Genomic DNA, 57,021 nt, shown 5'->3' with positions numbered 1-57,021 from the left:
GGTGGCGGCCAGGTCGCGTCCACCGGGCTGGGACTCGCGGAGCCAGCGGTCCAGGGCCAGATGTACGTCCTTGTCCGCGTCGGGGATCGTGAGCGGAACCCCCTGCGCGACGCACAGGTCCAGCAGGTCGAGGTCGGCACCGGCGTACCAGCGGCCCGTGAAGAGGTCCACGGGCCGGCCGTCGGCGCGCAGCCGCGGCGCCATCCGTTCGACGAGCCGGAGGGTGAGCGGGGAGCGTCGGCTGACCGAGGCGCCGTGCTTGCGGTGGGCGGCCCAGCGGCTGAGCCAGTCCGCCGCGTCGACGCCTGCCGCGGTGACGGCGCCGGTCGCGGTGCCACCGGTCGTGTCGGCCTCGGCACCTGTCTCGGCCGCATTGACCGCACTGCCCGCACTGCCCGTGTCGCCCACGCCGTCCTCGCCGGTCAGGAGGCGATCGGCGCCGCTCTCCGCGAGCAGCGTCAACCAGAACTCGTCGTTCTTGACGTCGCGGCCCAGGCCGGTCGGCATGATCTCCAGCAGCCGGACCCGGACGTCCGGTTGCCGCTCGGTGAGGACGGCCAGGGTGGCGCGGTACGCCGTCCAGAAGGAGGCGGGCGCGCGCACGGCGGCGGGGGAGGCGACCAGGTCGGCCACGAAGGCGCATTCCTCCGTGACGCGGTCGAGCCCCGCGGCCTTGATCAGCCCACGGGCGTCCTGCGGCAGCGACGCGTACGGAGGCATGCCGGCCGCGCAACGCTCCACGCACAGCTGCCGGAACTGCGCCCACGCCGTGGCCGGGTCGAGCCGGCGGGCCAGATCCTTCACATGCTCCTTGAGCGCCTTGACCGTCAGCGCGCCGGCGAAGGCGAACTCCAGGAACACGGCGCGTTGCCGCTCCTCGTCGACGGTGAGCGCGTGCACCCGCTCGGCCTCGCGGGCCTTGCCGAAGAAGGTGGCCCCGTACGTGGTGTTCTCGTGCTGGAGGAAGACCCGCGCGGCCTGCTCGTAGAAGGTCGGCAGGAAGTGCGGGACGGCCCGGCCGAGCCGCTCGCCCAGTGCCTCGAAGCCCTCCTTCGCCGTACCGGGGCGGGACTTCGCCTGGCGTGCGAGCCGTTCGACGTCCTTGACCAGCGCCAGTGCGTGATGGCCGTTGGCAGGGTCGTTGACCAGGGCCCAGGCGGGGAAGCCGAGTGTCTCGCGGCGGACCTGGCCCACCTCGGGCGTCTCAGGCTCGCGGGCCAGACCGAGGAACTCCAGAGCCAGGTCCTCGGCCTCGCCCAGCGTGCCCGGCACGAGACGGACGGCCACCCGGCCGTCCAGCGCGGGATGGCTGTACGTCCGCACGGTGAGGATGTCCGCGTCCTCGCCGGTCGGGGTGGACAGAGGCAGGACGGCGCCGGCTTCGAGCAGCGCGGCCGTGTCGATGTGCGCGTATGTGGTCATGCCGCCTGCTCCTCGTCCTCGATGTCACGCCCGGCGAACAGGGTGGCTGCCATGCGCATGCCCTCCGACCAGGCGACGGGCCCCACCTGACCGAGTTTCAACACCCGGCCCGCGTCGTCCGCCCACATCAGGGGGCCGGTCTCGGTCTGCTCGAACCCGTCGTAGTTGCCGATCCAGACGCGGGCCTCGACGCCGCGGGAGTCCTCCCGCACGGAGCAGACGGCGTTGCCCCCGCGTACGCGGTATCCGTGCTGGGTGACCCTGCCCTGCAGGAAGCGCAGTTGCTTGAACGCACCGCCCGCGTAGTCGTCCACGGTGGTGGCTTCGGCGTCGACGGCCGCGGGACGGTGCCACACCTCGCGGAAGAGCTGCTGGGCACGCTGCTCGACACCGATCTCGACGGCGAACTCCCGGAGGTCTGCGAGGTCGTCGAGGAGCACGGGATGGGGCAGGCGGACGAGGTCCGGAGTGATGCGCACGCTGTCTCCGTCGAGGTCGACCAGACCGAGGCCGCGGTCGAGGTCGACGTCCCGCAGGAATCCGGCCACTTCGTGGTCCGGGCCGGTGACGACGAGATCGCGGAGCGCGCTCTGCCAGGCGGGATCCGGCCACACCCGGGCGATGACGGCGAAGGGCACCGGAAGCGAGCGCACCATCCACTTCTCGACGTCGGTGAGGCACTGGCGCTCGTGCCGCTCCAGCCACTCGGCGAGCTGTCGCAGTCCCATGACCGCGGGATCCTCCGCGAGTTTGGCCGGTACGGACTTCAACTGCCGTCCCGCGGCGTTGCGGCACACCACCTTTCCGCCGTCGAGGCCGACCTCGTAATCGCCGGCCGTGACCCACCCCATATGTGCCTCCCCGCACTTCACTGATCAAGTGCCGAGAACTCTAGGCGAGGCCACTGACAACGCACCTCCGCGGCCGACCCGGCGGCGGCACCGGCAGTTTCGAGCCAACCGCCAACCGCCAACCGCCAACCGCCAACCGCCAACCGCCAACCGCCAACCGCCAACCGCCAACCGCCAACCGCTAACCCCCAACCACCCACCGCCGGTCGCCGACGGCCGGCCCCGGCCCCCCGACCGCTCAGTGGTGGTGGCGCAGCCCCGCGATGAGGAGGCCCACCAGTCGACGTGCGTCGTAGCGGGGGTTGTTGCCGGCGCCCGCGCAGAGTCCGCCCACGCCGCGCATCAGTGCGTACGGATCCATGCCGGGGTCGATCTCCTCCGACGCCACCGCCGTGTCGAGCAGTTCGGCGCACACGGGCACGAGGCGCTCAAGGAAGTAGGAGTGCAAGGGGTCGAAGCAGGGGTCGTCGGACTGCAGCACGGAGGCGAGCCCCTGTTTGGTGACCACGAAGTCGACGAACAGGTCGATCCACTGGACCAGTGCGTCGTACGGACCCGCGCCGGACGCCAGCAGCGCGGGACCGGCCTCGGCCAGAGCCTCCACCTGGTGCCGGTAGACGGCGACGATGAGGTCCGCCCGGGTGGGGAAGTGCCGGTAGATCGTGGCCGTTCCGACGCCCGCCTCGGCCGCGATGTCACGAATCGGCGCCTCCACGCCCGACGCGACGAAGACCGCCGCCGCCGCGTCGAGCAGGACCTCCTCGTTGCGGCGCGCGTCCGCCCGTTTGGGTCGGGCCGTACGTCCCGCACCCTGATCGCTTCCGCTCACCGCACCGTCCTTCTCGCTGTCGGCCTCCACAGCCGACTTTACTAAACGGGACAGTGTCCCGTATGTTCGAGCTCGATACGGGACGCTGTCCCGTTTACCCATCATGCCAGGTGGGAGAGTCGGTGGCCAACAGCATCAGAAACGGAGATCTCCGTGACCGCGTCAACCGCGTCAACCGCGTCAACCTCATCAACAGCGTCAACCGCGCCAGCCGCACATACGCACAAGCCCGCCCCCGTCGTCTCCGTGAAACCTGGGTGCTGGAAGCGCCCGGTCGCGGTGAGGACCTTCAGGTGCGGATCTCCGCGCCGGTGTCCGGGGACGGGCTGCCGATCGTCCTCCTCTCGCACGGCTACGGGTCGTCGTTCGACGGCTACGGCCCCCTGGCCGACTTCTGGGCCGCGCACGGCTTCGTCGTCGTCCAGCCGACCCATCTCGACTCCCGCACGGTGGGCCTGGCCCAGGATGATCCCCGTACGCCGCGGATCTGGCGTTACCGCGTCGAGGACATGAAGCGGGTTCTCGACCGACTCGACCTGCTGGAAGCGGCCGTTCCCGGTCTCGGCGGTCGCCCCGACCGGTCCCGTATCGCCGCTGCCGGACATTCCTTCGGCGGCCAGACCGCGGGCAATCTCCTGGGCCTGCGCGTACTGGACCCGGTGAGCAAGGAGGAGGTGGACCTGTCCGACGCACGCATCAAGGCGGGCGTACTGCTCGCCACGGCGGGAAAGGGCGGAGCCGACCTGACACCGTTCGCGGCCGAGCACTTCCCGTTCATGAACCCGAGCTTCGCGAACCTGGCCGCGCCGGCCCTCGTCGTCGCCGGGGACCGGGACGACTCCCCGCTGTCCGTCCGGGGGCCGGACTGGCTCGCGGACCCCTACTTCCTGAGTCCGGGTGACAAGAGTCTGCTCACCCTGTTCGGGGCGGAGCACTCGCTCGGCGGGATCGCCGGTTACGACGTCCGGGAGACGACGGACGAGAACCCCGAGCGAGTCGCCCTGCTGCAACGGGTCACCCTGGCCTACCTCCGCCATGCCCTCGGCATCGAGGACGACAGCTGGCGGGCGGTGCGAACGGAGCTCGCGGAGAGGCAAGGGGAAGGGGAAGGGGAAGGGGCCGCTCTGTTGGGCCGTATCGAATCGAAGTGACGTCGTGACGTTGTCGCGCCGCTGAGCGAGTGTCAGGCGCAGGCCGCGGCAGCCGGGAACTGGTCGCGGTACGCCCGGGCCGACGTCATCAACCGGTCGAGGGCGTCGCGGGTCTGGACGAGTTCCGCGATGTGCGCGGTGAGCCGGTCGCGCTCCTCGCTCATACGCTCCAGGGCGGCGTCCGAGTTCTCCTCGCTGGGTGAGTCGACACAGGGGAGCAGTTCGGCGATGGTCCGGCTGGACAGACCGGCCGCGTAGAGCTTCTGGATGAACCTGACGCGTTCGATCTCGTACTCCGTGTAGTGCCGCTGTCCACTCGCGCTGCGGGTGCTGGTGAGCAGCTTCTGTTCCTCGTAGTAGCGCAGCGACCGGACGCTGACACCGGCCCGTTCCGCCAGCTCTCCGATGCGCATGCGCTTCTCCCCGCTCTCCCCGTGCCCCGCTGTGACCGCCACTGCCGCTGTTACCTGGGTCACAGCACTTGCCCCTGACGTCGATGTCAGGTTTTAGCGTAACCGTCGTGCCCGGTACCCGGGTCACGAATCGCTAAGGAGACGCAAGTGACGAGCACGAGTCTGTTCCAGCGTTACGACCTCGGTGAACTGACACTGCCCAACCGCGTCGTGATGGCCCCCATGACCCGGGTGAGGGCGGCGGCCGGCGGTCTGGCCACGCCGTCGATGACCACCTACTACGCACAGCGGGCGAGCGCCGGGCTGATCGTGTCCGAGGGCGTCCAGCCCAGCCTGATAGGGCAGTCCAACCCCGGTACACCGGGTCTGCACACCGATGAACAGCAGGCGTCGTGGCGGCCGGTGACGGACGCCGTGCACGCCAACGGCGGCCGGATCTTCGCCCAGCTCATGCACGGCGGGCGGGTCTCGCACCCCGACACCACGGGTACGTGGCCGGTCGGCCCGTCGGCGGTGGCCGCCGTCGGCGACGTGTTCACGCCGACCGGGCCGCAGCCCGCGCCCGTGCCCCGCGCACTGGAGACCGCGGAAGTGCCGGAGCACGCCCGCTCCTACGGTGACGCGGCACGCCGGGCCGTGGAGGCGGGATTCGACGGCGTGGAACTGCACGGCGCCAACGGCTACCTGATCTCGCAGTTCCTCTCCTCCAACGCCAACCTGCGGACGGACCGTTACGGCGGCTCCGTGGCCCACCGGATCAGGTTCGCCGTCGAGGCGGTGTCCGCGACCGTCGAGGCGGTCGGAGCGGGGCGCACGGGCATCCGGCTTTCCCCGGGCGGGACCTTCTGGGGCGTGGAGGAGACGGAGGTCACGGAGCTGTACACCGCTCTGCTCGGCGAGTTGGCGCGCTTGGAGGTGGCGTACGTACACATCGAGGCGACCACGGACGAAGAGGTGCTGCTGGAACTGCGCCGCGCCTGGCCCGGCACCCTCGTCATGAACCCGGTCCTGCCCATGGGGCCCAAGCAGACCGGCCGGTCGGACGCCGACCACTGGCTCGGTCTGGGTGCGGACCTCATCAGTTTCGGCCGCGCCTTCATCGCCAACCCCGACCTGGTGGAACGCCTGCGCACGGGTGTCCCCGTCGCACCGGTCGACGAGACGACCTACTACCAGGGCGGCGACGCCGGATACCTGACCTATCCGGCGTACCAGTACACCGCCTGACACCGCCTGACACCGCTTGACGCCGACCGGCCCGATGCCGGGTCGAAGGCGGGCGGGGGAGTCAGGCAGCCGCAGCGGTCTCGGCGAGTTTCTGGAACTCGCCGAGGTCGTAGTTGGCGAGCGCCGAGTCCAGGTTGGTCAGGGCGCCCAGGCGCTCGACGAAACCCTTCGGGTCGTACTCGATCTGCAGGGTGACACGGCTCGATGTGTCACTGAGGCGGTGGAAGGTGACAACTCCCGCGTGGTGCACGCCCTCGACGGTGTGCCAGGCGATCCGCTCCTCGGGGACCACCTCGGCCAGTTCGGCGACGAAGTTCTTGTCCGCCCCGGGCAGGGACAGCTGCCAGGCGAAACGCCGTTCGTCCAGGGGCTCCACCAGTCGTACGTGACTGAGGAAGGACGGCCACCTAGTCACATCGCTCCACAGGGCCCAGGTGACGGAAACAGGGGCCTGGATGTCGACGGTCTCCACCAGGGATGCGGACACGGGGGCCGCCTTTCGTGGTCGGTCGGGCGCCGAACCGGGCGGATCGGCACGGCCCGCTTACCCGCCCGCGCCCCTCCCACACGCGGCGGGCGACCGGCCCACTTGCCACCGGCCCGCTTGCCACCGGCCGACGAGCCGAACCGGAGCCGTGCCCCCGCTGCCGGTGCCTCAACTGCGTGCGTGCCGAACGGGCTTGACGCAGGCCATCCGGGGTAAGCGGCTTCTCCGGCGTGCGGCACACGGCCCGTGACCCGCACGCGCACCCGTACCGGTACTCGTCCCAGTACCTGTACCTACACATCTGTACCTGTACCTGTACCCGTACCTGCTATCGGAACCCGAACCCGGATCCCTGGAGGACATCATGGCCGTGACGGACACACCCGCCCCCACGACCTCCTCGGAGCACTCCGCGCCCGGAGATGCTTCAGGGGATTCGGAAGCGCCGAGAGAGCGGGCGAACCGTCGCTGGAACGAGATCCTTCAGGAGACCCGGGTCGCGCAGACCGGCGTACAGATCCTCTTCGGTTTCCTGCTCAGCGTGGCCTTCACCCCCGGGTTCCGGGACCTCGGCATCATCGACCGGACGATCTACGTCGTCACCGTCGTCCTCGGCGCGGCGGCCACCGGTTCCCTCATCGCCCCGGTGTCGATCCACCGCTTCCTGGCGGGTCAGCGGATGAAGAACGAACTGGTGGAGACCGCCCACCGGCTGATGATGTTCGGAATGTTCCTGCTCGCCCTGACCATCGGCTCGACCCTGCTGCTCATACTGCGGGTCGTTCTGCCGGGCCTCATAGCGGAGTTCCTGGTCGCGGGCGTGATGTTGTACTTCGCCGTGTGCTGGTACGCGCTGCCGCTCTGGCTGCGCCGACGGGCCTCGCGAGAGGAGAGCGCCTGAGACCGCAGGCCGGCCGAGCCCGTCAGGACTGTGCCGGCGCTTCCAGTTCTCGCTTGAGATTGCGCAGCGTTCTGTCGATGTTGCCGACCTGGAAGTCGGCGAAAGTCTTGCCGCCGGTGGCCACGCGGTCGAAGACATTGGCCACGAGCGTGGGCCAGGAACGCCGGTCGTCCGTCCAGGTCTCGGTCACCCGGGTGCCGCCGCCCTCCGCCTCGAACCGGTAATCCCACGTGGCGATGGGCGCCTTCAGGCGCGGGCGTCGGATGCCGATGGCGTGGACGCGGAAGGCGAGGCGCCGGCCGGGATCCGCCGCGGTGACCGTGCAGCGGGTCGTCCAGCGGAAGCCGCGACGCTTGTTGCGCCCCTCGAAGACCATCCCGACATGGGCGGGCACGTCTCCGCCCGGGACGGTCGCGCCGAGGTTCTCGGGGCTCCAGCGGCCCATCTGTGAGACGCGGCCGACCTGCTCGTACACCGTCGAAGGTGACGCCTCGACCAGGATGTCGCGAGTGACGGTGAACGTGCGGGGCATGGGCACTCTCTCCCTGGACGCAGAAGTTACCGGGGAGTCTACTTGCAAGTAGGGATACGGAACTCCAGCTCGGGCCGATCCCACACCACCGCGGGCGGTGTCGCCGACGCGGTCCCGACGTGCACCGCGCCCACGCTGCGGTAGAAGCCCTCGGCGGGAGGGTGGGACACCACGCGGACGCGGTCGAGCCCGGCGGCGCGGGCCTCGGACTCCATGTGTGCCACGAGCAGCCGTCCCACCCCGCGCCCCTGTGCGTGATCGGCGACGAACATCAGGTCCAGTTCGGGCGGGGCGAGGACGAGCGAGTAGAACCCGAGGACCTGGCCCTCACGGCCCCGGTCGCCCTCGTGGCCCTCGCGGCCCTCCGTGGTGGCGACGGCCGCGAAGACGCGGTGGGTCTCGATGTAGTCGGGGCCGACCCGGTAGCCCGCCACCATGGCCGCGTACCGGCCCTCGTAGGCGCTTGAGCCGCGTACGAGCCGCGTGAGCCGTTTGGCGTCCCGCGCGGTGGCCCGGCGTACCGAGACGGGGCCACTCCTGCCCGTAATGCTCCGGTTCATCAAGCGAGTATCACAGGCAGGAGACCACCGTCTTCACACCGGGCCCCCGAACCTCAGGCCCCCCGACGGTTCTTCTCAGACGAACGCGCTCTCGCCGGTGACCGCCTTTCCGACGATGAGCGTGTTCATCTCCCGGGTTCCCTCGAAGGAGTAGATGGCCTCCGCGTCCGAGAAGAAGCGGGCGACGTCGTAGTCCAGCACGATCCCGTTGCCGCCGAAGATCTCCCGGGCCCAGCCGACGACCTCGCGCATCCGTGCCGTGACGTGGGCCTTGGCCAGCGAGGAGTGTTCGTCCTTGAACACACCCGAGTCCTGCAGCCGCGCGAGCTGCAGCAGCATGCCCCAGCTGGCGGTGATGTTCCCGAGGCTCTTGACCAGCAGATCCTGTACGAGCTGGAAACCGGCGAGCGGCCTGCCGAACTGCTCGCGCTCGGTCGCGTAGCCGAGGGCCAGCTCGTACGCGCCGATCATCACACCCAGTGCCTGCCAGGCGACCCCGCTGCGGGTGGCGCGCAGGACCTCCGCGACGTCACGGAAGGACTCGACGTTCTGGAGCCGGTCGGCCTCCGGCACCCTGACGTCGGTCAGGGTGATGTCGGCGTTCTCGACGATCCGCAGGGAGATCTTGTTCGCGATCTTCTCCGTGACGAAACCCGGCGTGCCCTTGCCGACCACGAACCCCTTGACCTGGTCGTCCGCGAGGTCCCTCGCCCAGACCACTACATGGTCGGCGAAGGTGGCGTTGCCGATCCAGCGCTTGGCGCCGTTGAGGACCCAGGTGTCGCCCTGCCGCTCGGCCGTGGTGCCCATACCGGCCGCGACGTCGGATCCGTCGAGCGGTTCCGTCAGGGCGAAGGCCCCGATGGTGTCCATGGCGGCCATCCCGGGCAGCCAGCGGTCCCGCTGCTCCTGGCTGCCACCGGAGTGGACGGAGTACATGGCCAGGCCGGTGTGCACGCCGAAGAACGTCGCGACCGACGCGTCGACCCGGCTCATCTCCAGCGCCATCATCCCGGTCAGCAGATGACTCACCGCGGGACGGTGCTCGCCGTAGCCCTCGTACGACAGCCCCACCAGGCCGCTCTCCCGGAACTTCGTGATCAGCTCCGTGGGGAAGGTGCCCGCCGCCCAGTTCTCGTTCACGAGCGGCTTGACCTCGTCGTGCATGAACGCGCGTGTCCTCAGCAGGATCTTGCGTTCCTCGTCCGACAGCGCGGACTCGAAGTCGTAGAAGTCGGCGGCGATCCCGTCATCCGTTGAAGATCTCATAGCGGCCTTCTTCCACGCTTTCCTTGCAGGATGCACGGGAATTCGGCGGAATGGCCCAACCGGTGTTCGTCGGCATTCCCGCCCTGCGCCACCTCGGCCTGTGAACGGCCGGTCCATCGGTCCATCGGGCGGCATCACCCGCTCGGAGTGGGCCGCCAGGAGGTTTCGGCGGCCAGGACCGTCGGGTGGATGGGAAAGACCTGGTCCAGGCCGACGATGCGGAAGATCCGGCTGACGCTGTCGGGGACCGCAGCGAGCGCGATGCCCGCACCGGCCGCCAGGGCGTGATTGCGCGCGGCGATGATCGCGGTGATCCCGCTGGAGTCGCAGAAGGTGACGCCGCCGAGGTCGAGGACGAGCTGGCGGCCCGGACGCAGGTCGAGTCCGGGCAGTGCGGCGCGTACCGCCGGGGCGCTGTGATGGTCGAGGTCACCGGCGAGCTCGACGACCGCTCCGGTGGGAGAGGTGCGGACGCGGAGGGTCAGGTGCCGGTTCACAGGGGCTCATCGCCGTAAGGCAGGGGCACATGGATGGCCAGGACGGCGGTGTCGTCGTCCACACCGGTGCCGAAGGTGTCGAGCAGGTCGCGGATCGCGTCGACGGTGTCCGAGGCGGTGGTGGGAGCCAGCGCGCGGGCGAAGGCGAGAAGGGCGTCGTCGCCGTAGCGGTCCTCCCGGTCGTCGACGGAGTGGACATGGGCCTCGGTGAGGCCGTCGGTGTGCAGCAGCAGGGTGTCGCCCGGGGTCAGCCGGACGGCGGTGGTGGCTATGTGGGCGTCGGCGAGGACACCGATGAGCTGTCCGCCCGGCGTGGGCAGGGAGTCGGTGGTGCCGTCGGCGCGCATCAGCAGGGCGGGGGGATGCCCGCCGCTGGCCAGGGTGATGTGGAAGCCGCCCCGGACCGGGTCCGGGGTCAGCAGACCGAAGACGACGGTGCAGAAGCGGGGGTCGACGCCGTTGTACTCATGGTTGAGGACCGTGTTGAGGTTGGCGAGGACGGCGACGGGGTCGGGGTTGTACACGGCCGCGGCCCGCAGGGTGTAGCGGGCCAGCGAGGTGACGGCCGCGGCGGCGGCCCCCTTGCCGCACACGTCGCCCAGGAACAGCCCCCAGGTGCCCTCGGCCAGCGGGAACAGATCGTAGAAGTCACCGCCGACCTCGTCGACGGAGGCGACGTGGTAGTACGCGGAGACGTTCAGACCGGGCACGTCGGCCAGGGCCGGCGGCAGCAGCGTCCTCTGCAGGGTGGTGGCCAGGCGCTGGAGCCGTTCGCGTTCCCGCTCGGCCTCCTTGCGGGCGCGCAGCAGTTCGGTCTCGTAGGCGCGGCGGTCGCGTGCGTCGAAGAGGGTGGTACGGATCAGCAGCGGCTGCCCGTCGCTGCCCGTTCGCACCGTCGAGGTGACCAGGACCGGCAGCCGGGAGCCGTCGGCGGCCTTGAGCTCCAGGGCGATACCGCTGACCTCGCCCTGCATTCTCAGCAGCGGAGCGAAGTGCGTCTCGTGGTAGAGCCGCCCGCCGACGGTCAGCAGGTCGGAGAAGTGTCTGCGGCCCAGCAGGTCGTCCCGCTCGTAGCCCAGCCAGTTCAGCAGCGTGGTGTTGACCTTCGCGATCCTGCCGTCCATCCGGGTGGACAGAAAACCGCAGGGCGCGTGCTCGTACAGGTCCTCGGCGCTCTCCTCCAGCAGCGCGGAGAACTCCGCCCGGTCGTCGACGGAGTCGCGGTCGCCCCCACCCCGGCCGCCCGCCACATCGCCGAACACGCCCGTCACGCGAGTGCCTCCACGAACGAGGTGATCGCCGCCGTGGTCTCCTCCGGGGCGGCGAGCTGCGGGCAGTGTCCGGTGGCGTCCAGCGTCACGAGGCGGCTTCCCGCGATCCGGGCGTGCACGAACTCGCCCACCTCCCGGGGAGCGATCGCGTCACTGGAGCACTGGGCGACCAGCGTGGGGACCCGCACCAGGGCGAGGTCCTCGCGGTTGTCGGACAGGAACGTCACGCGGGCGAAGACCCGGGCGATGTCCGGATCGGTGCGGCAGAAGCTGTTCGTCAGCTCCTCACCCAGTTCCGGCCGCTCCGGATTTCCCATGATCACCGGAGCCATGGCGCCCGACCAGCCCAGATAGTTCGCGTCGAGTGATCCCAGGAGCTCATCGATGTCCTCGGCGTCGAACCCGCCCCGGTAGGCGGTCGCGGGGTCGTCGATGAACCGGGGCGAGGGCGCCAGCAGCACGAGCCCGGCGAACGCCTCGGGCTCCCGGCCGGCGGCCACCACCCCCATCATCGCGCTCACGGAGTGCCCCACGAACGTCACGGGGCCGAGCGCGAGCTCCCGGCACAGTTCGAGCACGTCCTCCACATAGCCGTCGAGCGTCGAGTACCGGGCCGGGCTCCAGGCGGACAGATCCGAGTTCCCCGCGCCCACGTGGTCGAAGAGCACGACGGTGAAATCGCGCTCCAGCGCGGGGACCACCAGACGCCACATGTTCTGGTCGCATCCGAACCCGTGCGCCAGCATCACCACGGGCCCGCCGGGCCGCCCGGACACCGTCACATGGTTTCTGTGCCGCACATCCATAGGAGACATCCTCGCAGACCTGGCACGGTCTCCGCGGATCGAGGAGCCGCGCGGACGGGTCCGGCCGACGGCCTCTCGTCCGCTATTCCGTGCGCGGAGCCGTGGCCGTACGGGTTCTGGCCGCCCAGCCGGCCGGCGGGAGCGCACCCAGGGCGGCGATGAGCGGGCCGCCCAGCCCGAGCGGGAGCAGTTCGGCCGTGTCGTGGACGGCGAGGACGGAAGCGGGGAGGCGCAGGCCCACGCTGTCGCCCGTGGCGGGGAGGACCCGGCCGTGCAGGGCCACGCCGAGCGGCACGCCCAGCGCGCCGGCGACCGGTCCGGTCACCACGACGGAGGCGAGGACCATCGCGACGGTCTGCCGGGGCGTCATGCCGAGCGCCTTGTGGACACCGATCTCCCTGACGCGCTCGCGGGTCGAGCAGCACGCCGGTCAGCGACGGCGCACACGAGCCCGGCGAGCAGCCCACCGGGCCCTCGTGGACCGGCATGCGCTGACGCGGCCCTGGTGGTCCGTGACACTCAACCGGCCGCGCCGCCGAACCACTTGGGCAGATGCGCGAGCAGGTCTTCCTGGTCCTCGCCGGCCCACGCCACATGGCCGTCCGGCCGCAACAGCACCGCGGGTACGTCCAGTTGCTCGCTCGTGTCGACGACGTGGTCGACGCGGTCCGTCCAGCCCGCCACCGAGAGGCCGCCGGTCCGGTCGAGCAGCAGGCCGCGTCCTTCGTGCATCAGCGAGTAGAGGCGCCCGTGCGTCAGGTCCAGGTCCTTCATCCGGCGGCCGACCAGGTCGTGGCCCTCGCCGAAGTCGTAGCGGACCCCCACGGCGGTGATCATCTCGGTGATGTAGCGGTTCACCTCCTCGAAGTCCATCAGCCGGGAGAACAGCTCCCGCAGCGCGACCGCGCCCGCGTCCGTCCCCAGCAGCGTGATCTGCGCACGGGTGTTGTCCAGTACGCGGGCACCCACCGGGTGCCGTTCGTCGTGGTAGCTGTCCAGGAGCCCTTCCGGCGCCCAGCCGTCGACCGCGGCGGCCAGCTTCCAGCCGAGGTTGAAGGCGTCCTGCACCCCGAGGTTGAGCCCCTGCCCGCCGGTCGGCGGGTGGATGTGCGCCGCGTCGCCCGCCAGCAGCACCCGCCCGACCCGATAGCGCTCGGCCTGCCGGGTGGCGTCACCGAACCGGGACAGCCAGCGGGGCGAGTGCACCCCGAAGTCGGTGCCCGCGACGTCCCGCAGCCGCTGCTTGAACTCGTCGAGGGTCGGCGTGGTCGCCCGCTCCTCGGCCACCCCGTCGGCGGGCACGATGACGCGGTACGTGCCGTCGCCGTTGGGGATCGTGCCGAACCGCAGCTGGGTCTTGCGGACCTCCGCGACGACGGCGTCGACCGACGCCGTGTCCGCGGTCAGCTCCATGTCGCCCAGCAGCGTCTCGACCGTGGCGGGCTCGCCCGGGAAGCCGACGCCGAGCAGGCGGCGTACCGTACTGCGCCCGCCGTCGCACCCGACGACGTAGCGCGCACGAAGGCGCGTACCGTCCGCCAGCTCGACGCTCACCCCGTCACCGTCACCGTCACCGTCACCGTCACCGTCCCCGTCGGCCTTGGGGTCGTCCTGGCTCAGCCCGGCCACCTCGCAGCCGCGCCGGATCTCCGCCCCGAGTTCGAGGGCCCGCTCTTCGAGCAGCCGCTCGGTGACCGGCTGCAGGGTGGACAGGCCGTACGGGTGGGCCGTGTCCAGCCGGTCCGGCCACGGCTTCATGATGCCGCCGAAGAACCCGCCGACCTGGAACTTCTCACTGACCGCGAGGAAGCGGTCCAGCAGCCCGCGCTGGTCCATCAGCTCGACGCTGCGCGTGTGCAGGCCACGGCCCCGGGTCTCCGCGGTCGGTTCGGTCAGCTTCTCCAGCACCACCACGTGCACACCGTGCAGCCGCAGTTCGCCGGCCAGCATCAGGCCGGTCGGTCCCGCGCCCACAACGATCACGTCAATCATCGAAAACCCCAACTCAACGGCGTAGGAACTCCGAAGCCGACCCGGTGGTTTCCGGCTTCGGCCGGTGATTCTGCGCCACGACCGGGGTCTTGCGGCAAGCCCCCCGGTGCGCTATAGCTTGAGAAAGGCAAGGAGCACACGACTCCTTGCCTTTCTCATGCCCTTTCTCCGGCGCCGTTCCGCGAGGCGGCGCCGCCGCTCGTCACGGTCGGCGTGTGAGGCGGCCGGGCCACCAGACGGCGGGGCCGATGTCCCGTACGAGGGCCGGGACCAGCAGCGAGCGCACCACGATCGTGTCCAGCAGCACGCCGAAGGCGACGATGAAGGCGATCTGCGCGAGGAACGCGAGCGGGATGACGATCAGGGCCGCGAAGGTCGCGGCCAGCACCACCCCCGCCGAGGTGATCACCCCGCCGGTGGCGATCAGCCCGCGCAACATGCCCTGCCGCGTGCCCAGGTGCAGCGTCTCCTCGCGTACGCGTGACATGAGGAAGATGTTGTAGTCGACGCCGAGCGCGACGAGGAACACGAACCCGTACAACGGCACCGAGGCGTCCGTCCCCGAGAAGCCGAAGCCGTGCCGGAAGACCAGGCCCGCGATCCCGAGCGTGGCGAGGTAGTTCAGCGCCACGGTGGCCACCAGGATCACCGGCAGCAGGAGGCAGCGCAGCAGGACGACGAGGATCAGCAGGATGATCGCCAGGACGACGGGGATGATCAGGGTCCGGTCGTGTTCCGCGGTGCGCTGGGTGTCGTACTGCTGCGCGGTGTAACCGCCGACCAGGGCGCCGGGGTCGGCCGTGTGCAGCCGGTCGCGCAGCTTCTGCACGGTGTTCTTTGCCGAGTCGCTGTCCGGCGCGGCGTCCAGGACGGCGTCGATGCGCACCCGGCCGTCCACGACCAGGGGCTTTCCACCCGGCCGGCCCGACGAGGTCACCGCCTGTGCCTCGGCGACCCCCTTCGTCGCGGCGGCGGCGCGCGTGACCTCCGTACGCCGGTCCGCGTCCGCGATGATCACGACCGGCTGGCCGGAGCCGCCGGGGAAGTGCCTGCCCAGGGTCTCCTGTGCCGCGACGGACGGCGCGTCGTTGACGAACAGCTCGTCCAGGGGCACCCCCTTCGACTGCAGTGCGGGGAAGAACGCCGCACCGGCCACGAGCAGGGCGGCGGAGGCCATCCACAGCCGCCGGGGGCGGGTGTCCACCCAGTGGGCGACGCGCCGCCAGATCCCGTGTCCGCCCGTCTCCGCGTCGGCCGAGCGGGGCTTGGCGGGCCAGAAGGCCACCTTGCCCATGAGGGCGAGCACCGCGGGCAGGAACGTCAGGGTCGTCAGGACGGCGCACACGATGCCGATGGCCCCGACGGGGCCCAGCGCACGGTTGTTGGTGAGGTCGCTGAGCAGCAGGGCGAGCAGTCCCAGGGCCACGGTCGCGGCGCTGGCGGTGATTGCGCCGAAGGAGTCGCGCAGGGCCTTCCACGCGGCGTGGAACCGGTCGTCGCTGCGCGCCAGTTCCTCCCGGAAGCGCGCCGTCAGCAGGAGGGCGTAGTCGGTCGCGGCGCCGATCACGAGGATCGAGAGGATGCCCTGCACCTGACCGTCCACGCGCACGATGTCGTGGTCGGCGAGCACGTAGACGATCGCGCAGGCGATGCCGAGGGCGAAGACGGCGCTGATGATGATCGTGAAGGGCAGCAGAACACTGCGGTAGACCAGCAGCAGGATGAGCAGAACGGCCGCCAGGGCCACCCCCAGCAGGATTCCGTCGATGCCCGCGAAGGCCTCGCCGAGGTCCCCCTGGGTGGCCGCGGGTCCGGCGATCTGGACGCGTGTCCCGGAGACGTCCCCCGCGGCCCGCTCCAGTTCGTCCAGCACCTCGCCGAGCCGCTCCCCGAGATCGGGGCGCAGCGGGACGACGCCCTGGAGCGCGGCGCCGTCCTGCGAGCGCAGGGCCGGTGAGGGCTTGGTCTCGACCCCCTCCACGTCGGCGAGCGACGTGAGGATCCGGGTGGCGGAGTCCTGCTGGGCCGTGGAGACCTCACCGCCGCCGTCGGCGGTCCAGACGAGGACGGCGGGCAGGGTCTCCCGCTCGGCGAAGGCCTTCTGCCGCTCGATGACCTTGGTGGACTCGGCGTTCTGCGGCAGGAAGGCCGCCTGGTCGTTCGTGGACACCTCTCCGAGCTTGCCCGCGTAGGAGCCGAAGGCTCCGCCGAGACCGAGCCAGACGACGACGAGAACAAGGGGGACCAGCCATCGGGCTGGTCGAGGCACGGTGTTCATGGACTCTCTCAACAGCTTTCCCCACAGGCGTGGCGCAGGCGTGGCGCAGGACATGGACCGGACAGCGGCCGAGGGCCAAGGTATCTCAAAGAGAAAGTAACTCAACCATTGAGAGATACTATCCTTGTCCCATGCAGCCCAACAGTTCGGACGGCCGTGAGGCCCCTGCCAGCGATCTTCAGGCCTACGCCGTTCTGCTGCGGGCGTTGAACAGCGAGTTCAACCGGATCGCCCATTCATTTGCCCAGGCCAACGAGCTGCATGCCACGGACGTCCACGCGCTGGCCGCGATCCTGGACGCCTCGGTGACCGACGGTGAGCCGATGACGCCCTCGCGTCTGCGGGAGCGCCTCGACCTCACCTCCGGGGCCGTCACGGCCTGCCTGGACCGGCTCGAACGCGCGGGCCACATCAGCCGCACGCGCGAGAGCGCCGACCGCAGGGTGGTCCACCTCACCTACAACGCGGGCGCCCGTGCGCTGGCCCGCGCATACTTCAGCCCTCTGGCACGCAGCACGGAGGCCGCGCGCCGGAAGTTCACCCCCGAGCAGCTGGAGACGATCGCCGACTTCCTCCACGCCCTCAACACCGAACTCGGCAACGAGCGCTAGAGCCTGTGCCAGACACCGCGCGCCCGGCCGGGGATATGACACAGACTGTGACCCGGCGCCCGCTCCCTCAGGGCGCCCGGACCTCCGTACGCTCGGGGAGCAGTCCGACGACCTTCGCGTCGGTCTTCCGCGGGGCACGGACGGCGAGGAAGCGTCCGTCGGTCCCGGCGCGCAGAGGCCCCGACGCCTCGATGCGGCCGACGGACCTGCTCCCGGCGGCCAGCAGGTAGGAGGCCCCGGAAGGGGCCCGCCAGTCCACGTCGGCCAGCACGTCCTGGCCGAACCGGCTGCACTCGGCGGTGTTCTCGCGGACACCTGCGGAACGGGCGGGTCCGGTGCCGGGGCCCAGGAACAGGTACTCCACGCGACCGGGGCCGCGCCAGGTGTCGGCGCGGGCGCAGACCCAGGTGGCCCGTCCGGCGCGCTCGGGCAGATCCTGCTGGGCGAAGACCCAGTGGTTCACCGACCGCACCCCCTGGCCGCGCATCCCGTGCAACCGGCAGGCGGTGCGTGCCCAGCCCCGCAGCGCGTCGGGCCCGGTGGCTTCCCGGGGCGGGCGCGGACGCACGCCCGGCTCCGGCGGCGGCATGTACGTGAGATGGACGGGCGACAGCCCGCCCAGGTCGGTGAGCAGGAACGCGTGCTTCTCGACGATGCGGGTCGAGGACCGCAGCTGCACGACGGGCCAGGCACGGCAGTCGCCGTCGGCCGTCGGCACCGGCAGGGGGTCGGTGAGGCCGGTGCGGGAACGGGACACCTCCCGGGCAGGCGTGTCCGGTGCCAGCAGATCGCGGGTGCCCGCATCGGCGATCCACGGCGCCAGCAGCATCCGTACGGACCCGGGAGCGCGGGAGACGACGACCGCGGCGGCGGTCGTCACGCTCGCGCCGTCGGTGAGGGCGGACACCAGCTCGGGTGTGCCGTCGCCGTGCAGCGGTTCGCTGTAGCGCACGGTGGTCAGGTCGTCGTGCAGCACGACGACCGCGCGCCCGTCGACATCGTCGGCGAACAGCAGATGCGGCGCCCGGCCGGTACCCGTGGACGCCGCTCCCGCCTCCTGCGACCGCCGTCCCCGCCAGGACGGGTCCGACCAGGCCCGCAGGGCGCGCTCCAGCAGCGCCCGGTCGCCGGTGCGCGCGCCGCGGGCGGGCCAGGCGGTGAAGTCGACCCGCGCGGTGTCCGCCCAGACGTCCGCGGGCGTACGGCGCAGCAGCGCGGCGTCCGTCGCCTTCGACGCCGTCCGCTGACGCCCGCCCTCGACGGGGACTCCGCTGTCTCCCGTCAGGGAAAAGGCGGTTGCCGCGACACACGCGGCCAGCAGGGAGAGAGTCATGGCCGAGCGCACCCGGTGTCTGCGGCGGAGCAGATCGGTCGGGCGCGCGTGCAGCAGACAGGGGTCGAACTCCGGGGCGAGCAGGGCGGACCCGGGCGGCGCGAAGCCGTCGGCCGCCGACGCCGGCCGAAGTCCGGTGGCCGCGTCCGCCGCACCCGCGCCGCCGGTGTCCGAGGCGTACGGGCCGCTCTCGTCGATCAGCCGCCGGGCGGACAGCAGTGCTGGTGCGGGCTCGGCCACGCCGGTGTCCCGCAGGACGGCGGTCGCTTCGTCCACCGACAGCTTCTCCAGGACGAGCAGCGCGACGGCCGCCCGCACCGGCCAGCGGGCCTGCGCGAGAGCACGGTCCAGGAGCAGTTCCTCGGCGCCCCCCGACTGCGGGAAGACCCGCAGGCCCCACACCGCCGGCAGCGCGGGGCGTCCCGCCCACCGGCCCCACGACCGGGGGAGCGGACCGGGCCGCGCGTCCTGGGCCATCGCCGACCGCAGGACGGACGTCCGCAGGACCCCGTACTCGTCCGGGGCCGCGTCCCGGCCGTCGCCCGCGCGGCGCCGGCCCGGTATGGCGGGCGCCCGGTGGGGCAGCGCCCGCTGTACGAGGCCGTGGGCCGCGAGGACCCGCCGGTGGCGGCCGGGAGAGCGGGGGAGAGTGACGTAGACCAGCCGGACCAACCGTGCGTAGTGCTCCATGAGGGCGGCTTCCGCACGCCGCACATCGAGCACACCCAGGTCGCTGTCCGAGGGTGTCTGCCAGCGCACAAACATGATCGTTCAGCTCTTTCGGGGGACGGGGGAAGACCTGTCAGTACCGTCAAACGAGTGATCTTCGATGCCGTCACCTTGGTCGGCGCGTCCCGGTCACGCTCGCGGCCCCTGGCCGAACCCGGCGGGCTATGGCGGGCGTCACCTGATGTGGCGCGTGACGCGAGTGGCGCCGTGCAGCACGTACTCCAGCGGACCGCGGCGGAAGTACCGCGTCCAGACGGTCGCCAGCAGCAGGGCCGCCGTGACGAAGACGAGCAGCGCGACCAGGGCCGGGCCGGGTTCCTCCTCCATGCCGACCACGTCGATGGCGAGGATGTGCGCGACATAGGCGGTCAACGCGATCGAACCGACGGCCGCGACCGGCCGGGCCAGTCGTGTCAGACGCGGCATCCGGGCGGCGACGGTGACACAGGCCGCCACCACGAGCAGCGCGGCACCTGTACTGCCCAGGACGGAGAACGTGGTCTGGCTGTGGGGTGCGCCCACCAGCAGCCACACGGCCGGCGTCTCGTCGTCGGGATAGCCGACGACGTCCGACCACCAGGCCGATGCCGCGCCGCCGCCGTCCGTGGCCGCGGCGATCGTGGCGACGGCGCCCGGGACGAGGTGCAGGGCCACCCAGGAGCCGCCGTAGCCGAGCACGGCCAGCCCGCCGCCGGTCAGGGCGAGCCGGGTCCGGGTCCTGGCCCGGCTGAGATCGAGGCGGGCGACCGCCATGCCCGCGATCACGAACGGCATCCAGGTGAGCGCCGGGTACGCGCCGGTGAACAGCAATTCGAGCAGGCCGTCCGTACCGCTGACGCGCGCCAGCGGATCCGCCGCGATGATCGTGTCGGCCCAGTCGCCGTCCTGGATCGCCTGCTGGATCTCGTACAGCAGTACGGGCATGAGCAGGGCGCTCGCGGCGGCGAGCAGCGCCAGGGTGCGGGCGCGCAGCCGGTACAGCGGCAGGACGAGCAGGAAGATCAGTCCGTAGAAGGCGAGGATGACCTCGACATCGGTGTCCAGGGCGGTGAGGGCGTAGCCCGCGGCGATCAGGATCAGCGCGCGCAGCACGATCCGCCCCACCGCCTGCCGTCCGGCCCGGCCCGTGCGCGGTCGCGGGCGGCCGGTGATGAGGACGAGGGAGAACCCGGCGAGCAGCGCGAACAGCGCGGAGGACCGGCCGCGGGCCAGCTCGGCGAGGAAGCCCAACGGCCCGCCCACGGCCGGCTCGGGGCCCACATGGGCGGCGTACATGCCGAGGACGGCGAGGCCACGGGCGAGATCGATACCGATGAGCCGGCCGGCCGACGAAGTGAGGGGGACGTCGGCCGGCCGGCTCGGCCGCGGGTCCGGCGGGGTGAGAGCCGGTACGGGGGCTGAAGGCGCGTCGTGTGTCATGGGTTTCAGGCTGACGCGGCACACCGGTCCGGGCCCATCCGGCAGGTGGCCGACATCGTCCAGCCGATCGGCTGGACGCCCTCCGCCGCCCGGCCGGAAACCTCACCGAAGGAACCCTCCGGCGCCCTCCCGCGTGGTACGAAACCTGAAGCGGTCCACGTCGATAGGGGCGCACGTGATTCGCGTACTGGTGGTCGACGACGAAGCGTTGATCCGCACGGGCTTCGAGCACATCCTCTCCGCGGCCGACGACATCGAGGTGGTCGGCGCCGTCGTCGGCGGCCAGGCGGTCGCGGCGGCAGAGCGGTTGACGCCCGATGTGGTGCTGCTCGACATCCGGATGCCGGACGTGGACGGGCTGAGCGTGCTGGCCCGGCTGCGCGTTCTGCCGGCGGCGCCGGTGGTGGCGATGCTGACGACGTTCGACATGGACGAGTACGTGGCCGCCGCCCTGCGCTCGGGAGCGTCCGGGTTCCTGCTCAAGGACACCGACCCCCTCCAACTGCCCGTGCTGGTACGCACGCTGGCACAGGGCGGGATCGTGCTGTCCTCGTCCGTCACCCGCACCGTCGTGGACGGCTATCTCGCCAACGGCCCCCAGCATGCGGCTCTGCGCCGCGTGACCCGGCTCAGCGGGCGCGAGAAGGCCGTCCTGATCCTCATCGCGGAAGGCCTGCCCAACACCGCCATCGCCGCCCGACTGCACCTGAGCACCGGCACGGTCAAGGACCATGTGAGCGCCCTGCTGTCCAAACTGTGCGTGGGCAGCCGGGTCCAGGCCGCCCTGCTGGCCGAACGCGCGGGGCTGCTCAAACCCCCGGGCGCCCGGGAGGAAGGGTGAAGTCCCGCGCGCACGAGCGCGGTCGGGCGCACGACGCCACGCACCCGAAGGACTGGGCGAGGTGTGCCGCGCACCCACGGCAGTGGCTCGCGGGGCGGCGCGTCCCGGCTCCCTTGATGGACGCACTCCTCATCGGTATCGCCCTGCTGGACATCTGGGTGCACGTCGAGGCCGACGAACCGTGGCGCAGAGCCGCCGCCCTGCTGGCCGCGGCAGCCCTGTCGCTGCGCCGCCACCTTCCGCTGGTGGCCTACCTGTGCGCCCTTCCCGCGGCCCTGGTCAGCGACGCGGTGTTCGCCACCCTGGCCGCGCTGTACGCCCTCGCCTCGCTGAGCCGGAGCCGGGTGCTCCTGGTGGTCTGCGCACTGCTGTTCGCCGCCTGCGACATCACCTGGTGGACGTGGCCCTCGCCGTCGTTCGCCGACTTCTCCGATCCCTCCGACCTGATCACCGTCACCTACAGCCTGGCGACGGCGGCGGCACCGGTCTTCCTCGGCCAGCTCGTGCAGGCCCGCCGTGAACTGTCGCTGCGGCTGGCCGAGATCTCGCAGGCGCGCGAGCACGAACGCGAACTGCTGGCGCAGAGCGTGCTCGCCAAGGAACGCGCGCAACTGGCCCGGGAGATGCACGACGTGGTCTCCCACCAGGTCAGTCTGATCGCGGTCCGCGCGGGAGCGCTGCAGGTGGGCAGCGAGGAACCGATGGCACGGGAGGCCGCGGCCACCATCAGGCGGCTGAGCGTGCAGACGCTGGAGGAACTGCGGCACATGGTCAGCGTGCTGCGCGCCGCCGGCAGCCGCCCCACGGAACTGACCCCGCAGCCCTCCTTGGCCGATCTGCGGCGGCTGGTCGACACCAGTGGTATCGAGACCGAACTGCACACCGACCTGCCGGACGCCCTGCCCGCCACCATCCAGCGTGCCGTCTACCGGACCGTGCAGGAAGCCCTCACCAATGTCCGCAAACACGCCCCCGGCGCCAGGGCCGCCATCCGTATACGGCTCGCCGGGGGAACGGTACGAGCCGCCGTCACCAACACCGCGCCCACCCGGCCCGCCCTGGCCCTGCCCGGCGCACACCACGGCCTGGCCGGCCTGCGCCAGAGAGCCGAGCTGCTGGGCGGCACCGTCATCGCGGGTCCCGCCGCCGACGGCGGGTACGAACTGCACCTGTGTCTGCCGCTGCGGCAGACGCGGTGAAGCCGTGGCGGCTACCGGGACGGCGGGAGGCGGTAGACCGAGACATGCGAGCGCGAATCGGCGGTGAACTCCGTACCGTCCCAGTCCGCGTGCCTCGACTCCAGCTCGAAACCCGCCAGTTGAGCCATCAGGTCGAGTTCGGCCGGCCAGATGTAACGGTGCGGGCTGCGGAACAGCTGCGCCCGCTCGCTCTCGTCGAACCGGAAGTGGTGCGAGACGACGTGCTGACGCAGGACGTCGTACGTGTCCAGGCCGATGTAGTCCGGGTCGGACTGCCAGACGGTGGCCGTCTGCCCCGGCGGGAGCTTGCGCAACTCCGGTACCCACAGCTCGATCACGAACCGGCCGCCAGGTGTGAGATGGCGGGCGGCGTTGCGGAAGCACTCGACCTGCCCGGCCTGGGTCAGCAGGTTCGAGATCGTGTTGTACACGAGGTAGACCAGGCTGTACTCGCCCGGTGCGACCGTGGTCGCCATGTCCCCCATGACCACGGGGATCGTCGCCTCGTCGGCCTTGGTGCGCAGTTGCTCCACCATCGGAGGTGACAGCTCGACACCGGTGACCGGGACCCCGCGCCCGGCGAGCGGGACGGCCACCCGGCCGGTGCCGATGGCGAACTCAAGAGCGGCCCCTTCCCCCGCGAGACGGGCCAGACGGTCCACGGTCGGCCCCAGCGTCTCGGGTGCGAACATGCCGGTACCGGGTGTGTCGTAGCCCCGCGCGGTGGCCGCGTTCCAGATCTCTGTCTGCTGCATTCCGTCAACGGTCGCCGCCGGCCGATGCGATGTCCAACGAGTTTCGCACTATGACGGCCGGTCAACTGCCGCTTGAATGAGGCCACTTCGCGCATCCTGTGCGAGTGGGCCGAGGTGGGGGTCTGGCGTGAGGGCGATCGTCGTCGGAGCGGGGATCGGCGGACTGGCGGCGACGCTGAGCCTGCGCCGGGCCGGCCACGAGGTGACCCTGATCGAGCAGACACCGCGGTTCACCGAGATCGGCGCCGGGATCCAGCTCGCACCCAACGCCACGCGCGTACTGCGGCGGCTGGGCCTGCTGGACGAGGTCGCCGCACGGGCGTACCACCCCGCCGAGGTGTGCTTCCGCACCTGGTCCGACGGGACCGACGTCTGCCGCTACCGACTGGGACACGAGGTGGAGGACGAGTTCGGGGCGCCCTACCTCCTCCTCCACCGCGCCGATCTGCACGGGGCGCTGGCCGCCGCGGTGCCGTCCGCGTCGGTGCGCCTGGGCACCGCGGTCGCCGGAATCGACCAGGACGACACGGCCGCCCAGGTCACCACGGCGAGCGGCGAGCGCCTCAGCGCCGATCTGGTCGTGGCGGCCGACGGCATACGGTCCGCGGCCCGCCAGTGGCTCTTCGGCCCGGACCAGGCACTCTTCTCGAAGACCGCCGCCTACCGGGCGCTGCTCCCGGCCGACCGGGTGGCCGACCTGGACCTGCCGGAACTCGCCGTCTGGATGGGGCCGGGCCGCCACTTCGTCCACTACTGGGTACGTCGCGGGGAACTGCTCAACGTGGTGGCCGTGCACACGGCGGACGAGGCGGAACGGACGCGGGAGTCGTGGACCGCGCGGGCCGAACCGGGGCAGCAGCTGGCCGAGTTCGCGGGATGGGACGTCCGGGTGCGGGACGTCCTGGAACGTGCCGGGCGGATGCTCCGCTACGGCATCTACACCAGAGCCCCGTTGGAGCGGTGGAACGTCGGACGCGTGACCCTGCTGGGCGACAGCGCCCACGCGATGGTGCCCTTCCTGGCCCAGGGAGCGGCCCAGGCCGTCATGGACGCGGCCGTGCTCGGCGACGTACTCACGGACGCGACGCCGGCCGAGGTGCCGGACGCCCTCGACCGGTACGTGCGCAGGCGGCTGGCGACCGCCACGGGCGTGCAGGCCGGGGCCGCGCGGGCGGGCGAGGAGTTCCACCTGCCGGACGGCCCCGAGGTCAGGACCCGTAACGCCCGTATGGCGGCCCACGCGGCCGGGAACAGGTTCATGCCGCAGTCGGCCGGGTGGACGGACCCGGCCCGCCCCTCCCGGTCGGAGGGATGAATCGGAGGGATGAAGGGGGGCGTGCTCTCCCGCGCCTGGAGAGGCGCACGCCGTCCGGTCAGTCCGAGCGGAGGTTCTCCAGCGTCGACCGGGTGTCGGACTTCACCCAGCGCGAGACCTCGCCGATCTCGGGCGGTGTGTTCGTCTCGTAGGAGGTCGTGTAGACGTTCCAGCTCATCTGGTACGTCATCCAGCCGTCGCGCACCGCGAGAATCACTGCCCGGCTGCCGCCGGCCCCCGAGCCCGTTGTGGTGTCCTCGGTCACCAGATAGGCCTCGTCGCCGAACCCGGAGACCTTCGCCACGTCGTAGTCGTCGTACCGCTGGCCGTACTCGGACCACAGACCGGTGAACTCGGCGGAGGGGTCGGTCTCCTTGTGGAGATCCATCTGCACGGAGAGGTAAGCATCCGCGTACGAGGAGGTCGAGGACGTCTTGAGGGAGATGCTGCAGTAGCTCTGATCGATGGCCTCGTGCTTCAGCGCGTTGTGCGTGGGGGCGCTGTCCTCCTCGGTGTACTCGGTTCTGAGCGAGTCGTAGTCGACCGAGGAGCAGAGGTTGGCCCTGGCCCGGTACCCCGCCAGATCCGGGTCGCCGTCGAACGGACCGAGGAGGAGGAGCCCGCCGGCCCACAGGGCTGAGGCGACGACCGCGCCCACCGCCGCCCACAGCACCGCGCGCCCCGCGCCGCCCTTGCCGCCGGCCGGCGGGGGAGACCCCGGCGGTGGCCCGTACGGGTACTGCTGGGTCGGGGGATGCGCGGGAGGGGGCCCGTAGCCGCCCGTGGGCTGCGTGCTCTGGTACGGAACCCCCGGTGCCACAGGTGCCACAGGTGCCACAGGTGCCACAGGTGCCATCGGCATCGCCGAGGAGTCGCCGGTGGCCGTGCTGCCACTCGCGGTGGTGGAGCCGGGCGGAGGCGACGCGTGTGGTTCGGGCCGCTCCGGGATGTCTTCGGGCCGGTTGTCCATCCTGTGCTCCTTCTCCGAAGGGCAGTTCTCCAGAAGCGACCTTCCCGCATCGCCCATCGCGTAGTCGCCCGCCTGCCGGACACGTCCGCCCCATGCCCGCGGCGAGAGACGCGGACATGGGGCGGACGGCGGGCGCACGGTCGGCCGGACGGATCCCGGACGGGTCCCGTCCGGTGTCCTAACCGATGTCGAAGTCCAGGTTCGTCACGTACCAGGAGTCCTCGATCCTGCTGGACTGCACCTTGATGTCCAACTGGTCCGCCGTCACTCCGGTGGAGTGGGACAGGACGATCTTTTCGAGGGTCTGGCCGTCGACAGTGATCTTGTCGGCGGGGAACTCGGCGGTGTCGCCGCCGGCCGGAGCCTTGGCAACCTCCACCTTCGGGTCCGCGGAGGGCGGCTTGGGTGTGAACGACTCACCGAGCTGCTTGACGGTCGCGTCGATCTGCTTGCGGTCGGGCGCGCCGTCGCCGCAGGTCTCCGCACTGCCGACCTTGGCGGGCGTCGAGCCCTTGGCCGGTTCCGCCATCACCAGGCAGGCCTCCTCGGGCTGCTGTTTGACGACCGCGGTGACCCACGCGGCGACAGCTCCCTCGGCGGTGGACCGGTCGGCGGCCGAAGCCGGGGACGAGGCCGAGGCGTCCGAGTCCGGCTTCTTCTTGTCGGCCGCGGGCGAGCCGCTCGCGGTCGGCTTCTTCTCCGGGGAGGGGTCCGTGTCGCCCGAACATCCGCCGAGAGCCACGACCGCCGCCAGCGTCGCTCCCGCGATCGAGCTGACTCGTCTCGCCCTCTGATCCACTAACACCACTTCGACAGCCTTTCCTGTGAACACTCATGTGTCGCAGCGGCCCCACGAGTTGTCTCTCGTAGCAGGTCCGCTTCGACCATCAAGACGGCGCGCGGAGCCGAGCGGTTCTCTTTCGAATCGCTCGGAATCGCCGGGGCGCCGTTCAGGCGAACTGCCACAGGTGGTCGTCGGTGCCGTTGTCCTCGAATTGGACGACATGGGCGCTGTTCTGAGTGGACATGCCGTCCACCCCGAGGACCTTCCCGCTGTGTTTGTTGCGGATCAGGAACCAGCCGCTGCCCGCGTCGACGAACTGCCACAGGTGGTCGTCGGTGCCGTTGTCCTCGAACTGGACGACGTGCGCGCTGTTCTGCGTCGACATGAGGTCCACGCCCAGGACCTTCCCACTGTGGCCGTTGCGGATCAGGGACCACCCCTCGCTCCGGTCCAGGACCTGCCAGGCGTGGTCCCCGGTGCCCGAGTTGTCGAACTGCACCACATGGGCGCTGTTCTCGGTGGACATGCCGTCCACGGCGAGCACCTTCCCACTGTGCTTGTTACGGATCCGCCGGTACGGGGCCTCGGGCCGCCAGGGCGTGCCGTCGGGGGAGGCGGTCGGAAAGGACGCGATGCGGAGCCGGGCCGCGCCCATGGGGATCAGCGTGACCTGCTTCACCGCACCCGCCGACCGGGCCGGGCTCTGCTGCAGCGGAGCCACCACGTGCTCGTCGTCGGCGATCCACTCGGGGACCCGGCGCGCGTCGGCGGTGATGGACAGGGGGGTCGCCGACTGCGTGAACGGATTCGCGGCGACCGGCCCCGCGGCGCGGTGCACCACCAGCTCCCCGCCGGGCACCAGGCCGTAGTTCCAGGGGGTCGTGGCATGGACCTCGTACTCGGGGAAGACCGTGTCGCCGCCGTAGCGGACGTATCTCTCACCGATGCGCAGCGCGTAGGCGAGCGGTCCGTGGCTCACTCCGACCGAGTCCCGGTTCCCGGGCCAGGTGTGCACGGTCGTGCTCTGCGGCAGCCGCAGGGAGACCCGGTCACCGTCGGCCCAGGTGCGTTCCACGCGTACGAAAGCCGGTCCGCTCCGAGCGGGCACGCTCTTCCCGTTGACCTGGAGCCGGGGCGCCGCGCACCAGCCCGGTATCCGCAGCAGCAGGGGGAAGCGGACGGAACGCCGGGTCGAGACGACGAACTCGACGCTCTCGCCGAACGGGTAGTCCGTGGTCTCCGTGACGGTGACCGCTGTGCCCCCGGCCACCTCCGTCGTGACCTGGCACGCCGCGTACATGGCCGCGGCGAGGCCGCCGTCCGGGGTGCCCAGCCAGAGTTCCTCGGCGAAGTAGGGCCATCCCATGCCGTAGTTGTGCGGGCAGCAGCGGTACTGGTCGATGCCGGGCTGGAAGGACTGCATGGCGAAGCCGTTCTGGAACTGCCCGTGTGTCTTGCGGGAGTTGTCCAGGTCGATGCTGTTGGCGCTGGTCACGTAGTGCACGCCCTTGCCCTCGGGGTCCAGGGTCGCGGGCAGCATGTTGAAGGCCAGCTCCTCGCACCGGTCGGCCCAGAGCGGATCTCCGGTGACCCGCGTGAGCAGCTCGTGGCTGGCCATGAACTCGACGACACCGCAGGTCTCGAAGCCCTGCCGTGGATCGTCGAAACCGGGCCGGATGTTCTCGTCGCCCGCGAACCCACCACCGGCGAACTGGCCGTGTTCCGCGAGGAGTTCGGTGTACGTGCGATAGCTGGCGCGGGTGTGCTCCGCCGAACCGGAGCGTTGCGCGTACTGCGCCGGTTCGCGGAAACCCTGCGCGATGTTGACGTTGTGGACGTTCGGCGGCGCACCGGTCCAGTCGGCACCCCAGGTGTGCATCTTGTCGACCAGGTCGAGGAGGAAGGGCTCGGGCGTCCGGCGGTACAGCCACAGGGCGATGTCCATGCAGTCGCCCCACCGCAGCGACACCCAGCTCGTGTCGAAGGCGCCCTTGCCCTGTGTGTTCATGTACCGCAGGAACCGGGTGAGGAAGGGGACCACACGGGTGTCGCCGGTGAACTCCTGGAAGCTGCGGAGCGCCTGGAGGAGGGGAAGGAAGGGCCAGAAGTCGGGGCCGCCGTTGAGCGCGGTCCGCAGTGCGCGCGGCCCGAAGAAGCCGTCGCTCTGCTGGGTGGCGAGAATCGCGTCGATCCAGCGCCGCGCCCGGTCCAGCGCGGCGGTGTCGCGGGTGGCGACGGCCAGCGGCACGTAACCGCGCAGCCAGTACGGCAGTTCCTCCCACGCGCTGTTCTCGGGGTGGACCCAGCCGCTTGTGGCGAAGTCCAGGAAGTGGGACTTCTCGGTGAGACGGCCGCAGAGCCCGTCCAGCTGGAGCCGCAGCTGACCGGCCAGCCAGCCGCGCGGGACGATGCTGCCGGGCTTCAGCCGGAGAAAGGCGTCGGCGGCCACGTCGGCGACCGCGGCGGCGGGCCCCCGGGATGCGGCGGCGACGGGCCGGCTGGTCAGCAGAGGGGCGCCCGCACCGAGGGCGAGGCTGCCGGAGCGCAGCAGGTGGCGTCTGTTGATCGGCATGTCACTGCTTCCTGTTGGGGGAGAGGAAGTGGCCACCGACGGCTGCCGTGGCCCGCGGAACAGAGGCTGTACAACGTTGGAAAGTTGGCTTGCGGCATCACAGCACGGCGTACGGCGGCTGTCCAGAGAAATGACAAGGACATGCCTGTCCTGTTGTGCCTGCGGGGCCGGGCGTCGGCGGCGTATGGTTGACCCGCCTGTTCTGACGTGTGGACCCGCGGCCCCGGCAGCGTCCGGCCTCTTGCCGCCGGCCACCGCCATCCCCGGGAGAGCCCATGGGTACCCAGTTCGAGGCCACTGTCGACATCGACCGCCCGATCGACGAGGTCTTCGCCTTCCTCGCCGACGGCACGAACGACCCGAAGTTCAGCCCGCGCGTACAGCGGATCGAGAAGAAGCCGGACGGGCCGACGGCGGTCGGCACGGTCTTTCGCAGCACGGTGAAGGACGCCGGAATGAAGACGGGCCGGGAGTTCGAGATCACCGAACTCGTCGCGCCGGGCAGGATCCGCTGGAGCGAGCGGTCACGGAACCTGATCACCGCGACCGACGGCGGTTACGACCTGGAACCGACGCCCGGCGGCGGGACCCGCGTCCGTATCTTCAACGTGCTGGAGGGCCACGGCATCGGCACGTTGCTGCTGCCCCTCGCGGGCGGCGCGGCGCGCAAGGACGCCCCCGCTTTCGGCCGGCGCATCAAGGCGGCCGTGGAGTCCTCCTGACGGCCGCGGACGTCGCGGGCCCGCGGCCACACCTGTGGTGGCGCGCCGCCCGCCCGCCTCGTCCAGGTCGCCCCGGCCCGCCGGACTGGCGGCAGCGGCGCGAGGCGGATCGTAAGTGCATCTGAGCGGACCGGCGTGACGCCCGTTCAGCAGGTCTGTCGGCCCAGCGTGCGCGCCAGTTCCGTCGTGGCGTGAGCGATCTCCGTGTCGTCCTCCGACACGAGTTCGTCGAGCACGTCCTGATGGGCATGGACGGCTTCCCGCGCCGCGCGCTCCCACACGGCCGGGTTCTCGCGGTGGTTGAGCAGCTTCGGATAGGCGTCCGCGATGCTCTCCCACTGCCGGGTGTCGGCGATGTTCTTGAGCAGGTGCAGGATCCGTGCCCGGCAGGTCACCTGGGGCAGCTGCGCGAGCTCCCACAGGAAGGGGACCGTGGCGGCGGTCGCCTGTTCCACGACGAAGCCGTACTGGCAGACGCGTTCGCGCAGTTCTTTGAGCGCCGTCGCCGCGGTCTCCTCGTCACCCCAGGCGACACTGCTGAGGAGCAGGGGGATGGCGGTCGCGCAGCCGGTGGAGTCCCGCATCTCACCCCAGGAGATGTGGCCCATGGCGGTCAGTGGCGTGGTCGACGCCTTCCCCGTCCGGGCCAGTTCCTGTCCTCGCTGTCCGGTCCTCGGCTGCTGCGGCGGAACGCTATGCATGGCGTAAGGCCTTTCCGGCGTGTCGTATCGGTTCGATGGCGGGGGCGGCGGGTCCGTCCGCGGCGGAGGTCCGAAGTGACGTACCGCGCCCCGGGTGTTCACGGAGGTGCGCGACTTCCGGGACGACTGCCCCGCCGGCCGTCAGAGGCGGTCGTGCCGGAAGTCCGGTGAACCTGCCCAGGCAGCCCGCCGGCGATGCGGTCGGCCGCTGCGGCGAAAGCTCTGGACGCGCAGGTGACAACACGTCATCTCCCTGATGTGACGTCAGGACGCGGGGTCCTGGCTGGGGTTGTCGGCGCTGCAGTTATTATCCACACTGAACACCGTCGTGTGCAATTGCACGCGAAATTGCGTGAAGTTTGGCCGAAGATGCTGGGTCGAGGGCCGCCGGGTCACCACCGGCCCCACCCGGTGCGGGACGCCAACGGGAAAAGCAGGGAGAAGCGGTGCCTGAGGTGGAGAACGGGATACAGGCCAGTTCGCTGGACGTCAGCTGGACCAAGAGCCGGCACAGCAATGCCGAGGGGAACTGCGTGGAGGTCGCCCGGATAGACGGGGGCATCGCCGTGCGCAACTCCCGCGATCCCGAGGGGCCCGCGCTCGTCTACACGTCCGCGGAGCTGGCGTCCTTCCTCGCGGGAGCCAAGGACGGTGAGTTCGACCACCTGCTGTGAGCCGCCGGTACTGGTCCCAACTCCCGGACCTGTGAAGGGGGATGGGACGCGGCCCGGTCCGGTGCGATACTGTTGCCGTCCTTGTGTCTGATTTGCGGGGGAGTCGAAGATGGTCGCCGAGTCGCCTCGCGTCGCACGGCTCGAATCCTATCTGGAGCGTTCCGAACCGGCCCCGACTCTGCTGAAGATGCTCGTCGGCGTCCAGCTCTCGGGATTCCGGGAGGACGCCGGCCTCGCTCAGGACCAGGCCGCGCGCTCCCTGGGCTTCAGCGGCGCCAAGCTCTCACGCATCGAGTCGGGCAAGGGCCGCAAGCCGCCGACCGAGACCGACGTGCGCGCCCTGCTCCAGCTCTACGGCACCGACGAGTACGAAGGGTCGGTGCTCCTCAAGCTGCTGCGCCGGGCCGGCGAACCGGGCTGGTGGCAGCGGTACGACAAGCGCCTCATGCCCGAGTGGTTCGAGCGGCTGGTCGGCCTCCAGGAAGCGGCGGCGGCCATCCGGACCTTCGAGATCCAGTACGTGCCCGGTCTGCTGCAGACGCCGGCCTACACCCGGGCCGTGGTGGAACGGGGCCTGCCGAACGTACCGGCCGCCGAGGTGCACCGCAGGGTCGAACTGCGCATGCGACGCGCCCAGTTGCTGCACCGCGAGGACGCCCCGCAGCTGTGGGCCGTCATCGACGAGTCCGTCCTGCTGCGGGTACTGGGCAGCCGGGAGGCCATGCGCGAGCAGCTCACCCATCTGATCGACATGGCCCAACGGCCCCATGTGGTCCTGCAGATCGTGCCCCTGGACGTCACGAACGCCTCGGCGCCCGCCATACCGATCACCTATCTGCGGTTCGGCGGACTCGACCTGCCGGACGTCGTCTACCTGGAACACATCAGAAGCGCGCACTTCCTCGAAGACCGCGACGAGACCGAGGAGTACCGGCTCACGCTCGACCGGCTGGCCGACGAGGCCCTGACGCCGCGTGACTCCCTGGAGATGCTGCGGGCCACGCGGGAGCAGCGCTACGGCTCCGGCTGACCCGCGCGCGACCGGCTACGGGAGCCGGCCAAGACCGCCGAACTCGATCCACTCCTGGGAGAGCTGCCGCGTCTGCACCTCGCTGTCGGGGCGCCAGGTGGAGACCTCCACCAGCCCCGGCTCCAGGATCTCCATGCCGTCGAACAGCGCGGCCACGTCCTTCTCCTGGCGTACGCGTCCCCAGTGGCCCTGTGTCGCCTGAGCCATGAAGTCGGTGACGAACTCCCGGACCTTGGCATCCGCGCTGACCAGTTGGCAGATCACCATGAAGCTGCCGGGCGCGAGCCGCTCGCTGACGCGCCCCACCACGGCCTGCGGGCCGTCGGTGTCACTGTCGGGGATGCAGTGGAAGACCGAGTTGAACAGCGCGGCGACCGGCTGCGAGAAGTCGATCAGACGCCGGGTCTCGGGATGGGAGAAGATCTCGTCGGTGTCGCGCATGTCCGCGTGGATGACCGCCGTGCCGTCGTTCTGCTCCAGCAGCGCCCGGCCGTGGACGAGCACCATGGGGTCGTTGTCGACGTAGACCACGCGTGAGTCCGGGTCGATGCTCTGCGCGACCTGGTGCACGTTGTCCTGGGTGGGGAGGCCGGATCCGTGGTCCAGGAACTGCCGGATCCCGTAGTCCGTCGCCAGTGTCCTGACCACCCGCTGCAGGAACCGCCGGTTGTTGAGGGCCAGCCGGCGGGTGCTGGGCACGACCTTGTCGAGCTCTTCGCAGGCCGCGCGGTCCGCGGAGTAGTTGTCCTTGCCGCCCAGATAGTGGTCGTACATGCGCGCGGCCGTCGGGACAGTGGCGTCGATCTTCTTGGACAGCGGCCTGTCGGTGTTCATGGTTCCCCCGGCTCGATCGGCACCAACTGCATCCGTAACAGGATGTACATCTTAGGGAGTTGGCGTTCGCGGCGGCCAGCCCGTCGCAGAACCGGCCCCTCCAAGTGGTGCGACGACGTGCGCGGGGATCAGGCCGCCGCCACGCTCGCCTCCAACGCCGTACGCAGCCAGCCGTCCGCCCCGCCGAGGGTCGGACCGGGCGTCAACCGGGCCGCCAGATGCCAGTAGCGGGCCATCACCGGGTGATCCGCCGCGGCGAGGCGAACCGTGAGGGCGCGGCGGAAAGCGGGGCTGTCCCGGGTACCCGCATCGCGGGCGTGGGCGGCGACGTAACAGTCCAGTGCCTCACCCGGCCCCGGGGCGCGGTCGGTCCGCAGAGTGGCGGCCACCAGGAGGTACGCCTCGTGCAAACCGTCGTAGAGCAGGTCCGGGTGCGCGGCGGTGGCGGGCCGGTGGGACACGAGACAGTGGTCGGTGGCGGCGGTCGCCAGGGCGTGGATACGGGCGAAGGCGAGGACCTGCTCCGGAGCCGGGTCGGCCGGGGGCTCGGGGACGGCCGCCTCGGTGACGGCGCCGCGCAGCCGGGCGGAGAGGCGTACCGGCAGGACCCGGCGCCAGTAGTGCGCGAGGGCGGCCGTGCTGGGCGGGACACCGACCGCCCCGATCAGCTCCAGGCGCTCGGCGAGGTGCGCCGGATCGCCGTCGCGCACCGCCCGCAGCGCGGCCTCGCGCCAGCGCAGGGCGGCGAGTTCGCTGCCGAGATCGGCCAGCCTGCGTGCTACCACGCCTTCCAGGGTGTCGCCGCTTTCGAGGACCCGCCCGATCTCCGCGACGGGCACGCCGAGCGAGCGCAGCGCGCGGATCGTGCGCAGCCGCTCCGGCGCCTCGGGACCGTAACGCCGATGGCCGCCGCCGCTGCGCGAGACCTCCGGCAGCAGGCCCCGGTCGGAGTAGAAGCGGACGGTCTTGACCGTGGTCCGCGCCCGCGCGGCGAGCTCGCCGATGCTCAAGGTGCTGTTGGTGCCGTTGATGCCGCTCGGGCCATCCATGGCGCTCGTGCCGTCGGGTGACAAGGGTTGAACCTCCCTCAGGGGGAGTTCCTACGTTAGCCAGGGCGTCGCCCGGCCGGCCCGGGCGGACGCGACGAACCCACCCCTGGAGGTATCGATGTCCGTGTTCATCCTGGTCTCGGGCCCGTTCACCGACGGACGGATCTGGAGCGAGGTCGTCGGACGGCTGCGGGAGTCGGGCGCCCAGGCGCACCCGGTGTCGTTGAGCAGGCAGCCCGAGGCCGATCTGGAGACGCACGTCGAGGACGTGGTCCGGCTGATCGATTCCCTCGGCCCGTCCGCTTCCGCCGCCCCGCCGGAGGAGGTGGTGCTGGTCGGCCACGACTACGCCGTCCACCCCGTCCTGGGCGCGGCGGACCGCCGCCCGGAGCGGGTCGCACGGGTCGTGCACCTCGACGCCGGGATGCCGCAGGACGGCGACGCGGCGCTCGCCCTGGTGCCGGACCCGTCGGCGCACGAACTGCTGGGCGCGAACGGCGATCCCGGGCCGCTCCCGCCGCCGCAGCCGGCGCAGTGGGAGCGGTGGGGCAGCACGGACGGCCTGTCGGCGCGCCACCTGGAACTGCTGAGCCGGCTGGCCGCCCCGCAGCCGGCGCGCACGCTGACGCAGCCCCTGCGACTGACCGGCGCCGCCGCGGCCGTGCCCACCACCGGAATCCTGTGCACGGCCGGCGGGACGACCGTGGAACTGGTCGAGGCGCTGGTACGCACCGGCCCGCCGCATCTGCGGAAGCTGGCCGACCCGAGGGTGGGCTTCTTCGAACTGGCCACCGGTCACTGGCCGATGCTCTCCTGCCCGGACGAACTGGCCCGGGTACTGCTCCGCGCGGCGGCCGGCGAAGGGCGCCGGCTGACCGTACCCGAGGACGAGCCCTCGTACGCCCGGCCCTTTCCGCTCGACGCCCCGGAGTGCCCACGGGTGCGCACCGGGCGGGTGGACCTCCACCTGCCCCGAACGGGAGCGGAAGAGGGAAGGGCCGGTGGAGAAGGCGGGGGAGGGGCGCGGGGGCCCTGGCCCGCGGTGCTGTTCGTGCACGGCGGGCCCGTGCCCCCTGACCTCGTCCCGGCGCCGCGCGACTCGCCGTTCTACCTCGGCTACGCCCGCTGCGCGGCGAGCCTCGGCGCGGTGGGCGCCGTCGTCGACCACCGGCTGCACGGTCTCACCGACTACGCGCGCGCGGCGGACGACGTGACCGAGGCCGTCGGCCTGCTGCGGGCCGACCCCAGGGTGGACGCGGAGCGCATCGCCCTGTGGATCTTCTCCGGTGCCGGACTGCTCGCCGCCGACTGGCTCGGCGCGCCGCCGCCGTGGCTGCGCTGCCTGGCCCTCACCTACCCGATCCTGGCCCCGCTGCCGGGCTGGGGCGCGGTCGGTCCCCGCTTCCGCCCGGTCGGCGCACTCCGCGGCGCCGCCGGGACGCTCCCGCCCGTCGTCCTCACCCGGGCGGGCCTGGAGACATCGCAGATCGCCGCCACGGTAGGGGAGTTCGTGACCGCGGCACAGGAGACGAAGGCCCCGGTCGAGATCATCGACGTGCCGCACGGCCGCCACGGCTTCGAGACCGACGAACCGTCGGACGAATCCCGCGAGGCCGTGGCCCGGGCCCTGCGCACGGTGCTCGCGCAGCTGTAACGGCCGTCGTGACGCGTCCTACCGCACGGGCTCTCAGGGGCGCGGCCGGGTGGCGGTGTCCAGGTAGAAGGCGTCGATGCTCTGGACGGCCTGCTCGAACTCGTCGAGGTTGACGGGCTTGGTCACATAGGCGTTGGCGTGACTGCTGTACGCGCCCGTGACGTCGTCCGGAGCGGTGGACGTCGTCAGGACCACCACGGGGATCGACTGGAGGTCGTCATCGCTCTTGAGGACCTTCAGCAGGTCGCGGCCGTTCATCCGCGGCATGTTCAGGTCGAGGACGATGAGGTCGGGCCGCGGGGTGCCGGGCGTCCGCAGGTGCTCCAGCGCGGCGACCCCGTCGGTGACCTGGACCAGATTGCGGGCCCCGCGCTCGGAGAGGGCTTCCTCGATGAGCATGGCGTCGGCCATGTCGTCCTCGACGAGCAGGACGTCGAAGGGGCGGGCGGGGGTGGTCATTGTCGGTTGCTCCGTGGGTTTCTCGTGGGAGTGGTGGAAGAGCCCGGGCCAGCGGCGCCGGGCTCCCTGCCGGGTCATGCCGCATGCGGCGCCGATCTGCGGGTATCCGGCACCCGCGCGTGCGGCGGTCGCGGCCGCTTCCTGCTGGAGTCGTTCAGTGGCCTGCTTGAGATGATCCAGCACATGGAGCAGGGCCAGAGCCGGTGCCGCGTCGTCCGACGCCGGGTGCGACGGGGCCACCACCAGCCTGCGGGCGAGACGTTGCGCGAGATCGCCGACCGTCGCGTCCGCGATGGTGGCTGTCTCCTGCGGAGTGATCCGCAGTGCGAAGTCCTTGCCTGGCATACCCGGCACTCTAGGTCCACCAGGAGCTCCGCGACAACAAGGGTTGTCGCCCTCTAAAGTGTGCTGGCCACACAAGCAAGACGTCAGTCACAGCGAGGAGCCCACAGAATGACCGGCGATGAGAGGCGCTCGCGCGCGCGAGGGCTTTCCGCGTGGACGACCAGGCGGTGGCTTCGTGCGGGGGTGGCCGCGTCCCTGGTGGTTCTGACCGTGCTCGGAACGGCGGGCGCCTACGTCCTGGGGCGGACCGGAACGATCAGCCGTGACCTCGTGGACGTGCGCTCTCCCGCGCTGACCGTCGCGATCCGCCTGGAAGCGGCCGTGCTCAACCAGGAGACCGGGATCCGCGGCTACGGACTCACCGGCAAGGCGGCTTTCGTCACCCCCTACAAACAAGGGCTCACCGAGCAGGAGGCGACCCGTGCGCAGCTCGCCAGGCTGCTGCGGAAGGACCCCGACCGTCTCGAGGACCTGAAGACCGTGCAGGACGCCGTGACGGCATGGCAGGAGAGGATCGCCCGGCCCATCGCCGCCCAGCCGGCCGGCTCCCCCTCACCGCTGGCCACCGAACGGGCCGCGGAGGGCAAGGCCCTGTTCGACGAGGTGCGTGCCTCCCTGAGCGCCCAGCAGGAACGGCTGCGCGCGGACCGTGTCCGGGCCAGGGACGACCTGATGACCACGATGACCCTGCGGAACTGGGTGTTCAGCGCCATCGCGGTGGTCATCGTCGTCTTGACGGCGCTGATCTTCGAAGGGCTGCGGCGCGGGATCAACAGGCCCCTGGAGCAGCTGGGAGCGGACGCCCGCGCCGTCGCCGGCGGGGACTTCGAGCATCCCATCACCCCCACCGGCCCCGCGGATCTGCGGCGCCTGAGCAGCGAGATCGACTTCATGCGCCGGCGTCTCGTGCGGGAACTTGCCGTCAGTGAGGAGACCCGGCTACGGCTGGACGCACAGGCCGCGGACCTACAGCGCTCCAACGCCGAGCTGGAACAGTTCGCGTACGTGGCCTCCCACGATCTGCAGGAGCCGCTGCGCAAGGTCTCCAGCTTCACCCAGCTCCTCCAGCGGCGCTACGGAGGGCAGCTCGACAGCCGGGCCGACCAGTACATCGACTTCGCGGTCGACGGGGCGAACCGCATGCAGATCCTCATCAACGACCTGCTCGACTTCTCCCGGGTCGGACGCCTCCACAACGCCCATCAGAGCGTCGACCTGGACGAGGTGCTGGAACGGACCCTGTCCTCGATGAGCGTGGGTATCGAGGAGGCCGGGGCGATCATCACGCACGAGCCGCTGCCGACCCTGGTCGCGGACCCCACCCAGCTGGGGATGCTCTGGCAGAACCTGATCGGCAACGCCGTCAAGTTCCGGCGCCCGGGCGAGACGCCGAAGATCCACGTCACGGCGGACCGCGAAGGCGAACTGTGGCGGTTCACCGTCACCGACAACGGCATCGGCATCGCACCGGAGTACGCCGACAAGATCTTCGTGATCTTCCAGCGGCTGCACACCAAGGACACCTACTCGGGCAGTGGGATCGGCCTCGCGATGTGCAAGAAGATCGTCGAGTTCCACGGCGGCGCCATCTCCGTCGACCCGGACTACCGGGACGGCGCCCGCATCGTCTTCACCCTCGCGCCCCGGCCGCCGGAGACCCCCGGCACGGACACCACTCCGGAGGCCACCCGCGCGGAGGCGGAGCAGCCACGATGACCGGACCCACGACGGCCGCCCCGGGCGGGGCCTCCGAGAAGCCGATGTACCGCATCCTCCTGATCGAGGACGACCCGGGCGATGCGCTGCTCGTGGAAGAACTCCTGCACGACACCGGTCTCGGCTTCGCGCTGACCATCCGGACCACGCTGGCCGAGGCGCGTGCCGAACTGGCCGGCAGTCCGATCGACTGCATCTTCCTCGATCTGCATCTGCCCGACGTGTCGGGCATCGACGCGGTCACGGCCGTCCGCGCGGTCGCCCCGCACACCGCGGTGATCGTGCTGACCGGGCTGTCCGAGGACCGGGCGGGCACCGACGCCATGGCGGCCGGGGCACAGGACTACCTCGTCAAGGGGAAGGTCGAGGCGGACCTCCTGCAGCGGACGCTGCGTTACGCGGTCTACCGGAGCCAGACCGAACGCGCGAGCGCCGCGGCCCAGGCCGCACAACTGCGGGCGGAGGAGAACGCCCGTCTGGAACGCGGTCTGCTGCCGCAGCCGATGCTCGACACCTCCACGGTCAGAGTGACGTCCCGCTATCTGCCGGGTGCCACGATGGCCCTGCTCGGCGGGGACTTCCTCGACGTGGTCGAGGGGGACGACGGGCTGCTGCACGCCGTGGTCGGAGACGTCAGCGGCCACGGCCCCGACGCCGCCGCACTCGGTGTCTGCCTGCGGATTGCCTGGCGCTCCCTCGTGCTCGGCGGGCACCGCGGGGACGACCTGCTGCACCTGATGGAACGCATCCTCATCGCCGAACGGGGCAGCCAGCACCTGTTCGCCACCTGCACCCTGCTCACGCTCGACCAGGAGGCCGGCACCGCCACCCTCCACCTCGCCGGCCACCACGAACCCCTCCTCACCGCCCCCGAGGGGACCCAGGAGGTGACCGCCGCGCACGGCATCGCGCTGGGGATCGTCCCCGGAGTCCACAGCTGGCCCTCCACGGTCGTCCCGCTCCCGGCCTCCGGCGCCCTGACCCTCTACACCGACGGCCTGACCGAAGGACACAACGGGACGAAGGAGGAGCGGCTCGGCGTCGAAGGGCTGCTCGCGCTGATAGGGAAACTGCCGACAGCGGATCCGGCCGCCCATGTCGACCTCCTCATCAAGGAGACCCATGCGCTGAACGCCGGTCGGCACTCCGACGACCTGGCCGTGCTCCGCCTCGACTGGGGCGGCGGGCCCGCCCGTCGTTGACGGCCCGCGTTCCGGGACCCGGCGGCGGCCCTCGCCGCCGCCTCGCATCCCTGCCCGGTGGGCGAGTTCACCCGGCCGGGTTGTTTGCGCGGCGGTGGGGACCGGTCGGCGCATGGGCGCCGGGCGGCTGGGGAGAAACAGACTGCGTGCGCGCTTTTGTCCCCGTTCCTCCAGCGCCAAGGAGCCGGCCTGTGTCCGACATCGTCTTCACAGCCGATTTCAGTTCGCCAAGGCAGTGGGTGGCCGGCCGCTCCTGGGCCTATCCCGACGGCGGCCCGGTCAACCCGACCGACAACAAGCTGGACTACCTGGTCCCCGATCCGGCGTACTCCCGTGACGGCACGTTCCGTGCCACGCGCCGGAAGGACGGTCTGTGGAGCACGGGCCTGCTCACCACCGAGGGGAGCGAGGACGACTTCCAGGTGCGCGCGGGAGACGTGCTGGAGACACGGGTGCGCCTGCCCGCCGAGGTGGGGGCCTGGCCCGCCATCTGGACCTGGCGGGACGGCGGCCAGGAGATCGACGTGTTCGAGTACCACCCGGACAACCCCGACCTGCTGGAGTTCTCCAACCATGTGCGCGGCGGGCATCTGTATCACCACGACGAAGCCGTGCGCCCCGGCGGCCCTGTCGACCTGCGGGTGGAGTTCGGCGCCCGCTCGGTGGTCTGGTGGCTCAACGGCACGCAGATCTTCGCCGACAGGAGAGGGGTGGGGCGGAGGTGGCACGCCCACCTCATCGTCAACCTCTCGGTGAGCGCCGGGCGTTACCACCCCCGCCCCGCAGCCGGCACCAAGGAGATGTCGTACACCGTGGAGAGCCTGGTCGTGCGCCGTCCGGCCGCGGAACCGCACCGGGCGGCCGAGGCGGAGGAGCGGCCGTGAGTGCGGGGCGCGGCCCGGGACGGCGGCCGAACCGGCCACCGTCCCTCGCGTGCGGTCAGGGGGCCCAGGGTGCTTCGACGGCCCAGGTGGTGTCCTCGGTGAAGGAGGCGGGGTTGTCCCAGGTGTGGGAGCCGCCGGGGGTGGCCAGCCACAACTCGGCGTTGTAGTGCCGCAGATACTGCTCGGGGAAGTTGGACGCGGACAGCCGTACGCCGCCGTTCGCGCCGCGCACGGCACAGAAGGTCGCGTCGGCCTGGAACACCGCTCCGCTGCCCGACTCCTTGTAGACGCGGTAGTCGCGGTGCCGCAGGTACTGACCGGGGTAGTTGCGCGACTCGAAGGAGTAGCAGGCACTGTTCGCGAGGCCCGGCACGATCTTCCAGGTGGCGTCGCTCTTGAGCAGGGCGGCGCTGTTCGCGTCGACCACATCGGTGTAGGCCGCCCCGTCGCGGTGCCGCAGATAGCGGTTCGTGTAGCCGGAGGTGGTCACCCGCAGGGACTTGTACTGGTTGACCGGCAGGACGACGGGGGAGGCCGTGGCCCGGGAGGCGTCGATGAGGGCGCGGTTGGCGGCCTGGACGCGCGCCGCGTCCACCTTGACGATCTGCCGGTCATAGGTCAGGAGGCCGTTCGCCTCGTTCTCCACGTCGGTGATCTCCGTGTAGACGGAAGCCGAGAGCCCGGCGGGCATCCGCACCTCGCGCAACGCGTCGAGGAGCCCCACGAAGCGGTTGTTGAGATGAGCCTGGTCCGCCTGGTCCTCGTAACTGAAGCCACCGCCCGGATACCACTCGTGACCGGCGACCTTGAACCCCAGACCGCCGTACTCACCGAGGACGGCGGCGCGGGTGGCACTGGGCACGGTCGTGCCCGGACCGACGTAGACATGATGGTCCAGGACGTCGCCGTTGCCGCCGTCGACCGCGCCGCAGCAGTTGATGCCGCTCATGTTGTTCACCAGCCGGGACGGGTCGTACGCCTTCACATGGTCGGCGATGCGCGCCTGGTCGTACTGACCCCAGCCCTCGTTCTGGTCGACCCACATCACCAGGGACGGGGAGCTGCGGTGCTGGTCGATGATCCGGTCGTACTCGGCCTCCCACTGGGTGCGGGCCGCGCTGTCGGGGGTGCGGGTGTCCATCGCGGGCATGTCCTGCCAGACCAGCAGCCCCAGTCTGTCCGCCCAGTAGAACCAGCGCTGCGGCTCGACCTTGATGTGCTTGCGCACCATGTTGAAGCCGAGGTCCTTGTGTTTCTGCAGGTCGTACTTGAGGGCGTCGTCGGTCGGCGCGGTGTAGACGCCGTCCGGCCAGTAGCCCTGGTCGAGGGTGCCGGTCTGGAAGACGAACTTGCCGTTGAGGACGGGACGCAGGACACCGTCGACCCGGGCGACCCCCACGGAACGCATCCCGCTGTAGCCGCCCACGGAGTCGACGACGGCCGAACCGGAGAGCAGATCGGCCTTCACGTCGTACAGGAAGGGATCCTCGGGGGTCCACAGACGCGGATTCGGTATCGCCACGCTGATCGTGCTGCCGACCGCCCCCGTCGCGGTGCCCACCGTGGTCGAGCCGGAGGACACGGTCACCCGTGCGCTCTGCCCGGAGACGCCGTCGCCCCTGACGGTGACCTTGAGGGTGTTGTTCGTGAGGTCGGGCACCATGTCGAGGCGCGTGATGTGCGCCGCGGCCGTCGGCTCCAGCCACACCGTCTGCCAGATGCCCGAGGCCGCGGTGTAGAAGATGCCGCCTCCCGGGTGCGGGGTCACGTCGTTGATGCGCTGCTTGCCGACCGCCCCGATGCCCGTCTGGCTGGGGTCCCAGACGGACACCACGATCGTGTTGGTGCCGCTGTTGAGCAGACCCGTGATGTCGTACGAGAAGGAGTCGTAGCCCCCGCTGTGCGTGGCGCCGGCCTGGCCGCCGTTGACCCAGACCGTCGTACGCCAGTCGCTGGCACCGAAGTTGAGCTGGACGCGGCGGCCGTTCCAGCCCGCCGGGACCGTGAAAGTGCGCTTGTACCAGAGCTTGTCGTTCTGGGTGATCCTGCGCTGGATCCCGGACAGCGCCGACTCGGCGACGAACGGCACCCGGATCTGCTCCGAGAACGACGCGGGCTGACCCGCGTCCGCCGAGGTGACCGCGAAGTCCCAGATGCCGTTGAGATTGGCCCAGTCGGGACGGGTGAGCTGCGGGCGCGGATACTCCGGCAGCGGATTGTCGACCGATACCTGGTTGGTCCACGGGGTGGTCATGGGGGAGGGCTTGGGCGTCCACGCGGCCGGTGCTGCCTGCACTGTCCCCGTCGCGGTCAGGGCGGCCGTGCAGACCAGCGCGAGGGTGGCGAGCACGGTGGCGATCCGCCTCGCCCGCCGTCTCAGCAGGACTGCCCAGGGGGTCGGGGCCGGGCTGGTGCTGCGCATCGTGACTCCTTGGGTGTCGGGCGAGCAAGGACGTACACGGACGGAGAGAGGGCTGGCGGCTCGCCGTCCCAGCCTGTACAACGTTGCAAAGAGCGGTAGTTGGCATGACAGCACGACGCCGAAGATCTGTACAGGTGCATGACAAGAACTGGTGAGGGCGGACGCGACGTCGGCACTCAGACCGACCGACCGGCCTCGTCCCCGCGCCCCGCACCGGGCGGCCGGTGAGGATCGGGTACGCGGCGGCGAGCGCTCCAGGGGCGCGGTCAGTTCGAGGAGCGGGTGATCCGGTCGCGCAGCCAGGACTCGACGCCGCTGAGCGCCGTCCTGGCCATCGTCGTGGGGTGGGCCGTGAAGCCGTGGGGTGAGTCGGGGTAGACCCGGAGCTCGACGTCATTGCCGGCCGCCGACAACCGGCCTGCCAGCGCCAGGTTGTCCTCCAGCAGCACGTCCGCGCTTCCGACGACCATCAGCGTGGGGGGAAGCCCGCGAAGAACGCCGTAGAGAGGCGAGATGTCGGGAACGGTGCGGTCTTCCACATGGCCGACGTACGCCTGGATGAAGTATTCGTCCGCGATGCGGCGACCGGCCGGGGTGCGTGCGCTCAAGTCGTAGGTACCGAATTGGAGCGCGGCGCCGGTGAATCGGCCGACGGCACCTCTGTCTCTCAGCCGGAGCAGGGTCGCCAGGGCGAGTGTGGCTCCCGCGGAGCTGCCGCCGATCGCGAGCCGGGATGTTCCGAAGCGGGCGTCCGCTTCTTCGACGAGCCAGAGCGCCGCTGCTTCACAGTCGTCGGGTGCCGCGGGCCAGGGATGCTCAGGGGCCAGCCGGTAGTCGACGCTGACAACGGCGAGGTGCGAAGCGTCCGCGAGCGCGCGGTTGCGTCCGTCTCCTCGCGCTGCGGAGTCCATGTAGAAGCCGCCGCCGTGTATGTCCAGGTAGACGCCCCGCGGCGGCCCGTCCACAGGAGTGAAGATCCGCACAGGGACGGACCCTTCCGCGGTTTCGATCGTCTCCTCGATGGGTGGCGGATCGGCGGCAGGAGGAGCAGATCTCTTCGCTCGGACCTCTTTGAGCTCCTCGGGTGTGCCGGGGCCGCGGCCGGCCGTCCTCGACCTGTAGAAGTCGCGAGCTTCGTCGATCTGCTCCGCGGGCACGTCGGCGAACAATGCGTCCAGCGCGAATCGCACGCGTCCTCCTCGTCACTCGGGTCTCGAACTGCACGCTATCGACGAAGTGCGCGGACCGACGCCACCGGGGCGGCCTCGAAAGCCAGGCCAGGCCAGGCCCGGCCAGGCGTACGACGAGGCCGGGTACGGGCGGTGCTCCGCCTCAGTACGGCCGGTCGCCGGCGATGGCGACGCGTTCCGCGACGCGGCGGTGCGCGCCGTAGTCGTTCACCGCGTAGTGCTGGGTGGCACGGTTGTCCCAGAAGGCGATGTCCCCGGCCTGCCAGCGGAAGCGCACCTGGTACTCCGGAACATGCGCCTGCTGTACGAGGTGGCGCAGCAGCTCGTCGCTCTCCTCGCGGGGCAGACCGGTGATGCGGGTGGTGAAGGAGGTGTTGACGAACAGCAGCTTCCGGCCCGTCTCCGGATGCGTACGGACGACGGGGTGCTCCACCGGTGGGAAGGCGTCCTGGAACGGGGCGAGCCGCTCGGGAGCGTAGAAGCGGGCGAAGCCCGGGATGAAGTCGTGCACGGCCGTGGCACCGTCGATACGGTCCTTCACCTCCTGCGCGAGGTTGTCGTACGCGGCGGCCATGTCCGCCCACATGGTGTCTCCGCCGAAGGGCGGCACCTCGCGCAGCTGGAGCACGGCGCCGAGCGCGGGCCGCTCCCGGAAGGTGACGTCCGCGTGCCACACGTTCTCGAAGGTCGGCGTGGCGCCGGCCCCCTTGTCGAAGCGCACCACGTCGGCGCTGGCGCCCCGGGCGAGCAGGGGATTGGTCTCCAGCTCACCCCAGTTGCGGGCGAAGCCGCTCTGCTGCTCGGACGTGAGGTGCTGGGCACGGAAGAAGAGCACCTTCCACTCCAGCAGGGCCCGGTCGAGCTCCTCGCGCAGGGCGGGGTCCAGGGGGCGGGCGAGGTCGAGGCCTCTGATCTCGGCCCCGATCGTGCTGCCCTGCGGGACGAGCTCGAACCGGCCGTAGGGACGCGCCGGCCATCCCTCGGGCAGCCGTCGCAGTTCACGGGCCCCTTCGTGGATCCCGCCCGGCGGCACGCTTGCCTCACGCAGCGTCGGAACGGCGGTCCGGGGAACGGTCACCGTCATGAAGTACCTCCTCGTTCGCAGGACTTGATGGCCCGAGGCCCGATGCCCGAAGCGCGGTGGCATTCGACAGCAGGCATGGGCCAGGTGTTCGCGGGGTGCCGCGCACGCATGAGTGCGGGGGAGAGGAGGGGACGAATCCGTCGTCGCCCCACCTGGACACGGCGGGACGGGACGGAGGTCCGGATTCTCTCGGCCATCGAGGAGATGACCGGCACGACTTCACTGCGGCACGGCGGGTGTCACACGGGGCGGAGGGGGATCAGAGGCCCGAGCGCTCGCACCCGGTGCGATTCGGGACGCGCAGAAGCCCCGTCATCGCGTCGCAACAGTGCCAGGTCATGCCGATCATTGTGGGAGCCGCTCCGCCCGGTGTCAACGGGCCGCCCGCGTGGGCCGCGGCCGAGGGCGGCCCCCCGGTCCGCGTCCGTCGCCCCCACCGGCGGGTCAGGCGGAGTCGGGGCTGTGCGTGTCCTCCTGTCGCTGTGTCTCCAGGGCGGCCAGGGACTCGCTCACACCCGCGGCGCGCGGCGAACCGATGGCGCTGTACAGCGCGAGCGCGTCCTGCCAGTGTCCTCGGGCGGCCGGCAGGTCGGCGCCGTCCTGGTGGATGCGGGCCAGGCCGATGTGGGCGCGGGCCTGCTCCTCCTTCTCCTCGATCTCCATGGCCAGCGTGAGCGCGGCGCGGTGGGCGGTCGCGGCCTCGTCGGACAGGCCCGAGCCGTGCAGGGCCTCACCGAGACCGTTGAGACTGCCCGCTTCGCCGTACCGCTCCCCGGTCCGCTGGAACAGGGCGAGAGCCTCCCTCTGACGGGTGGCCGCCTCCCCGTGGTGGCCGAGGCGGTTGTGCGCGTCACCGAGATTGCTGAGGGCGTGCGCCTCGCCCCCGCGGTGGCCGAGCCGCCGGAACAGGGCCAGGGCCTCCTCGAAGTGCTCGACCGCCGTCGCGTGCTGGTCGAGCCGCGACAGCACGATGCCGAGATTGCCCAGCGCGCTGGCCTCACCGAAGGCATGTCCGAGGGAACGGAAGAGGGCGAGCGCCTGCCGGTGCTGCTCCGCGGAGGTCTCGTAGTCGTCGAGCAACTCATGGACGATACCGAGGTTGTTGAGCGTGTCGGCCTCGCCGCCGGCGTCCCCGACCTTCCGGAAGAGGACGACGGCCTCCCCGTGCCGCTCGGCGGCCTCGCGGTACTGTCCGCGCAGTTCGTGCAGGACGCCGAGGTTGGTGAGATTGCGGGCCTCGGCCACCGGCAGCCCGATCCGCCGGCACAGGGCGAGCGACTCCGTGTGGTGGCGGACCGCTTCGTCGTACTGCGCCAGCCGTCTGTGGGTGGTGCCGAGACAGGTGCGCACCTCGGCCTCCCCCCGCCGGTCGCCCGCCGCGAGTGCGGCACGCAGGGCGTGGCCGTGGATGACGAGCGCGTCGGTGAAGAGCCCGCGGCTGTCGAAGTGGCGTTGCAGGGTGGTGGACAGGCCGACGGCGTGCTCGGCCCTGCCGCGCCCGGCCTCGGCCGCGGTGACGGCGGTGAGCACGGCGTGCTCGGCCGCCAGCCACTCCTTGGCATGGGTGGCGTCGGGAAACGGCGGCGGTTCGGTCGGTGGCGCCGGGATCCGGGGCCGCAGATGCCGCTCGGCCGGGAACAGCACGTCCATGGCCGCGCAGGACGCCGCGAGATAGTGGGTCAGGAGGCGGTCGAGCGCCGCCTCGCGGTCGGCCGGCCCGTCGCTCCGTTCGGCCTGCCAGGCCGCGTACACCCGCAGCAGGTCGTGCATGCCGTAGCGGCCGGCGCGGGTGGGCTGGATCAGATGGCTGCGGGCCAGCAGGTCCAGGGTCCGCCGGGTGCCGGCCACGGAGCGTCCGCACAGCGCCGCCGCCGCGTACACGTCCACATCGGGACCCGGGTGCAGCCCGAGCAGCCGGAACGCGGCGGCGGCCTCGGCGGGCAGCCGGTCGTAGGACCAGGAGAAGACCGCTCGTACGGCCGCCCGGGGATCGGTGTCCGAGTCCAGCAGCTCCAACCGGCTCCGCCGGTCGTCCAGTTCGGCGGTGAGGGAGCTCAGGGGCGAGGCGGGACGGGAGAGCGCCAGCTCCGCGGCGATGCGCAGGGCCAGGGGCAGCCGTCCGCACTGCTCCGCGAGGACGGCCGCGGCCTGCGGTTCGGCTTCGGCCCGGGGGCCGATGAGCCTGCTCAACAGGCGTACGGCGTCCGCCGGGGGGAGCACGTCGAGTACGAGCCGGTGGGCGCCGTGCAGGGACACCAGGGAGCTGAGTACGTCCCTGCTCGTCACCACGGTTCTGCACCGGGTCGCACCGGGCAGGAGGGGGCGTACCTGCTCGCTGGACGAGGCGTTGTCGAGCACCACGAGCATGCGGCGCCCGCTCAGCTCGGTGCGGTAGCGGGCGGAGCGGTCGTCCACCCGCAGCGGGATCTCGGGGCCCGGGACTCCGAGGGCCACGAGGAATCCGGTGAGGACGTCGGCGGCGGGCACCGGTTCGTCCGTGTCGTAGCCGCGCAGGTCCGCGTAGAGCTGGCCGTCCGGGAACTGCTCGCGCACCCGGTGGGACCAGTGGACGGCGAGAGCGGTCTTGCCGACCCCGGCGGTGCCGGACACGGCGGACACCACGACCGTGTTGGTGGCATCGGGCCCCTCCACGGCGGAGAGCAAGTGCTCGGACAGTTCGTCCAGTTGTCGCTCACGTCCCGTGAACGCCCTTACGTCCAGGGGTAGTTGCGCGGGCCGGGAGGGTGCGGGCCGCGGGCCGCCCTGAGCGGGTCCCGGCTCCGTTCCGGTGGCGGACGCGGGGCGGTCGCGCAGGACCTCCTTGTAGGCGGTGCGCAGCTCCGCCCCGGGCACCGAACCCAGCTTGTCGACCAGCCGGCGGCGGACCTCGGCGTAGTGGTCCAGTGCCTCGGCGGTCCGGCCGGCCTGGGCCAGTGACCTGACGAGCAGGGCGGCGAGGGGTTCTGCCAGCGGGAACTCGTCGGACAGGGCCCGTAGTCGGCCGATCGCCTGCGAGGCGTGTCCTGCCGCCGCCTCGGCCCGGGCCCACTGCAGGGCGGCTTCGAGCCGTTCGTTGAGCCAGGCCGTCCTGGTCCGCTCGGCCCAGGCGCCCGGCAGGTCGGCCAGTGGCGAGCCCCGCCACAGGTCCAGGGCGTCCCGCAGGAGCCGGCCGCACTCGGCGTCTTCGGGACGCAGGCCACGGGCCCGTGCCACCAGCGCCCGGAAACGCAGCAGGTCGATGCTGTCGTCCGCCGCCCGCAGTAGGTAGCCGCCGGACACCCGGGCCAGTTGGAGCGGCGGATGGTCGGCCGTCCCGTCCTCGCCGCGCGCCGCCTCGTCCAGCACCCGCCGGACCCGGCTCACATGGGAGTACAGCGTCGAACGGGCCGCGTCGGGAGGGGTGTCGTCCCATACCCGGTCCACCAGGGCGTCCACGGTCAGCATCCGGCCCGCGTTGGCCGCGAGCGCCGCAAGGACCATGCGCTGCCTGGGCTGCCCCAGCTCGATGTGACGACCGCCCGCCCACAGTTCCAACGAGCCCAGTAATCGAAGATCCACGTCCCCACCCACGATCGGCCGCCCTGCTTTTCACGAACTCCCCCGATCTTGCCCAGGATTCCACACAAGCGGGGCCGGTGCCGCCGTCATGGTGAGGGTTCCGGTACGCGCTGTCACCCGGCCCGGCCCGAGGACGACGGGCTGATCCGGGGGCGCCCATGCCGGATCAGGAGCCCGGCAAGGTTTTCACAAGGTCGTTCCAGCAGTCTTCCAGCAACCGGTTGGCCGGCCCGGCGGACGGACCCCCCCTTCGCGCCGGGCCGGTCAACCGGATGGGCCTCAGGTCCGACACGACGTCGGACCTGTCGCGGTGCTTCGCCCGTCGCCGCTGTCAACGGGGGTCAGCGGCGGCGGAGCGAGGCATCGAAGACAAGCCGGCGCCGCGCTCCACCCGCCGGCCGTCAGGGGACGCGTACCCAGTCGAGGGTGCGTTCCACGGCCCTCTTCCACCCGGCGAAGCCTTCCGCGCGTTGCTCCTCGGACCACTGCGGCTCCCAGCGCTTCGACTCGTTCCAGTGGGTGCGCAGTTCGTCGGTGTCCCGCCAGAATCCGGTGGCCAGTCCCGCGGCGTAGGCGGCGCCGAGCGCGGTCGTCTCGGCGACCACGGGGCGGCTCACGGGGACACCGAGGACGTCGGCCTGGATCTGCATGCAGAGATCGTTGGCGGTGACCCCGCCGTCCACCTTGAGCACGTCGAGGTGGACCCCGGAGTCCTGTTCCATGGCGTCCACCACGTCGCGGCTCTGGTAGCAGATCGCTTCCAGGGTCGCCCGGGCCAGGTGCGCGTTGTCGTTGTACCGGGCGAGTCCGACGATCGCCCCGCGCGCGTCGGAGCGCCAGTAGGGCGCGAACAGGCCGGAGAAGGCCGGGACGAAGTACATGCCGCCGTTGTCCTCGACCGTGCGGGCGAGGACCTCGCTCTCGGCGGCGGTCTTGATGATCTTCATCTGGTCGCGCAGCCACTGCACCGCGGAGCCGGTCACCGCGATGGAGCCTTCGAGCGCGTAGACCACCGGCTCGTCGCCGAACCGGTACGCCACGGTGGTGAGCAGACCGTGCTCGGAGCGGACGAGCTCCGTGCCGGTGTTCAGCACCAGGAAGTTGCCCGTGCCGTAGGTGTTCTTCGCCTCGCCCGGGGCGAAGCAGACCTGGCCGACGGTCGCCGCCTGCTGGTCGCCGAGCACGCCCCCGATGGGAACGGCCGCGCGCAACGGCCGGGAGGCGCGCGTGACGCCGTACGCCTCGGGGTGCGAGGAGGGTTTGATGGCCGGCAGCATGGCGCGCGGGACGCCGAAGAAGCCCAGCAGCTCGTCGTCCCAGTCGAGGGTCTCCAGGTCCATGAGCATGGTGCGGCTGGCGTTGGTCACGTCGGTGGCGTGGATACCGCCGTCGGGCCCGCCGGTGAGGTTCCACAGGACCCACGCGTCCGTGTTGCCGAACAGGGCATGGCCCCGTTCCGCCGCCTCCCGCACACCGTCGACGTTCTCCAGGATCCACTGGATCTTGCCTCCGGAGAAGTACGTGGCCGGCGGCAGCCCGGCCTTGCGCCGGATGACGTCGCCCTGCCCCGAACGTTCCAGGGCCGCCGCGATCTTGTCGGTACGGGTGTCCTGCCACACGATCGCGTTGTAGTACGGGCGGCCGTTGCGCGGGTCCCACACCACCGTGGTCTCGCGCTGGTTGGTGATACCGATCGCGGCCAGGTCGGTCCCCGAGAGGCCGCCGTGGCGAAGGGCGTTCTGGATCACGGAGTTGGTGCGCTCCCAGATCTCCACCGGGTCGTGCTCCACCCAGCCCGAACGCGGCAGGATCTGTTCGTGCTCCAGTTGGTGCTTCGCCACCTCGTTGCCGCCGTGGTCGAAGATCATGAATCGGGTGCTGGTGGTTCCCTGGTCCACCGCGCCGATGAAGTCCGCCATGGGTTTCCGCCTCTCCGGCCGGTCGGGTCAGTCCTTGGATGCCGGGACGCGTCCCGGCGGCTCGGGCTCGGCGGACGGCAGGAAGCGGCTGATGAAGACCTTGTACAGGCCCGCGCCGAGCAGGCCGCCGACCAGTGGGGCGATGATCGGCACCCAGAAGTACAGGTTCCCGTACTGATCTCGCCACGCTCCGCCGTAGCCGGTGAAGAAGCTGGCCAGCCGCGGTCCGAAGTCACGGGCGGGATTGATGGCGTACCCCGCGTTCGTTCCCCAGGCCATGCCGATCGCCACCACGACCAGACCGATGACGAACGGGGCCAGGTTGGCGCCCGGCGGTGTGTTCAGCAGGTCCGTGATGGCCATGATCAGCAGCAGCAGGATGGCCGTGCCGATGACCTGGTCGCGGAAGGCGCCCCACTCGTGCACCGGAAGGGCGGGGTTGCCGTTGCCGGGCAGGGTCGAGAAGACGCCCTGTGTCTTGAGGGTGTGTCCGGGGTCGGCCTTCGCCAGCGCCTCGCTGTAGTTCCAGCGGACGAGGAGCGCGGCCACGAAGGCGCCGGCGGTCTGGGCCAGCGCGTAGGGCGCCACCTTGCGCCACGGGAAGCCCTTGAACGCGGCGAGTGCGACGGTCACCGCGGGATTGAGGTGTGCACCGCTCAGCCTCGCCGCCACGTAGACACCGAGGGTGACGCCGAGGCCCCACGCCCAGGCGATGCTGTCGTGGTCACCCAGGCCGCCCGCCGGATCGGTGAGCGCGCCTCCCGCCGACACCTGCGCCACCACACCGCATCCGAAGAGGATGAGGATCATTGTGCCCGCGAACTCGGCCGACAACTCGCCGACCAGACCGGACCGTGTACGTCGCTCAGCCATGGAAGCTCACCCTCCGCCGGCTCTACCGGCCGTCGACCGCCCCGAGCGATATCCGCCAGGCTAGGACGGTTCACGGGAAAGCGCATATCAGGGCATTCAGGGCTCCATGCCGGTCGGGGTCGGCTTGTGCCCGCCACCGGCCCGGGCGCGTCCCTGTCGCGTTCAGGAAGAACACCGAGAAGTCGGACGCGTCGGGGAAGCCGAGCGCGCGGGCGCAACCGGCAGCGGTGAGCCGCCTGGCTTCCAGGACGATCCGGTCGACGATGTACGCCTTCGCGGCGCGACCGGTGGCCTGGCACACCGCCCGCGAAAGGGCGCGGGGCGCGTAGCCCGGCACCCGGGGTAGGGGGTGGCGTCGTGGTGCTTCCGCACACGGGGCATCTGATCCCGCTGGAGGCCCCGGCCGGGCTGGCCGGGCTCGCGCTCGACCCTCTGTTGAACATGTTCAAAAATGCGGGATACCCTGGCGTCGGACGAAGCCGAGGGGGTTCGATGAAGGTAGTGCTGCCCGGGGGAACCGGACAGGTGGGCGCGATGCTCGACCGTGCGCTGTCAGCGGCCGGTCACGAGGTCACGGTGGTGACCCGGAACCCGTCGAGGGCGCACGACGTCGGCTGGGACGGGACCACGCTCGGACCCTGGGCCGAGGCGGTCGACGGCAGTGACGTCGTCGTCAACCTGGCCGGGCGCAGCGTCTCCTGCCGGTACACCGAGGAGAACCTGCGCGCCATGATGGACTCCCGGGTGGACTCGGCGCGCGTGGTCGGCGAGGCGATCGCCGCCGCCGCGCGGCCACCGCGCGTCTGGCTGCAGATGAGTACGGCGACGGTCTACGCCCACAGTGTCGGCGCGGCACACGACGAGGCGACCGGGGTGATCGGCGGCTCGGAGACCCGGGTGCCGGAGTACTGGGCGTACAGCGTCGAGATCGCGAAGAACTGGGAGCGGGCGCAGACCGAAGCACCGACCCCCGCGACCCGCAAGGTGGCCCTGCGCTCGGCGATGGTCATGAGCCCGGACCGGGGCGGCGTGTTCCACGTACTGTCGCGGCTCGCCCGCCTCGGCCTCGGCGGGCCCGTGGCGGGCGGCGCGCAGTACGTCTCCTGGATCCACGACGAGGACTTCGTGCGCGCGGTGGAGTTCCTGATCGACCGGGACGACATCGAGGGGCCGGTGAACCTCGCCTCGCCCGAGCCCCTTCCGCACCGCGACTTCATGCGGGCGCTGCGCACCGCGTGGGGTGTCCCGGTGGGGCTGCCGGCGACGCGCCTGATGGCCGAGCTGGGGGCGTTCGCGTTGCGCTCGGACACGGAACTGCTGCTCAAGAGCCGCCGGGTGGTGCCGGGCCGGCTGAGCGCGGCAGGCTTCGCCTTCGCACATCCCGAGTGGGGGCGGGCCGCCGTGGCTCTCGCCGAGCGGGCCGGACGCAGGCGTTCGGGCCGGGACACCGGACTGTTCTCGAAGCGGTAGCGGTCTTCCCCGGGCCCCGCCGGTCGTGCACGATCCACGCATGACTCAGCAGCGAATCGACAAGGTCCCGCCGGCCGACGCGTCCGACACCTACCTTGAGGCACTGCGTGAGCGGCTGGCGGCCGACGGATGCGCGGTGACCGCGACCGACTGGGGAGATCACCGGGTGCTGCTCGGCAGCAGGTCGGACCGTAAGGCCCGGTGGTTCGGCACCAAGGTGGAACTGTTCGTCCTCGCCGCCGCTGTACCCACCGTCGACGCCCCCGCGATCGCCGAGTTCACCGGGTGGGCCCTGACCTACGTGAAGAGCCTCCGCAGCGGTCTGCCCGGCGCGCGGAACGCGGCGATGGTCCTGCCCGCGCTGGTCAGCACCGGCGTTCAGCCGTCCGCGGCGCGCTGGGCCGCGGAGGATGCGCGGATCCTGGGTACGTCACTGATCGCGCGACCTCTCACCGTGTTCACGTCGGCGCCCGGGTCCGCCCAGGTCACCATGTACGCGGGCGGGACCGTCTGGGGCGGGATGTTCACGCGTCACGTCCTGGAGAAGGCGGCGCTGTACTACCGCTGACACCCCGGGCGAACCGCGGACAGCCCGTACGAACCCCTGACACCCCGGGCGAACCGCGGACAGCCCGTACGAACCCCTGACACCCCGGGCGACCCGTGGACTCACGACGAACCGCGGACTCACGACGATTCGCGCACGACGAGTTCCGTGGGAAGCACCACGTGCCGACGCGGCTCCTCGGGGTTGCCGATCTCCTCCAGGAGGAGGCGGGCGATCGTCTCCCCGATCTCCTCGATGGGCTGACGCACGCTGGTGAGGGGCGGGTTGGTGTGCCGGGCGATGATGGAGTCGTCGAACCCGACCACCGCCACGTCCTCGGGCACCCTGCGCCGTTGCCTGCGCAACTCCACGAGCGCGCCCGCCGCCATGACGTCCGAGGCGACGAACACGCCGTCGAGCGAGGGGACTTGTTCAAGCAGTGAACGCATGGCGGCCTCGCCGCCCTCCTCGGTGAAGTCACCTGAGGCCACCAGCCGCTCCGAGGCATCGTGCCCCGACTTCTCCAGGGCCTCACGCCATCCCTGGAGCCTGCTGCGCGCCACATCCATGTCGAGGGGGCCGCTGATCGTGGCGATGGTCCGCCGCCCCCGCGCGAGCAGGTGGCCGACGGCCGTCGCGGCCCCGCCGGCGTTGTCGGAGTGCACATGCGCGAGCGACTCGGCGGGGGAGCGGCGCCCGGCGAGCACCGTGGGCAGCCCCATGTCCTCCAGCAGGCCCGGCAGCGGGTCGTGCTCGTGCACCGAGACCAGGAGCACCCCGTCGACCCGGCGTTCCGCCACCGACTCCGTGAGCTGGTCCCGTTCCGCCTGGTCGCGTACGAGGACGAGCTGGAGCTGGGTGCGGGTCCTGGCGAGAGCGGTGCTGACCCCGCGGATGACCGCCGAGAAGTACGGCTCGGAGCCCAGCCTGCTCTCGGACTCGGGAATCACCAGGGCCACGGAGTTCGTCCGGCTGGTCACCAGACCCCTCGCGACGGAGTTCGGGACGTAGTTCAGCTCGGCGATGGCGGCGAGCACGGCGGCCCTGGCCTTCTCGCTGACGAGCTCCGAGCCGTTGATGACTCGTGAAACCGTGGTGCGTCCGACACCGGCGCGCGCGGCCACGGTCTTGATGGTCGGACGCTGTCTGCCCCGCATGTCGCCTCCTTGCCGCACGCCGTCCGAACGGCTGTCACCTGCGCATTGTGCCAGACCCGTGGAGAGCGTCCGAAGGGTCGGGATTCGGCTGCGCGACATCTTCCGGCAACGAAGTGGTTTCAACTTCTTGACAGGAGGCCATGGCGGCGGCCACGCTCTGGGCCACCGAGTGGGCACGTTCCCATCGTCGTCTGGGAACGTACCCACTGGACAAATCGGGCCTGCGGAGCGGACCGCGGGGCTCGAACTCCGGTGCGTCAGCGCCGCCGCTAGGAGGACAAATGGGCAAGGCCCGAAAGAAGTTGCGTACACGAGCCGTGGCCGCCGTATCGGTCGTGTCGGCTCTCGGCCTGGTCGTGGGCTGCGGAGGCAGTGACAGCGGGGGGACGGGTGGCGGCAAGAAGGACGGCAAGACCACCATCACCATGGGGCTCTTCGGCGTCATGGGCTTCAAGGAGACCGGGCTGCTCGACAAGTACATGAAGGAGCACCCGGATGTCGTCATCAAGGCGGACGTCGCGGGCGACGAGCAGACGTACTACACCGCCCTGCAGACCCACCTGGCCGCCGGCAGCGGCCTGAAGGACATTCAGGGCATAGAGATCGGTCGGGCCAAGGAGCTGTCCGACACGCAGAAGGACAAGTTCGTCGACCTGGCCGGCGCGGCCGGGACGGACCACTTCCTTCCGTGGAAGCAGAGCCAGGTCACCACCGACGACAAGAAGGTCATCGGCCTCGGCACCGACATCGGCCCGATGGCGGTCTGTTACCGCAAGGACCTGTTCGAGCAGGCCGGTCTCCCCACCGACCGCGAAGAGGTCGCCAAGCTGTGGGAGGGCGACTGGTCGAAGTACGTCGAGGCGGGCAAGAAGTTCAAGAAGAACTCCAAGGACGACAAGGTCGCCTTCATGGACAGCTCCAGCGGGCTGTTCAACGCCATGATCTACGGCAACTCCCAGCAGTTCTACGACAAGCAGGGCAAGCTCATCTATGAGACGAACCCCGTCGTCAAGGACGCGTGGAAGCTGGCCTCCGAGGCGGCCACGTCCGATCTGACCGCCAAGCTCCGCCAGTTCCAGCCGGGCTGGGACCCGGGTCTGGCCAACAGCACCTTCGCCTCCACCGTCTGCCCGGCGTGGATGCTCGCCCACATCAGCGAGAAGGCCGGACCGAAGAACAAGGGCAAGTGGGACGTGGCCAAGGCACCCAAGGGCGCCAACTGGGGCGGATCCTTCCTCGGGGTGATGGACAAGAGCCCGGTCAAGAAGGAGGCGCAGGACCTCGTGGCCTGGCTGACCGCTCCCGAGCAGCAGGCCTACCTGTTCGAGAAGATCGGTAACTTCCCGTCGTCGCAGAAGGCGCTGGAGATGCCCGAAGTGGTCGACGCCAAGTCGGACTACTTCTCCGGTGCGCCCATCGGCCAGATCTTCGGCGCAGCCGCCAAGGAGATCCCCGACGAGCAGGTGCTCGGCCGCAAGGACGGCACGATCAAGGACATCTTCTCGCAGGGTCTGACCCTGATCGAGGCGCAGAACAAGAGCCCGAACGAGGCGTGGAAGACCACGGACAAGCGCATCGAGAAGGCCGCCGGCTGACCCTGGGCTCCGATCGCCCGTGGTCCGCTCGGGCCGCGGGCCGGCAGTTCACGACGCACCGTCCGTCGCCGCTTCCGCAGCAGCCGCCCGGCGTCCCCCGCACGACCCGTGCGGGGCCGCCGGGCCCCTGCCCGCCCCCTCGTCACTCCCAGCTCCCACCCTCCAGGAAGGACGCCTTCCGGTGGCCATCTCCACCTCGACACCCCCAGACGGTGCGCCCGGCACCGCCGCGCCGGACGGGACCGGCTCCGGCGCCGAGCGTCAGCGCCGCAGCACGCTGCTGCACCGCCTCGACGTGCGCGGCGCCCCGTACGCCTTCGTCGCCCCGTTCTTCGTCGTCTTCGCGGCCTTCAGCTTCTACCCCCTCATCTACACGTCGTGGATCTCGCTGCACCGCGTCGAACTGTCGACCCTGAACGTCATGGAGTGGGTCGGCTTCGACAACTACACGGCGCTGTGGGAGGACGACCGCTTCTGGAACGCGCTGCTCAACACGTTCACCATCGGTGTCCTGTCGACCGTGCCGCAGCTGCTGATGGCGCTCGGCCTCGCGCATCTGCTCAACTACCAGCTGCGCGGCTCGACCTTCTTCCGCGTCGCCGCCCTCACCCCGTACGCCACCTCGGTGGGCGCCGCGGCCCTCGTGTTCACGATGCTCTTCGAACGCGACTTCGGCATGATCAACTGGATGCTGGGCCTGGTCGGCATCGACAACATCGACTTCGAGAACAACAAGTGGGCCGCGCAGACGGCCATCTCCACGATCGTCATCTGGCGCTGGACCGGCTACAACGCCCTGCTGTACCTGGCGGCGATGCAGGCGATCCCGCGCGACCGCTACGAGGCCGCGGCCATCGACGGCGCCTCGCGCTGGCAGCAGTTCCTCAAGGTCACGGTTCCCGGTATCCGTTCCACCATCGTC

The 57,021-nt window shown here is 71.0% G+C and carries 48 protein-coding genes and 2 pseudogenes (2 of these 50 cut by a window edge); 18 read left to right on the top strand and 32 right to left on the bottom strand.

Annotated elements, in window-relative coordinates; genetic code table 11:
• The 3 genes from K3769_RS19725 to K3769_RS19715 all read right to left on the bottom strand — a co-directional run.
• On the bottom strand, positions 1-1,422 hold the beginning of the coding sequence (locus K3769_RS19725; RefSeq protein ID WP_267027725.1) for a hypothetical protein. 3,696 nt of this gene lie to the left of the window's left edge; 1,422 of the gene's 5,118 nt are visible here — the first part of the coding sequence; the start codon lies at positions 1,420-1,422; its stop codon lies off the left edge, out of view.
• The gene (locus K3769_RS19720; protein WP_267027724.1) at positions 1,419-2,273 is read right to left on the bottom strand and encodes a DUF4132 domain-containing protein; all 855 of its coding nucleotides are present in this window, start codon (positions 2,271-2,273) and stop codon (positions 1,419-1,421) included. The genes K3769_RS19725 and K3769_RS19720 overlap by 4 nt, the downstream gene beginning before the upstream one ends.
• 238 nt (positions 2,274-2,511) lie before the next feature.
• Positions 2,512-3,102 carry a TetR/AcrR family transcriptional regulator gene (locus tag K3769_RS19715; RefSeq protein WP_267027723.1) on the bottom strand — a complete coding sequence of 197 codons (591 nt, stop codon included), beginning with the start codon at positions 3,100-3,102 and terminating at the stop codon, positions 2,512-2,514.
• 246 nt (positions 3,103-3,348) lie between these two features.
• Here K3769_RS19715 and K3769_RS19710 point away from each other — a divergent pair.
• Positions 3,349-4,253, top strand: a pseudogene (locus tag K3769_RS19710) (alpha/beta hydrolase family protein).
• A gap of 32 nt (positions 4,254-4,285) precedes the next feature.
• Here K3769_RS19710 and K3769_RS19705 read toward each other — a convergent pair.
• Positions 4,286-4,666, bottom strand: coding sequence for a MerR family transcriptional regulator (locus tag K3769_RS19705; protein ID WP_267027722.1), 381 nt, complete (start codon positions 4,664-4,666; stop codon positions 4,286-4,288).
• Between the two features lie 147 nt (positions 4,667-4,813).
• On the opposite strand from K3769_RS19705, the gene K3769_RS19700 reads away from it, so the two are divergent.
• Positions 4,814-5,893, top strand: a complete 1,080-nt coding sequence (locus K3769_RS19700; RefSeq protein WP_267027721.1) for an alkene reductase — start codon at positions 4,814-4,816, stop codon at positions 5,891-5,893.
• A 61-nt stretch (positions 5,894-5,954) separates the two neighbouring features.
• On the opposite strand, the gene K3769_RS19695 is transcribed toward K3769_RS19700, so the two are convergent.
• Complete coding sequence (locus K3769_RS19695) at positions 5,955-6,380, bottom strand: SRPBCC family protein (protein ID WP_267027720.1); 426 nt, start codon at positions 6,378-6,380, stop codon at positions 5,955-5,957.
• Between the two features lie 364 nt (positions 6,381-6,744).
• On the opposite strand from K3769_RS19695, the gene K3769_RS19690 reads away from it, so the two are divergent.
• The gene (locus K3769_RS19690; protein ID WP_282566216.1) at positions 6,745-7,281 is read left to right on the top strand and encodes a DUF6328 family protein; all 537 of its coding nucleotides are present in this window, start codon (positions 6,745-6,747) and stop codon (positions 7,279-7,281) included.
• Between the two features lie 22 nt (positions 7,282-7,303).
• Here the strand turns inward: K3769_RS19690 and K3769_RS19685 are convergent, their stop codons facing one another.
• The 9 genes from K3769_RS19685 to K3769_RS19645 all read right to left on the bottom strand — a co-directional run bounded on the left by K3769_RS19685 (position 7,304) and on the right by K3769_RS19645 (position 16,486).
• Complete coding sequence (locus K3769_RS19685) at positions 7,304-7,813, bottom strand: SRPBCC family protein (RefSeq protein WP_267027719.1); 510 nt, start codon at positions 7,811-7,813, stop codon at positions 7,304-7,306.
• A gap of 38 nt (positions 7,814-7,851) precedes the next feature.
• A complete protein-coding gene (locus tag K3769_RS19680; protein ID WP_267027718.1) occupies positions 7,852-8,373 on the bottom strand; it encodes a GNAT family N-acetyltransferase in 522 nt (173 codons plus the stop codon).
• Between the two features lie 75 nt (positions 8,374-8,448).
• On the bottom strand, positions 8,449-9,642 hold the full coding sequence (locus K3769_RS19675) for an acyl-CoA dehydrogenase family protein (protein WP_267027717.1): 1,194 nt from the start codon (positions 9,640-9,642) through the stop codon (positions 8,449-8,451).
• 134 nt (positions 9,643-9,776) lie between these two features.
• A complete protein-coding gene (locus K3769_RS19670) occupies positions 9,777-10,139 on the bottom strand; it encodes an STAS domain-containing protein (protein ID WP_267027716.1) in 363 nt (120 codons plus the stop codon).
• Positions 10,136-11,401: a SpoIIE family protein phosphatase gene (locus K3769_RS19665; RefSeq protein WP_267031445.1), complete on the bottom strand. Its 1,266-nt coding sequence runs from the start codon at positions 11,399-11,401 to the stop codon at positions 10,136-10,138. The genes K3769_RS19670 and K3769_RS19665 overlap by 4 nt, the downstream gene beginning before the upstream one ends.
• Before the next feature lie 5 nt (positions 11,402-11,406).
• Complete coding sequence (locus K3769_RS19660) at positions 11,407-12,216, bottom strand: alpha/beta fold hydrolase (protein WP_267027715.1); 810 nt, start codon at positions 12,214-12,216, stop codon at positions 11,407-11,409.
• 82 nt (positions 12,217-12,298) lie between these two features.
• Positions 12,299-12,586, bottom strand: a complete 288-nt coding sequence (locus tag K3769_RS19655; RefSeq protein WP_372514986.1) for a hypothetical protein — start codon at positions 12,584-12,586, stop codon at positions 12,299-12,301.
• A gap of 149 nt (positions 12,587-12,735) precedes the next feature.
• Positions 12,736-14,208, bottom strand: a complete 1,473-nt coding sequence (rox, locus tag K3769_RS19650) for a rifampin monooxygenase (protein ID WP_267027714.1) — start codon at positions 14,206-14,208, stop codon at positions 12,736-12,738.
• A gap of 202 nt (positions 14,209-14,410) precedes the next feature.
• Positions 14,411-16,486, bottom strand: coding sequence for an MMPL family transporter (locus tag K3769_RS19645; protein WP_267027713.1), 2,076 nt, complete (start codon positions 16,484-16,486; stop codon positions 14,411-14,413).
• 131 nt (positions 16,487-16,617) lie between these two features.
• On the opposite strand from K3769_RS19645, the gene K3769_RS19640 reads away from it, so the two are divergent.
• Complete coding sequence (locus tag K3769_RS19640; protein WP_267027712.1) at positions 16,618-17,097, top strand: MarR family winged helix-turn-helix transcriptional regulator; 480 nt, start codon at positions 16,618-16,620, stop codon at positions 17,095-17,097.
• Between the two features lie 67 nt (positions 17,098-17,164).
• Here the strand turns inward: K3769_RS19640 and K3769_RS19635 are convergent, their stop codons facing one another.
• On the bottom strand, positions 17,165-19,189 hold the full coding sequence (locus K3769_RS19635; RefSeq protein WP_267027711.1) for an amino acid adenylation domain-containing protein: 2,025 nt from the start codon (positions 19,187-19,189) through the stop codon (positions 17,165-17,167).
• 144 nt (positions 19,190-19,333) lie between these two features.
• On the bottom strand, positions 19,334-20,578 hold the full coding sequence (locus tag K3769_RS19630) for a DUF418 domain-containing protein (protein ID WP_267027710.1): 1,245 nt from the start codon (positions 20,576-20,578) through the stop codon (positions 19,334-19,336).
• Positions 20,579-20,753: 175 nt separating this feature from the next.
• Between K3769_RS19630 and K3769_RS19625 the strand changes: the two genes are divergently transcribed.
• Both K3769_RS19625 and K3769_RS19620 read left to right on the top strand, forming a co-directional pair.
• Positions 20,754-21,419, top strand: coding sequence for a response regulator (locus K3769_RS19625; RefSeq protein WP_267027709.1), 666 nt, complete (start codon positions 20,754-20,756; stop codon positions 21,417-21,419).
• A 116-nt stretch (positions 21,420-21,535) separates the two neighbouring features.
• Positions 21,536-22,618, top strand: a complete 1,083-nt coding sequence (locus K3769_RS19620) for a sensor histidine kinase (protein ID WP_267027708.1) — start codon at positions 21,536-21,538, stop codon at positions 22,616-22,618.
• 11 nt (positions 22,619-22,629) lie between these two features.
• On the opposite strand, the gene K3769_RS19615 is transcribed toward K3769_RS19620, so the two are convergent.
• On the bottom strand, positions 22,630-23,373 hold the full coding sequence (locus tag K3769_RS19615) for a class I SAM-dependent methyltransferase (RefSeq protein WP_267027707.1): 744 nt from the start codon (positions 23,371-23,373) through the stop codon (positions 22,630-22,632).
• 127 nt (positions 23,374-23,500) lie between these two features.
• On the opposite strand from K3769_RS19615, the gene K3769_RS19610 reads away from it, so the two are divergent.
• Positions 23,501-24,688 carry an FAD-dependent monooxygenase gene (locus tag K3769_RS19610; RefSeq protein ID WP_267027706.1) on the top strand — a complete coding sequence of 396 codons (1,188 nt, stop codon included), beginning with the start codon at positions 23,501-23,503 and terminating at the stop codon, positions 24,686-24,688.
• A 58-nt stretch (positions 24,689-24,746) separates the two neighbouring features.
• Here K3769_RS19610 and K3769_RS19605 read toward each other — a convergent pair whose 3' ends face one another.
• The 3 genes from K3769_RS19605 to K3769_RS19595 form a co-directional block, all read right to left on the bottom strand.
• Positions 24,747-25,658 carry a hypothetical protein gene (locus tag K3769_RS19605; RefSeq protein WP_267027705.1) on the bottom strand — a complete coding sequence of 304 codons (912 nt, stop codon included), beginning with the start codon at positions 25,656-25,658 and terminating at the stop codon, positions 24,747-24,749.
• A gap of 178 nt (positions 25,659-25,836) precedes the next feature.
• Positions 25,837-26,400: a hypothetical protein gene (locus K3769_RS19600; RefSeq protein ID WP_267027704.1), complete on the bottom strand. Its 564-nt coding sequence runs from the start codon at positions 26,398-26,400 to the stop codon at positions 25,837-25,839.
• A 208-nt stretch (positions 26,401-26,608) separates the two neighbouring features.
• On the bottom strand, positions 26,609-29,014 hold the full coding sequence (locus K3769_RS19595) for a beta-L-arabinofuranosidase domain-containing protein (RefSeq protein WP_267027703.1): 2,406 nt from the start codon (positions 29,012-29,014) through the stop codon (positions 26,609-26,611).
• A 275-nt stretch (positions 29,015-29,289) separates the two neighbouring features.
• Between K3769_RS19595 and K3769_RS19590 the strand changes: the two genes are divergently transcribed.
• Positions 29,290-29,736, top strand: coding sequence for an SRPBCC family protein (locus tag K3769_RS19590; RefSeq protein ID WP_267027702.1), 447 nt, complete (start codon positions 29,290-29,292; stop codon positions 29,734-29,736).
• A 146-nt stretch (positions 29,737-29,882) separates the two neighbouring features.
• Here K3769_RS19590 and K3769_RS19585 read toward each other — a convergent pair whose 3' ends face one another.
• The gene (locus K3769_RS19585) at positions 29,883-30,437 is read right to left on the bottom strand and encodes a hypothetical protein (RefSeq protein ID WP_267027701.1); all 555 of its coding nucleotides are present in this window, start codon (positions 30,435-30,437) and stop codon (positions 29,883-29,885) included.
• Positions 30,438-30,883: 446 nt separating this feature from the next.
• Between K3769_RS19585 and K3769_RS19580 the strand changes: the two genes are divergently transcribed.
• Together K3769_RS19580 and K3769_RS19575 are read left to right on the top strand one after the other, a co-directional pair.
• On the top strand, positions 30,884-31,111 hold the full coding sequence (locus K3769_RS19580) for a DUF397 domain-containing protein (RefSeq protein ID WP_267027700.1): 228 nt from the start codon (positions 30,884-30,886) through the stop codon (positions 31,109-31,111).
• Positions 31,112-31,220: 109 nt separating this feature from the next.
• A complete protein-coding gene (locus K3769_RS19575) occupies positions 31,221-32,141 on the top strand; it encodes a helix-turn-helix domain-containing protein (protein WP_267027699.1) in 921 nt (306 codons plus the stop codon).
• Between the two features lie 15 nt (positions 32,142-32,156).
• On the opposite strand, the gene K3769_RS19570 is transcribed toward K3769_RS19575, so the two are convergent.
• Entirely contained in the window at positions 32,157-32,975 is an 819-nt protein-coding gene (locus K3769_RS19570) for an SAM-dependent methyltransferase (protein WP_267027698.1), read from the bottom strand.
• Between the two features lie 128 nt (positions 32,976-33,103).
• Positions 33,104-34,048, bottom strand: coding sequence for a helix-turn-helix domain-containing protein (locus K3769_RS19565; protein ID WP_308216371.1), 945 nt, complete (start codon positions 34,046-34,048; stop codon positions 33,104-33,106).
• A 94-nt stretch (positions 34,049-34,142) separates the two neighbouring features.
• Between K3769_RS19565 and K3769_RS19560 the strand changes: the two genes are divergently transcribed.
• Positions 34,143-35,678, top strand: coding sequence for an alpha/beta hydrolase (locus K3769_RS19560; protein ID WP_267027697.1), 1,536 nt, complete (start codon positions 34,143-34,145; stop codon positions 35,676-35,678).
• 33 nt (positions 35,679-35,711) lie between these two features.
• On the opposite strand, the gene K3769_RS19555 is transcribed toward K3769_RS19560, so the two are convergent.
• The gene (locus K3769_RS19555; protein ID WP_267027696.1) at positions 35,712-36,482 is read right to left on the bottom strand and encodes a response regulator; all 771 of its coding nucleotides are present in this window, start codon (positions 36,480-36,482) and stop codon (positions 35,712-35,714) included.
• 108 nt (positions 36,483-36,590) lie between these two features.
• Here K3769_RS19555 and K3769_RS19550 point away from each other — a divergent pair, with 108 nt between their 5' ends.
• From K3769_RS19550 to K3769_RS19540, 3 genes are all read left to right on the top strand, one after another.
• Positions 36,591-38,198 (top strand): sensor histidine kinase, encoded by a 1,608-nt coding sequence (locus K3769_RS19550; RefSeq protein WP_267027695.1) that lies wholly within the window; start codon positions 36,591-36,593, stop codon positions 38,196-38,198.
• Positions 38,195-39,400, top strand: coding sequence for a PP2C family protein-serine/threonine phosphatase (locus K3769_RS19545; protein WP_267027694.1), 1,206 nt, complete (start codon positions 38,195-38,197; stop codon positions 39,398-39,400). The genes K3769_RS19550 and K3769_RS19545 overlap by 4 nt, the downstream gene beginning before the upstream one ends.
• Positions 39,401-39,591: 191 nt before the next feature.
• The gene (locus tag K3769_RS19540) at positions 39,592-40,284 is read left to right on the top strand and encodes a LamG domain-containing protein (protein WP_267027693.1); all 693 of its coding nucleotides are present in this window, start codon (positions 39,592-39,594) and stop codon (positions 40,282-40,284) included.
• Between the two features lie 55 nt (positions 40,285-40,339).
• On the opposite strand, the gene K3769_RS19535 is transcribed toward K3769_RS19540, so the two are convergent.
• The 7 genes and pseudogenes from K3769_RS19535 to K3769_RS19505 all read right to left on the bottom strand — a co-directional run.
• Positions 40,340-42,706: an AbfB domain-containing protein gene (locus tag K3769_RS19535; RefSeq protein ID WP_267027692.1), complete on the bottom strand. Its 2,367-nt coding sequence runs from the start codon at positions 42,704-42,706 to the stop codon at positions 40,340-40,342.
• Between the two features lie 266 nt (positions 42,707-42,972).
• Positions 42,973-43,896, bottom strand: a complete 924-nt coding sequence (locus K3769_RS19530) for an alpha/beta hydrolase (RefSeq protein ID WP_267027691.1) — start codon at positions 43,894-43,896, stop codon at positions 42,973-42,975.
• A gap of 142 nt (positions 43,897-44,038) precedes the next feature.
• On the bottom strand, positions 44,039-44,980 hold the full coding sequence (locus tag K3769_RS19525; protein WP_267027690.1) for a TauD/TfdA dioxygenase family protein: 942 nt from the start codon (positions 44,978-44,980) through the stop codon (positions 44,039-44,041).
• Positions 44,981-45,424: 444 nt separating this feature from the next.
• Positions 45,425-48,550: an AfsR/SARP family transcriptional regulator gene (locus tag K3769_RS19520; protein WP_267027689.1), complete on the bottom strand. Its 3,126-nt coding sequence runs from the start codon at positions 48,548-48,550 to the stop codon at positions 45,425-45,427.
• A gap of 389 nt (positions 48,551-48,939) precedes the next feature.
• Positions 48,940-50,457 carry a glycerol kinase GlpK gene (gene glpK / locus K3769_RS19515; protein WP_267027688.1) on the bottom strand — a complete coding sequence of 506 codons (1,518 nt, stop codon included), beginning with the start codon at positions 50,455-50,457 and terminating at the stop codon, positions 48,940-48,942.
• 27 nt (positions 50,458-50,484) lie between these two features.
• Positions 50,485-51,330, bottom strand: coding sequence for an MIP/aquaporin family protein (locus K3769_RS19510; RefSeq protein WP_267027687.1), 846 nt, complete (start codon positions 51,328-51,330; stop codon positions 50,485-50,487).
• A gap of 70 nt (positions 51,331-51,400) precedes the next feature.
• Positions 51,401-51,699, bottom strand: a pseudogene (locus K3769_RS19505) (helix-turn-helix domain-containing protein); the annotation flags it as partial.
• 123 nt (positions 51,700-51,822) lie between these two features.
• On the opposite strand from K3769_RS19505, the gene K3769_RS19500 reads away from it, so the two are divergent.
• Both K3769_RS19500 and K3769_RS19495 read left to right on the top strand, forming a co-directional pair.
• The gene (locus K3769_RS19500; protein WP_267027686.1) at positions 51,823-52,800 is read left to right on the top strand and encodes a TIGR01777 family oxidoreductase; all 978 of its coding nucleotides are present in this window, start codon (positions 51,823-51,825) and stop codon (positions 52,798-52,800) included.
• Positions 52,801-52,840: 40 nt separating this feature from the next.
• Positions 52,841-53,368, top strand: a complete 528-nt coding sequence (locus tag K3769_RS19495) for a hypothetical protein (RefSeq protein WP_267027685.1) — start codon at positions 52,841-52,843, stop codon at positions 53,366-53,368.
• 119 nt (positions 53,369-53,487) lie between these two features.
• On the opposite strand, the gene K3769_RS19490 is transcribed toward K3769_RS19495, so the two are convergent.
• The gene (locus K3769_RS19490) at positions 53,488-54,504 is read right to left on the bottom strand and encodes a LacI family DNA-binding transcriptional regulator (protein ID WP_267027684.1); all 1,017 of its coding nucleotides are present in this window, start codon (positions 54,502-54,504) and stop codon (positions 53,488-53,490) included.
• Positions 54,505-54,785: 281 nt separating this feature from the next.
• Between K3769_RS19490 and K3769_RS19485 the strand changes: the two genes are divergently transcribed.
• Together K3769_RS19485 and K3769_RS19480 are read left to right on the top strand one after the other, a co-directional pair.
• Complete coding sequence (locus K3769_RS19485; protein WP_267027683.1) at positions 54,786-56,099, top strand: ABC transporter substrate-binding protein; 1,314 nt, start codon at positions 54,786-54,788, stop codon at positions 56,097-56,099.
• A gap of 181 nt (positions 56,100-56,280) precedes the next feature.
• Positions 56,281-57,021, top strand: partial view of a carbohydrate ABC transporter permease gene (locus tag K3769_RS19480; protein WP_267027682.1) — the 5' portion only. It continues 255 nt past the right edge of the window; only the first 741 of its 996 coding nucleotides appear in the window; its start codon is at positions 56,281-56,283; its stop codon lies beyond the right edge, outside the window.

The sequence above is a fragment of the Streptomyces ortus genome, assembly GCF_026341275.1.
Taxonomy (GTDB): Bacteria; Actinomycetota; Actinomycetes; order Streptomycetales; family Streptomycetaceae; genus Streptomyces; species Streptomyces ortus.
This window is presented reverse-complemented; position numbering and strand designations above follow the sequence as displayed.

Excerpts from the sequence above, each read along its gene's own strand:
- K3769_RS19720 (WP_267027724.1), bottom strand. The coding sequence starts at position 2,273 with ATGGGGTGGGTCACGGCCGGCGATTACGAGGTCGGCCTCGACGGCGGA.
- K3769_RS19705 (WP_267027722.1), bottom strand. The coding sequence starts at position 4,666 with ATGCGCATCGGAGAGCTGGCGGAACGGGCCGGTGTCAGCGTCCGGTCG.
- K3769_RS19690 (WP_282566216.1), top strand. The coding sequence starts at position 6,745 with ATGGCCGTGACGGACACACCCGCCCCCACGACCTCCTCGGAGCACTCC.
- K3769_RS19685 (WP_267027719.1), bottom strand. The coding sequence starts at position 7,813 with ATGCCCCGCACGTTCACCGTCACTCGCGACATCCTGGTCGAGGCGTCA.
- K3769_RS19680 (WP_267027718.1), bottom strand. The coding sequence starts at position 8,373 with ATGAACCGGAGCATTACGGGCAGGAGTGGCCCCGTCTCGGTACGCCGG.
- K3769_RS19675 (WP_267027717.1), bottom strand. The coding sequence starts at position 9,642 with ATGAGATCTTCAACGGATGACGGGATCGCCGCCGACTTCTACGACTTC.
- K3769_RS19660 (WP_267027715.1), bottom strand. The coding sequence starts at position 12,216 with ATGGATGTGCGGCACAGAAACCATGTGACGGTGTCCGGGCGGCCCGGC.
- K3769_RS19655 (WP_372514986.1), bottom strand. The coding sequence starts at position 12,586 with ATGACGCCCCGGCAGACCGTCGCGATGGTCCTCGCCTCCGTCGTGGTG.
- rox (WP_267027714.1), bottom strand. The coding sequence starts at position 14,208 with ATGATTGACGTGATCGTTGTGGGCGCGGGACCGACCGGCCTGATGCTG.
- K3769_RS19645 (WP_267027713.1), bottom strand. The coding sequence starts at position 16,486 with ATGAACACCGTGCCTCGACCAGCCCGATGGCTGGTCCCCCTTGTTCTC.
- K3769_RS19640 (WP_267027712.1), top strand. The coding sequence starts at position 16,618 with ATGCAGCCCAACAGTTCGGACGGCCGTGAGGCCCCTGCCAGCGATCTT.
- K3769_RS19630 (WP_267027710.1), bottom strand. The coding sequence starts at position 20,578 with ATGACACACGACGCGCCTTCAGCCCCCGTACCGGCTCTCACCCCGCCG.
- K3769_RS19620 (WP_267027708.1), top strand. The coding sequence starts at position 21,536 with ATGGACGCACTCCTCATCGGTATCGCCCTGCTGGACATCTGGGTGCAC.
- K3769_RS19615 (WP_267027707.1), bottom strand. The coding sequence starts at position 23,373 with ATGCAGCAGACAGAGATCTGGAACGCGGCCACCGCGCGGGGCTACGAC.
- K3769_RS19605 (WP_267027705.1), bottom strand. The coding sequence starts at position 25,658 with ATGGACAACCGGCCCGAAGACATCCCGGAGCGGCCCGAACCACACGCG.
- K3769_RS19595 (WP_267027703.1), bottom strand. The coding sequence starts at position 29,014 with ATGCCGATCAACAGACGCCACCTGCTGCGCTCCGGCAGCCTCGCCCTC.
- K3769_RS19590 (WP_267027702.1), top strand. The coding sequence starts at position 29,290 with ATGGGTACCCAGTTCGAGGCCACTGTCGACATCGACCGCCCGATCGAC.
- K3769_RS19585 (WP_267027701.1), bottom strand. The coding sequence starts at position 30,437 with ATGCATAGCGTTCCGCCGCAGCAGCCGAGGACCGGACAGCGAGGACAG.
- K3769_RS19575 (WP_267027699.1), top strand. The coding sequence starts at position 31,221 with ATGGTCGCCGAGTCGCCTCGCGTCGCACGGCTCGAATCCTATCTGGAG.
- K3769_RS19570 (WP_267027698.1), bottom strand. The coding sequence starts at position 32,975 with ATGAACACCGACAGGCCGCTGTCCAAGAAGATCGACGCCACTGTCCCG.
- K3769_RS19560 (WP_267027697.1), top strand. The coding sequence starts at position 34,143 with ATGTCCGTGTTCATCCTGGTCTCGGGCCCGTTCACCGACGGACGGATC.
- K3769_RS19555 (WP_267027696.1), bottom strand. The coding sequence starts at position 36,482 with ATGCCAGGCAAGGACTTCGCACTGCGGATCACTCCGCAGGAGACAGCC.
- K3769_RS19550 (WP_267027695.1), top strand. The coding sequence starts at position 36,591 with ATGACCGGCGATGAGAGGCGCTCGCGCGCGCGAGGGCTTTCCGCGTGG.
- K3769_RS19545 (WP_267027694.1), top strand. The coding sequence starts at position 38,195 with ATGACCGGACCCACGACGGCCGCCCCGGGCGGGGCCTCCGAGAAGCCG.
- K3769_RS19535 (WP_267027692.1), bottom strand. The coding sequence starts at position 42,706 with ATGCGCAGCACCAGCCCGGCCCCGACCCCCTGGGCAGTCCTGCTGAGA.
- K3769_RS19525 (WP_267027690.1), bottom strand. The coding sequence starts at position 44,980 with ATGACGGTGACCGTTCCCCGGACCGCCGTTCCGACGCTGCGTGAGGCA.
- glpK (WP_267027688.1), bottom strand. The coding sequence starts at position 50,457 with ATGGCGGACTTCATCGGCGCGGTGGACCAGGGAACCACCAGCACCCGA.
- K3769_RS19510 (WP_267027687.1), bottom strand. The coding sequence starts at position 51,330 with ATGGCTGAGCGACGTACACGGTCCGGTCTGGTCGGCGAGTTGTCGGCC.
- K3769_RS19500 (WP_267027686.1), top strand. The coding sequence starts at position 51,823 with ATGAAGGTAGTGCTGCCCGGGGGAACCGGACAGGTGGGCGCGATGCTC.
- K3769_RS19495 (WP_267027685.1), top strand. The coding sequence starts at position 52,841 with ATGACTCAGCAGCGAATCGACAAGGTCCCGCCGGCCGACGCGTCCGAC.
- K3769_RS19490 (WP_267027684.1), bottom strand. The coding sequence starts at position 54,504 with ATGCGGGGCAGACAGCGTCCGACCATCAAGACCGTGGCCGCGCGCGCC.
- K3769_RS19485 (WP_267027683.1), top strand. The coding sequence starts at position 54,786 with ATGGGCAAGGCCCGAAAGAAGTTGCGTACACGAGCCGTGGCCGCCGTA.